The 45,162-nt window shown below is 71.4% G+C and carries 34 protein-coding genes and 1 pseudogene (1 of these 35 running past the window's edge); 14 read left to right on the top strand and 21 right to left on the bottom strand.

Annotated elements, in window-relative coordinates:
* The first annotated feature begins 710 nt into the window (after positions 1 to 710).
* Together WMF22_RS12270 and WMF22_RS12265 are read left to right on the top strand one after the other, a co-directional pair.
* Positions 711 to 1,724: a hypothetical protein gene (locus WMF22_RS12270; RefSeq protein ID WP_438035871.1), complete on the top strand. Its 1,014-nt coding sequence runs from the start codon at positions 711 to 713 to the stop codon at positions 1,722 to 1,724.
* Between the two features lie 118 nt (positions 1,725 to 1,842).
* Positions 1,843 to 3,123 carry a sigma 54-interacting transcriptional regulator gene (locus WMF22_RS12265; RefSeq protein WP_438035870.1) on the top strand — a complete coding sequence of 427 codons (1,281 nt, stop codon included), beginning with the start codon at positions 1,843 to 1,845 and terminating at the stop codon, positions 3,121 to 3,123.
* 8 nt (positions 3,124 to 3,131) lie between these two features.
* Here the strand turns inward: WMF22_RS12265 and WMF22_RS12260 are convergent, their stop codons facing one another.
* Together WMF22_RS12260 and WMF22_RS12255 are read right to left on the bottom strand one after the other, a co-directional pair.
* A complete protein-coding gene (locus tag WMF22_RS12260; RefSeq protein ID WP_169508844.1) occupies positions 3,132 to 3,656 on the bottom strand; it encodes an SRPBCC family protein in 525 nt (174 codons plus the stop codon).
* Positions 3,643 to 3,999 (bottom strand): ArsR/SmtB family transcription factor, encoded by a 357-nt coding sequence (locus WMF22_RS12255; RefSeq protein WP_436601923.1) that lies wholly within the window; start codon positions 3,997 to 3,999, stop codon positions 3,643 to 3,645. The genes WMF22_RS12260 and WMF22_RS12255 overlap by 14 nt, the downstream gene beginning before the upstream one ends.
* 317 nt (positions 4,000 to 4,316) lie before the next feature.
* On the opposite strand from WMF22_RS12255, the gene WMF22_RS12250 reads away from it, so the two are divergent.
* A complete protein-coding gene (locus WMF22_RS12250; protein ID WP_438035869.1) occupies positions 4,317 to 9,869 on the top strand; it encodes an AAA family ATPase in 5,553 nt (1,850 codons plus the stop codon).
* Between the two features lie 191 nt (positions 9,870 to 10,060).
* Here the strand turns inward: WMF22_RS12250 and WMF22_RS12245 are convergent, their stop codons facing one another.
* The gene (locus tag WMF22_RS12245; RefSeq protein ID WP_437299282.1) at positions 10,061 to 11,047 is read right to left on the bottom strand and encodes a LysR family transcriptional regulator; all 987 of its coding nucleotides are present in this window, start codon (positions 11,045 to 11,047) and stop codon (positions 10,061 to 10,063) included.
* Positions 11,048 to 11,252: 205 nt separating this feature from the next.
* Here WMF22_RS12245 and WMF22_RS12240 point away from each other — a divergent pair.
* Positions 11,253 to 11,843 (top strand): annotated as a pseudogene (locus WMF22_RS12240) (malonic semialdehyde reductase); the annotation flags it as partial.
* 439 nt (positions 11,844 to 12,282) lie between these two features.
* On the opposite strand, the gene WMF22_RS12235 reads toward WMF22_RS12240, so the two are convergent.
* Positions 12,283 to 13,194, bottom strand: coding sequence for a LysR family transcriptional regulator (locus WMF22_RS12235; protein ID WP_437299281.1), 912 nt, complete (start codon positions 13,192 to 13,194; stop codon positions 12,283 to 12,285).
* 103 nt (positions 13,195 to 13,297) lie between these two features.
* Between WMF22_RS12235 and WMF22_RS12230 the strand changes: the two genes are divergently transcribed.
* The gene (locus tag WMF22_RS12230; RefSeq protein WP_437299280.1) at positions 13,298 to 13,495 is read left to right on the top strand and encodes a hypothetical protein; all 198 of its coding nucleotides are present in this window, start codon (positions 13,298 to 13,300) and stop codon (positions 13,493 to 13,495) included.
* Complete coding sequence (locus WMF22_RS12225) at positions 13,480 to 14,355, top strand: NAD(P)-dependent oxidoreductase (protein WP_437299279.1); 876 nt, start codon at positions 13,480 to 13,482, stop codon at positions 14,353 to 14,355. The genes WMF22_RS12230 and WMF22_RS12225 overlap by 16 nt, the downstream gene beginning before the upstream one ends.
* Positions 14,356 to 14,484: 129 nt before the next feature.
* Here WMF22_RS12225 and WMF22_RS12220 read toward each other — a convergent pair whose 3' ends face one another.
* A complete protein-coding gene (locus tag WMF22_RS12220; RefSeq protein WP_438035868.1) occupies positions 14,485 to 15,453 on the bottom strand; it encodes a LysR family transcriptional regulator in 969 nt (322 codons plus the stop codon).
* A 57-nt stretch (positions 15,454 to 15,510) separates the two neighbouring features.
* Between WMF22_RS12220 and WMF22_RS12215 the strand changes: the two genes are divergently transcribed.
* Positions 15,511 to 16,050: a peroxiredoxin-like family protein gene (locus WMF22_RS12215; RefSeq protein ID WP_437299277.1), complete on the top strand. Its 540-nt coding sequence runs from the start codon at positions 15,511 to 15,513 to the stop codon at positions 16,048 to 16,050.
* A 42-nt stretch (positions 16,051 to 16,092) separates the two neighbouring features.
* Here the strand turns inward: WMF22_RS12215 and WMF22_RS12210 are convergent, their stop codons facing one another.
* The 3 genes from WMF22_RS12210 to WMF22_RS12200 form a co-directional block, all read right to left on the bottom strand.
* A complete protein-coding gene (locus WMF22_RS12210) occupies positions 16,093 to 16,494 on the bottom strand; it encodes a YciI family protein (RefSeq protein ID WP_438035867.1) in 402 nt (133 codons plus the stop codon).
* Between the two features lie 208 nt (positions 16,495 to 16,702).
* Positions 16,703 to 18,256, bottom strand: coding sequence for a M12 family metallopeptidase (locus WMF22_RS12205; protein ID WP_438035866.1), 1,554 nt, complete (start codon positions 18,254 to 18,256; stop codon positions 16,703 to 16,705).
* 438 nt (positions 18,257 to 18,694) lie between these two features.
* The gene (locus tag WMF22_RS12200) at positions 18,695 to 19,609 is read right to left on the bottom strand and encodes a helix-turn-helix domain-containing protein (RefSeq protein WP_438035865.1); all 915 of its coding nucleotides are present in this window, start codon (positions 19,607 to 19,609) and stop codon (positions 18,695 to 18,697) included.
* A 123-nt stretch (positions 19,610 to 19,732) separates the two neighbouring features.
* Here WMF22_RS12200 and WMF22_RS12195 point away from each other — a divergent pair, with 123 nt between their 5' ends.
* The gene (locus WMF22_RS12195; RefSeq protein WP_438035864.1) at positions 19,733 to 20,338 is read left to right on the top strand and encodes an ATP-dependent Clp protease proteolytic subunit; all 606 of its coding nucleotides are present in this window, start codon (positions 19,733 to 19,735) and stop codon (positions 20,336 to 20,338) included.
* 84 nt (positions 20,339 to 20,422) lie between these two features.
* Here the strand turns inward: WMF22_RS12195 and WMF22_RS12190 are convergent, their stop codons facing one another.
* The 4 genes from WMF22_RS12190 to WMF22_RS12175 all read right to left on the bottom strand — a co-directional run bounded on the left by WMF22_RS12190 (position 20,423) and on the right by WMF22_RS12175 (position 24,914).
* Complete coding sequence (locus tag WMF22_RS12190) at positions 20,423 to 22,060, bottom strand: basic secretory protein-like protein (RefSeq protein ID WP_438035863.1); 1,638 nt, start codon at positions 22,058 to 22,060, stop codon at positions 20,423 to 20,425.
* A gap of 918 nt (positions 22,061 to 22,978) precedes the next feature.
* Positions 22,979 to 23,470, bottom strand: a complete 492-nt coding sequence (locus tag WMF22_RS12185; protein WP_438035862.1) for an SRPBCC family protein — start codon at positions 23,468 to 23,470, stop codon at positions 22,979 to 22,981.
* On the bottom strand, positions 23,467 to 23,796 hold the full coding sequence (locus tag WMF22_RS12180) for an ArsR/SmtB family transcription factor (RefSeq protein WP_438035861.1): 330 nt from the start codon (positions 23,794 to 23,796) through the stop codon (positions 23,467 to 23,469). The genes WMF22_RS12185 and WMF22_RS12180 overlap by 4 nt, the downstream gene beginning before the upstream one ends.
* Before the next feature lie 125 nt (positions 23,797 to 23,921).
* A complete protein-coding gene (locus tag WMF22_RS12175; protein WP_438035860.1) occupies positions 23,922 to 24,914 on the bottom strand; it encodes a quinone oxidoreductase family protein in 993 nt (330 codons plus the stop codon).
* 91 nt (positions 24,915 to 25,005) lie between these two features.
* Between WMF22_RS12175 and WMF22_RS12170 the strand changes: the two genes are divergently transcribed.
* Complete coding sequence (locus WMF22_RS12170; protein ID WP_438035859.1) at positions 25,006 to 25,911, top strand: LysR family transcriptional regulator; 906 nt, start codon at positions 25,006 to 25,008, stop codon at positions 25,909 to 25,911.
* 41 nt (positions 25,912 to 25,952) lie between these two features.
* On the opposite strand, the gene WMF22_RS12165 is transcribed toward WMF22_RS12170, so the two are convergent.
* The 4 genes from WMF22_RS12165 to WMF22_RS12150 form a co-directional block, all read right to left on the bottom strand.
* Positions 25,953 to 26,375, bottom strand: coding sequence for a hypothetical protein (locus WMF22_RS12165; RefSeq protein ID WP_437299270.1), 423 nt, complete (start codon positions 26,373 to 26,375; stop codon positions 25,953 to 25,955).
* A 144-nt stretch (positions 26,376 to 26,519) separates the two neighbouring features.
* Positions 26,520 to 28,850 carry a sensor histidine kinase gene (locus WMF22_RS12160; RefSeq protein ID WP_437299269.1) on the bottom strand — a complete coding sequence of 777 codons (2,331 nt, stop codon included), beginning with the start codon at positions 28,848 to 28,850 and terminating at the stop codon, positions 26,520 to 26,522.
* Complete coding sequence (locus tag WMF22_RS12155; RefSeq protein WP_438035858.1) at positions 28,745 to 30,769, bottom strand: bifunctional serine/threonine-protein kinase/formylglycine-generating enzyme family protein; 2,025 nt, start codon at positions 30,767 to 30,769, stop codon at positions 28,745 to 28,747. Before WMF22_RS12155 ends, WMF22_RS12160 begins: the two co-directional genes overlap by 106 nt.
* A gap of 225 nt (positions 30,770 to 30,994) precedes the next feature.
* Positions 30,995 to 33,382, bottom strand: coding sequence for a glycoside hydrolase family 9 protein (locus WMF22_RS12150; protein ID WP_438035857.1), 2,388 nt, complete (start codon positions 33,380 to 33,382; stop codon positions 30,995 to 30,997).
* 318 nt (positions 33,383 to 33,700) lie between these two features.
* Here WMF22_RS12150 and WMF22_RS12145 point away from each other — a divergent pair, with 318 nt between their 5' ends.
* Positions 33,701 to 33,967 carry a hypothetical protein gene (locus WMF22_RS12145; RefSeq protein ID WP_437299266.1) on the top strand — a complete coding sequence of 89 codons (267 nt, stop codon included), beginning with the start codon at positions 33,701 to 33,703 and terminating at the stop codon, positions 33,965 to 33,967.
* Between the two features lie 218 nt (positions 33,968 to 34,185).
* On the opposite strand, the gene WMF22_RS12140 is transcribed toward WMF22_RS12145, so the two are convergent.
* Positions 34,186 to 35,391 (bottom strand): metallophosphoesterase, encoded by a 1,206-nt coding sequence (locus tag WMF22_RS12140; protein WP_438035856.1) that lies wholly within the window; start codon positions 35,389 to 35,391, stop codon positions 34,186 to 34,188.
* A 369-nt stretch (positions 35,392 to 35,760) separates the two neighbouring features.
* On the opposite strand from WMF22_RS12140, the gene WMF22_RS12135 reads away from it, so the two are divergent.
* The 3 genes from WMF22_RS12135 (at position 35,761) to galK (ending at position 38,917) form a co-directional block, all read left to right on the top strand.
* The gene (locus WMF22_RS12135; RefSeq protein WP_437299264.1) at positions 35,761 to 36,663 is read left to right on the top strand and encodes a bestrophin family protein; all 903 of its coding nucleotides are present in this window, start codon (positions 35,761 to 35,763) and stop codon (positions 36,661 to 36,663) included.
* Between the two features lie 176 nt (positions 36,664 to 36,839).
* Positions 36,840 to 37,664: a shikimate dehydrogenase gene (gene aroE / locus WMF22_RS12130; protein WP_437301554.1), complete on the top strand. Its 825-nt coding sequence runs from the start codon at positions 36,840 to 36,842 to the stop codon at positions 37,662 to 37,664.
* Between the two features lie 140 nt (positions 37,665 to 37,804).
* Positions 37,805 to 38,917: a galactokinase gene (galK, locus tag WMF22_RS12125; RefSeq protein WP_438035855.1), complete on the top strand. Its 1,113-nt coding sequence runs from the start codon at positions 37,805 to 37,807 to the stop codon at positions 38,915 to 38,917.
* Between the two features lie 70 nt (positions 38,918 to 38,987).
* On the opposite strand, the gene WMF22_RS12120 is transcribed toward galK, so the two are convergent.
* The 4 genes from WMF22_RS12120 to WMF22_RS12105 form a co-directional block, all read right to left on the bottom strand.
* Complete coding sequence (locus WMF22_RS12120) at positions 38,988 to 39,980, bottom strand: NAD-dependent epimerase/dehydratase family protein (protein WP_438035854.1); 993 nt, start codon at positions 39,978 to 39,980, stop codon at positions 38,988 to 38,990.
* A gap of 24 nt (positions 39,981 to 40,004) precedes the next feature.
* Positions 40,005 to 40,181 (bottom strand): hypothetical protein, encoded by a 177-nt coding sequence (locus WMF22_RS12115; protein ID WP_437299261.1) that lies wholly within the window; start codon positions 40,179 to 40,181, stop codon positions 40,005 to 40,007.
* 429 nt (positions 40,182 to 40,610) lie between these two features.
* Entirely contained in the window at positions 40,611 to 41,069 is a 459-nt protein-coding gene (locus tag WMF22_RS12110; RefSeq protein WP_438035853.1) for a hypothetical protein, read from the bottom strand.
* 164 nt (positions 41,070 to 41,233) lie between these two features.
* Positions 41,234 to 43,717, bottom strand: a complete 2,484-nt coding sequence (locus tag WMF22_RS12105; RefSeq protein WP_438035852.1) for a DUF3656 domain-containing U32 family peptidase — start codon at positions 43,715 to 43,717, stop codon at positions 41,234 to 41,236.
* Between the two features lie 375 nt (positions 43,718 to 44,092).
* Between WMF22_RS12105 and WMF22_RS12100 the strand changes: the two genes are divergently transcribed.
* Positions 44,093 to 45,162 carry the start of an MXAN_6577-like cysteine-rich protein gene (locus WMF22_RS12100; protein WP_438035851.1) on the top strand. Its footprint extends 1,699 nt past the window's final position, so 1,070 of the gene's 2,769 nt are visible here — the first part of the coding sequence; its start codon is at positions 44,093 to 44,095; its stop codon lies beyond the right edge, outside the window.

The raw sequence follows: 45,162 nt of genomic DNA, 5'->3' as shown, positions 1-45,162 counted from the left end.
GGGCCCGCTCCAGCGCCATCCCTTGCGGGGTGTGCTGACACGGCCGTCGACTCGATCGAGGAGCGCCCGTCGAGCGGCTAGGAGATGCGCGAGCTTCGCTCGCCGACTCTCCGCCTCCGCCGACGCGGGGGGCCCTATCTAGAGCCCCTTCGCGAACCTGTCAACCTTCTCTTTCGACTCTTTTTATTGAGTGTTCGGCGAGTGTTTTTCGCCGAACTGGCCGAGCTGATCGAGGAGGTCACGGTGCCAGAGGGCGGTCGACCGAGGTGGCCGACTGTTCCGCCGGTTCGCGAGAGGCGCACCCTATATGGGCACCTCGTGGCTGTCAACGCCAATGGTCGAGAGCGCGGCTGCGATCGGAACGATCGGGACGAGGCGGGCGAACTGAAGAGGAAGGCCTCGGCGCGCGGGGTGGCTCGGTTCGCCGGGCCGGCGCGGGGGAGGTGGTTCCGAGCCCCCTCCCCTCGGGCCTACCGTGGGCGCCGGCCGCGCCGATCGTGAAGAGGCCCAGCGACGCGCCGTGGTCGCGGGGGTCGCGGGTCCACCTGGAGCGCGCGGACGTGGCGCGATCGCGATCGCGATCGGTGGCGCCGGGCGCGATCGCGATCGCCCGCTCGGGCCGAATCACGGGCCTAAGTTACTGAATTTACATTGGATATCGTCGGCACGCGGGCTGCTACGGGGGCGCTCGGAGAGGAGCCCCGATGCCGATGATGAGCCGAGATACCTCCGATACGTCCGTCACGTTCTCCCTCGCGGAGCTCGCGAAGCTCGAGGAGGCGCGCGTGCGGGAGGAGCACCTCCAGCGCGCGAGAGCGTGCGAGAAGGAAGCCCGCGAGCAGCGCGAGGAGGAAGCGCGCCGGCGCGCCGCGGAGGCGGCCCGGGCCGCGGCCGAGGCAGAGACGCAGGCGCGGCGCGAGCGGGAGCAGGCCGAGGCGGAGGCGCGCGCGGAAGCGCGGTCACGGGCGGCGCTCGAGGTGGCGCGCATCGAGGCCGAGGCGAAGGCGCGCCTCGAGGCGGAGAACGCGGCGCGCGCGCACGAGCTGGCCGTCGTCCGCGCGCGCGCCGAGGGACGGCGCCGAAGCCTGACGCACGCGCTCGCCGCCGCGCTCGGCCTCGCGCTGTGCGGCGGCGCAGCGGCCGCCCACGGGGTCGCGCAGCACGTGGCAGGCCTCCAGCGAGAAGCCCAGCGGCTCCGCGATGCTCAGGCGGCGCTGGCAGAGGAGCGCGAGAGCGCGAGGGCGGCCGAGCTCGCGGCCCTCGATCGGCGCCACGCGGCGCTGCGCGGCCGGCCCCTCGCCCGCGACGCCGCGGAGGCGACCGCGACCGCGGAGGCGGCGCGGAACGCCCTCGATCCTCGGGCGCTGGACCACAACCGGCTGCGGGCGTTCGGGGACGCGCTCGACGCGCTGGAGACACGGCTCGACGCGCTCGAGAGGATCGCGGCGCTCGATCGGCGCCACGCCGACCTCGCCGCATGGGCCGCGGAGCGGCGGCGGCCCGAGGCGACGGCGGCGGCCCAGGTCGCCGCGGCGCGCGCGAGGACGCCCGGCGCCGACGAGGGCGCGCTCCGCGCTTACGAGAGCGCGCTCGCCCACCTGCGGGAGGCGCTCTCCCGACCCGCGGCGTCGGGACCGCGACCGCAGGTGGAGGTGGGGCCCCAGCAGCCCAGGTGCACGAACCCGGGCGACCCGATGTGCGGGTTCGACGGGCGGTCTCTCTGAGGCGCTGAAGCCGCGCTTCTCTGCGGGAAGCTCCGCGGAGCTCCGGGCGAACGACACCACCGTCGCCCCCAGCGCTGCGCTTCCACGCTCCGGAGGCGCATGGCACCCTGCGAGGAGAATGGCCAAGGACGTGTCGAGCACCGTCGAGCACCGGAGCCCGGTGCGACCCGAGGCCGGGAGGCGGCGGCCAGCGCTTGTGTGCGCGTTCCCGCGGCCCATGGCGTTCGCGCTGCCCGACTCCGGGAGCGTCATCGGCCGCGCCTGGCTCGCGGAACGCGGCCTCGCCGACGCGGAGGTGTCAGGCAAGCACCTGCGGATCGATCGCGCCGGCGGCGCGCTGCGCGTCGCGGACGTCGGGTCGCGCAACGGCACGTGGGTGAACGGGTCGAGGCTCGCGCCGCGCGACCTCACGCCGCTCGACGACGGGGCGGTGCTGCGGCTCGGGCGGGTCCTGTTCGTCTTCCGCGAGGAGCTCCTCGGCCCGCTCGATCCGGCGCCGCCGGTGGGCGGGCTCGTCGGGCCGTACGGCCTGCGCACCGTGGCGCAGCCCCTCGAGGGCCTGCCGCGGAGCCGCCCCGGCAACGTGCTCATCGAAGGAGAGACCGGCGTGGGCAAGGAGCTCGTCGCGCGCGCCACGGCGGCGGCGCTCGGGCGCGCGGCGCCGTTCGCGGCGGTGAACGTGGCCGGCGTCGCCCGCGGCGTGTTCGAGTCCCAGATGTTCGGCCACGTGGCGGGGGCGTTCTCGGACGCGCGCAGCGCCGCGCCCGGGATCGTCGTGGCCCACGACGGCGGGACGCTGTTCCTCGACGAGATCGGCGAGCTCGATCCCGATCTCCAGGCGAAGCTGCTGCGGCTCCTGGAGAACCGCGAGGTGCTGCCGGTCGGGGCGCAGCGGCCGGTCCACGTGAACGTGCTGGTCGTCGCCGCGACCCACAGGGACCTCGAGGACATGGTGGAGCGCGGGGCGTTCCGGCGGGACCTGTTCGCGCGGCTCGCGATGGCGCGCATCCACGTGCCGGCGCTCCGCGAGCGGCGCGAGGACCTCTTCAGCGTGGCAGGCGAGCTCGCGCGGCGCGCGGGCGTCGCGCTCCCGGCCGAAGCGGTCGAGGTCGAGGCCATGGAGCGGCTGCTGCTCGAGCCCTGGCCGAGCAACGTGCGCGGGCTCGACGCGGCCCTCGCGGAGGTGCGCCGCCTCGATCACGCGCCCGGGCTGCGGCTGTGGGCGGTCGAAGAGGTGCTGGGGAAGGCGCCGGACGACCAGAAGACCGCGCTCACGCAGGAGCGCGTCGAGGCCGCCCTCGCGGCCGCCGGGGGCAACATGACGTCGGCCGCGGAGCGGCTCGGCGTCTCGCGCGGCAAGCTGCTGCGCTTCCGCAAGCGCGCTCAGCAAGGGGAGTGAGGATGGCTTCAGGACGATCGCGCCGTCGTACCAAGCGTGACGAGAAGCTCATCGAGCTGCTCGAACGTCTCGCCCATCCCGCTGTACGCGCCCGAGGCCAGGGCGGCGTCGCGCGCTTGCTTCGATCGATAGAGCTCGTGCAGCACCTGCAGCGTCTTGCCGCCTTTTTCCTCGAGGGTCACGGTCGTGACGGCGCCATCGTCGCCCGCTTCGTCGTTCGTCCACACGATGCGCGAATGCGGTGTCACTTCGAGGTACGTGCCGAAGAACGCCATCGGCTGCGCGGCATCATGACCAAAGACCAGGCGGTAGCTGCCGCCGGTGCGAATATCCGCTTCGTAGGAAAGTAGAGGCACGGGCATCGACTTCGGTATCCACCACCGCCTGAACAGCTCCGGCGTGGTCCACGCCTGGAACACGATGCGCGCCGGGGCATCGAAGGTCCGTGTGACGACGATCTCGCGATCGGACTTCGGCTCCACCGTCGTGCGATGACTCGTCAGTTTGGGCTCACTCTCTTTACTTGCGTCCATCGACGTTCTCCTTTCGTTTCAGCTCCTCGATGACCTTGTCCAGCTCGTCGAAGCGTGCGGCCCAGAGCTGGCGGTACCTCTCGATCCACGCCGTCTCTTCGTCGAGCCGGCGCGGGCCGAGCTTGCAGGTACGCACGCGGCCGACCTTCTCGGTGGTGACGAGCCCAGCCCGCTCGAGGACGCCGACGTGCTTCTTCATGCCCGTGAGGGTCATGTGAAACTTCTCGGCGAGGTCCGTGATCGAAGCGTCGGCTCGTCCGAGCTGCTCCAGAACGCCGCGCCGGGTCGCGTCGGAAAGCGCGGCGAAGGAAGCATCGAGGCGGGCACTCGAATACTGAACCATGTGGTTCAGTATCTAACGCGCGAGTCGGCGTCGTGCAAGAGGAGATCGAGCGTGTGCTCCGTCGCGAGCCGACTTTGATTCATCAATTTGCGACCATTTGCAGTGACAGCGGAGATCCCGCTTGAGCGCCAAGGGGTGCGCCAAGCGTCCGGACTCCAGGGGGCGTTCGGAGTTTCCTGACGACCTCACGCGCCTGCACACCCGAGAGCCGCACGAGCTGGGCGTGGGCCAAACTCCGCCGGTGCCAAGTCACACCCTTTGGAATATATAAGTAGCTGGTCGCAGTGCGTCGCGTTGACGAGCGAGCAAGGTTTTCGATGATCGTCGAGAGAGGCTACGCGCTCCGCGAAAAAATCGAGGAAACTGCCGATTTTGCACTGTACCGCGCATACCACGAGGGCGACGGCGTCCCGGTTTTGCTGAAAATCCTGTGCGCGGAAAGATCGACCGGCGCCGAGGTCGTGCGCTTCAAGCACCAGTACGAGCGCATCGCGCGCCTCGCCTCGCCCCGCCTCGTCGCCCTGCGCGGCGTCGAGGCGCTCGCCGGCTCCTTGGTCGTCGTCCTCGAGGACTTCCCGGGCCGCGATCTCGCGCAGATCCTCGCCGCGCGCCCGTCACACAGGATGCCGGTCGGCGAGGCGCTCGATCTCGCGGCTGCGCTCGCCGAAGGTCTCGCCGCGGTGCACGTGGCCGGGCTCGTCCACCGCGATCTGCGCCCGCAGAACGTGCTCGTCGGCGCGCGCGGCGCGGTCAAGATCAATGGCTTCGGCGCCGACGCCGAGATCACCCACGCGCACGAACGGCTCTACGCGCCGGCGGTCATCGCCGACGTGCTGCCCTACGTCTCCCCCGAGCAGACAGGCCGCATGAACCGCGGTGTCGACTACCGGACCGACCTCTACGCGCTCGGCGTCATTCTGTACCAGATGCTCACGGGTCGGCGCCCCTTCGAGGCCCTGGACCCGATGGAGCTCATTCACGCGCACCTCGCCCTCCCGCCCACGCCGCCCTCCTGCGTCGATCCGAACATCCCCGAGGCCGTTTCCGACATCGTGCTCAAGCTGCTCGCGAAGAACGCCGAGGAGCGTTACCAGAGCGCCGAGGGCCTGCTCGCCGACCTCAATCACTGCCGCGAGGCCCTGCGCGGCGCGGGGACGATCGAGCCCTTCGTCGCGGGCCAGCGCGATCGTCAGGACCTCTTCCGGATCCACCAGAAGCTCTATGGCCGCGAGCATGACATCGAGGCGCTCACCGCCGCGTTCGAGCGCGCGCTCGAGGGGGGCCGTGAGATCGTCCTCGTCTCCGGCTACTCGGGGATCGGGAAGTCCTCGCTCGTACACGAGATCTTGAAGCCACTCGCGCGGCAGAAGGGCTATTTCACGAGCGGCAAATACGACCAATACAACCGCGGCGCGCCCTACAGCGCGGTGATCCAGGCGTTCGACGGCCTCGTGCGGCAGATCCTCACCGAGAGCGATGCGCGCATCCTCCGCTTTCGGAGCGCGCTCCTCGAGGCGCTCGGGCCGAACGCGCAGGTCGTCTGCGACGTCATCCCGTCGCTCTCCCACGTGATCGGCCCGCAGCCGCCCGTCCCGGCGCTCGGCCCGATCGAGGCGCAAAACCGCCTGAATCGGTGCTTCTTGCTGTTCGTCTCGGTGTTCGCGCGGCGCGCGCACCCGCTCGTCCTGTTCCTCGACGATCTTCAGTGGATCGACCCCGCGAGCCTCGGGCTGCTCCGCGCGCTCCTCGCCGACGACTCGCTCGATGCCCTCTTTTTCTGCGGCGCTTACCGTGACAACGAGGTATCGCCCGGGCACCCGTTCATCCTGGCGATCGAGGAGCTCAAGCAAGCCGGGCTCGTCGTGCGCAACATCGTACTCGCCCCGCTCGCGCGCCCGCACCTGATCGAGATGCTCTCGGATAGCCTCAAGCGCAGCGACTGTGGGCCGCTCGCCGATGTGGTGCAGAAGAAGACCGGCGGCAACCCGTTCTTCGTCAAGGAGTTCGTCCGGCCGCTGCACGACCACGGCGTCCTCGCGTACGCAGCCGGATCAGGCTGGCGCTGGGATCTCGCCGCGATCGACGCGCTCGGGTACACGGACAACGTCGCAGACCTCATGGTGCGCACCATCGCGCGCCTGCCGCCGGCGACGGTGAAGGCGCTCAACCTCGCCGCGGCGATCGGCAACCGGTTCGACCTCGACGTGCTCGCCGCGGTGAACGAGTGCTCGCCGGAAGACGTGTACGCCCGCCTCGATCCCGCCGTGAGCGAGGGGCTCGTGATCGCCGGGCGCGGCGGCTACCGCTTCGCCCATGACAAGGTCCAGGAGGGCGCCTACGCGATGATCCCGGAGGCGGACCGACCCGCCTTCCACCTCCGGATCGGCCGGCTGCTCGCGGGCAAGCTAGACCTCTCGGAGAGCCAGAACCTCTTCGACGTCGTCGGCCACCTGAACAGCGCAGGCGACCTCGTGTCGGCCCCCGCGGAGCGCCTGCACCTCGCCCGCATGAGCCTCGAGGCCGCATGCCGCGCCGAGGACTCGGCCGCCTTCGGCGCCGCGCTGCGCTACCTGCAGTTCGGCCTCCTGCACCTTCCGGAGGACGCCTGGGCGTCACAGTACCCGCTCCGCCTCGAATACGCGAAGAGAGCCGCCCTGATGCTCTCGCTCTGCGGCCAGCATGACGACGCCCTCGCGATCCTCTCCGAAGGCCTGGAGCGGGCCGCGAGCCGGCTCGATCGCACCGAGGTGCTGCGGCTCAAGATGAACGTGCAGGTGCTCAAGAACGACCTGCCAGCCGCGCTCGCGGAGGGGCTCGAGGCCCTGCGCCCGTTCGGGATCGACCTGCCTCTCTTCCCGGACGACGCCATGCTCGACGCCCAGGTGCGGGCGACGATGGATCTCGTCCGGGAAAGGACGATCGAGGCGCTGCCAGGCCTGCCGCCGCTCGCGGACCCGGAGATCCTCGCCATGCAGGACGTGCTCCAGGAGCTCTTTCTCCCCTGCTACTTCCTGGCCACGAACGACCTCGGCATCACGGTCGCGAAGATCCTCGAGAACACGCTGCGCCACGGGCTCTCGAAGAACTCGATCTTCGGCTGCATGAACTTCGGGATGCTCCTCTGCGCCCGCGGCGACATCGCGCTCGGCTACCGCTTCGGCCGCGCCGCCATCGACCTCGCGGACCGCTACACGGACAAGAAGTCCGAGGCGATGCTCCGCAATATGTGGGGCGCCTTCGTGCAGCATTGGCGAGAGGGCTACGCCGCCTGCAAGGCGTCGCTGGTCGCCGGGGTGCACGCCGGGCTCGAAACGGGCCAGTACATCTGGTCGTTCTACAACACGGCCAATGGCATCACGAACAGCCTCCTGCGCGGCCTCCCGCTCTCCGACCTCCTCGCCGAGGCGCGGAGCTACCAGCCGATGCGCAAGCTCGACGAGTTCAATGCCATCACCTGGGCGGTCGGCGCGGTCGGACAGATCGCGCACCAGCTCTCGGTCGAGACCGAGCGCCCCGCAACGCTCAAGGGGGCGTGGGTCGATATCGACGAGGTGATCGAGGAGTCCCGCCGCATCGACAACCAGGCCTCGTTCTTCTTCGCCCACTTCTACATCGTCATCCTCTGCGTCTTCCAGGGGGCGTTCGAGGAAGCGGCGCGCGCTGCGCTCTTGCCGAACATCGAAATCCCGGCCGTGGCGGCCTGGCATGGCAACCCCGCGTTCCATTGCTACGCAGGCATCGCGTTCACGCAGGCGGCGGACGTCGTCTCCCCAGCGGAGCGCGCGCTCTTCCTCGCCCGCGCCGAGGTCTCCGCCGAAAAACTCTCGCGCTGGGCGGACCTCTGCCCGGAGAACCTGGCGCACCGCCGCGCCCTCCTCCTCGCCGAGCTCGCGCGCGTCCGCGGCGACGCGCGCGCCGCCGGGGACCGCTACGACGAGGCGATCGCTCTCGCGCAGCGCGGCGGCTATCTCCACGACGAGGCGCTCGGCAACGAGCTCGCGGGCCTCTGCTTCCGCGCGCTCGGCAAGGAAACCATCGCCGGCGCCTACCTGACCAAGGCGCACAGGGCGTACGGCCGCTGGGGCGCGACGGCGGCGATGCGGCGCCTCGAGAACGCGTACCCCGACCTCGTCCCGGGCGAGAGCCTCCGCGGCGAGAGGAGCCGGCAGGCCGGCGCCGCGCTCGACGTCGGCTCGGTGCTCAAGGCCTCTCAGGCTATCTCGGGCGAGATCGTCCTCGACCGCCTGCTCGACGCGCTCATGCGCATCATGGTCGAGAACGCCGGCGCGCGGCGCGGCGTCCTCCTGCTCCTGCGTGACGGACGGCTCGTCGTCGTGGCCGAGCACCACATCCGGGATGCGTCGGTCCACGTGCTCGGCGCGGCGCCCCTCGAGGGCCGCAAGGACCTGCCGGCCAGCGTCGTCACGTACGTGGCGCGGACGCGCGAGACCGTCCTGCTCGACGACCTCGCGATCGACGGGCCGTTCGGGGGCGATCCCTGCTTCGCCGGCGGTGCGCCGCGCGCCTCGCTCGCCGCGCCCATCGTCTACAAGGGCCGCCTCGCCGGCGTGATCTATCTCGAAAACGACCTCACCCGCTCTGCCTTCACCCCCGATCGCGTCGAGGTGATCCGGCTGCTCTCCGCCCAGGCGGCCAACTCCATCGAAAATGCGCGCCTCTATGCGGATCTGCAGCAAGAGAACGCGGAGCGACGGCGCGCCGAGGAGGTGCTCCGCCATTCCCTCTCGCTCCTCGAGGCCACGCTCGAATCGACGGCGGACGGCATCCTCGTCGTCGACGACGAGCAGCGCGTCCTGTGTCAGAATCACAGGTTCTCGGCGATGTGGCGCATCCCGGACGAGATCCTCTCCACCGGGTCGGACGACACGTTCCGTACGTTCGTCTGCGACCAGGTCCTCGATCCCGAGGCGTTTCTGCAAAGGATCCGCGCTCTCTATGCCTCGCCCGAGGAGTCCAGCTTCGATGCCATCCCGTTCACGGACGGGCGCGTCTTCGAGCGTTATTCGCAGCCCCAGCGCCTCGGCGGGCGCGTGGTCGGGCGGGTCTGGAGCTTCCGCGACATCACCGCGCGCGTGCGCGCCGAGCAGCAGCGCGATCAGCTCCTCCTGGACGAGCGGCGGGCGCGCACGGCAGCGGAGGAGGCCGTGCACCTGCGGGACGAGTTCCTTTCTATCGCCTCGCACGAGCTCCGCACCCCGCTCACGAGCCTGCAGCTCGCCATTCAATCGCTGGGGAAAAGGCTCGCGCGGAGCATGGACGTCGAGCGCGTGCGCTCCGCGGTCGCCCTCTCTGGCCGCCAGATCAAGCGCCTCACCGACCTCATCGATATGCTGCTCGACGTCTCCCGGATCCAGGCGGGGAGGCTCGAGCTGTATACGGCGCCCGTCGAGCTGCGCGCGCTCGTCGACGAGGTCGTCGCCCACCTCGGCGATCAGATCGCGCAGTCAGGCAGCGTGGTCGCCGTGCGCGCGGAGCAGCCGGTCATCGGCCGGTGGGACCCGCTCCGCCTGGAGCAGGTCGTGACCAACCTCCTCACCAATGCGATCAAATTCGGGGAACGCCAGCCGATCGACATCACCATCACCCGGGAAGATCGGGTCGCGCGGCTCTCGGTGACCGACCGTGGGATCGGGATCTCGGCCGAAGTGCAGGCGCAGCTCTTCGAACGATTTCGCCGCGGCGTCTCGTCGAAGCATTACGGGGGGCTCGGGCTCGGCCTCTACATCACCCGCACCATCGTCGAGGCGCACGGCGGCCGAATTCGCGTGTCGAGTGAGGCCGGCCGGGGCTCGACCTTCTGCGTCGAGCTGCCGCTCTCGACCGAGCGCGCGGGGGATTTGTCGTCGTAGCGGTTACCTGGAGCGGCGTCGTGAGCTCGGCTTGGTCACCTGTCCCTCGGTTTGTCCGTTGCTCCCCGCTCGACGATTCCACGTTGTGACGGCGAGGAAGGCGGCGCACGGGCGACGCGAGGCCGCCCGCCCGCTCGGTTCAGGCCGCCATCAGCAAGGACCGCGCTCCCTCCACAGCCTGCAGGGCGAGGCTATCCGGAGGCGCGCCGAGCGCCGCCGGGCGATCTCGAGCGCGGGCGCGGGCCGCTCTTCGCCGCCCGCTTCGGCTTCGGCGCGTCCGCCCGCGGGAGGAGGTTCTCCCCTCCCCACGCCATCACCGCGTCGATGAAGGCGCGGAGCTGCGGCGGCATGAACTCCCGCTCCGCGTAGACCACCGCGATGTGTGATTCCGCCTGGATCGCGCCTTGTAACACGTGCAGGAGGGCGCCGCTCTCGAGGTGAGGGCGCACGACCTGCTGCGGCAAGAGCGCGATGCCGAGGCCCGCTAGCGCGGCGTCGCAGAGCAGGAGGAGGTCGTTCGTGAAGAGCGCGCCCTCGACCTGGAACTTGCCGCCGGAGGACGGCCAGTGCGTCTGCGGCAGCTCCCCCCGGGCGAAGCCCATCATGCAGCGGTGGCTCCGCAGATCACGGCGCGTGCGCGGCGTGCCGCGGGCCTCGAGGTACGCGGGCGAGGCGACCGCGAGGAGCGGCATGCGCGCCAGCGTCCGGGCGATGAGGCCGGGCTCGAGCGCGCTGCTCGCGCGGAGCGCGACGTCGTAGCCGCCGCGCTGGAGGTCGACGTGCTGGGTCGTGCTGTGGACGTGGAGGCGGACCTCGGGGTAGCGCCGCGCAAAATCGCAGATCATCGCGTTGAAGCTCGTGTCCACCATCGGCGGCACCGAGACGCGCAGCTCGCCGCGCACGGCGCCGTCGGCCTTGCGCACGCTCGCCTCGGCGTGATGGACCGCGTCGAGCACGACGCGGGCGTGGCGGTAGAGCGCCTCGCCCGCGTCGGTGGGGGCGAGGCTGCGCGTCGTCCTGCGGAGCAAGCGCACGCCGAGCCGCTCCTCCAGCCGCGCGAGGCGGCGGCTGATGGTGGCGCGAGGGACGCCGAGCTCGGCGGCGGCGCGGGACAGGGATCCGGCCTCCACGGCCTTCGAGAAGGCGAGGAGCTCGGAGGTCTCGAGGGGTTCGTCCATCTGGATCAAATCCTGGCAGCTGCTTCCAATTGTTGATGCATTGTTACAGGCGTGTCCAGGCCTCAGAATGCTCGCTCATGAACGACAGGGCGCGCACCCTCCCCGAAGCCCGAGACCGAGGCCCGCGTCGGCGAGCACGCGCTCGCGACCTGAGGCGGGATCTCACGGAACGACTCGCCCCACCTCACCCACTCACCACCGAGCAAGCACCATGAGCGACCAACTCCTCCAGCAAGTCCTCGTCGAAGCGCGCACCCACAACGGCTGGCTCGCCGAGCCCATCGACGACGCGACCCTGCACCGCCTCTACGAGGCCCTGCGCCTCGGCCCGACCGCGGCCAACAGCGTGCCGGCGCGGATCGTCTTCGTGAAGAGCCCTGAGGCCAGGGAGCGCCTGCGCCCCTGCCTCGCGGAGGGCAACGTCGAGAAGACCATGAGCGCGCCCGTCACCGCGATCATCGCCTATGACACGCGCTTTCACGAGAAGATGCCGAAGCTCTTCCCGGCGCGCCCGACGATGGGCGAGGCCCTCGCCGGGATGCCGCCGGAGCAGCGCGACTTCTTTCTCCTCCAGAACGCCTCGCTCCAGGCCGGCTACCTGATCCTCGCGGCCCGCGCGCTCGGGCTCGACTGCGGGCCGATGGGCGGCTTCGACCGGGAGAAGGTCGACGCCGCGTTCTTCGCCGACGTGCCCTGGAGATCGATCCTCCTCATCAACCTGGGCCACGGCGATCCGGCGAAGCTCTACCCGCGCAACCCCCGCCTCGATTTCGAAGAGGCCTGCCGTATCGCGTAGTCGACCGGCTACCGCCGCCGACGGCGACGGCTGCACCTGGACCTTCGCTGTCCACGGCAACACCGCGTTGCTCGACCCGCCGGCGCAGCGCCGCGGCCCGCTCACGCTTCATCACTGGGCCCTGGCCGGCGACGGCGGCCACGCCGTCGAGGTCCGAAGCGGCGAGCGCGTCGGCTGCCGCGTCCTCCTGACCATCGGCGAGCGCACCCGCCAGCAAGAGCTCATCCGGCCTGGGGCATGCCGTCCTCGTCGAGCCCTCCGCGGGCTGTGGCGTGAAAGCGGCCCGTGACGACCACACGAAGGAGCGCACCTCCTGCATTCCCGCCGCTGTCACCCGCCAGCGAGGCAGCGGTAGAAGCGTTCGTGCTGGTCGGGAGCCTAAAAAAACGCTGACAGCCTGAGCAGCGACAAGAAATGGAGGCCCTGGGCGCCATCTGGTTCAACCCGTCTTTCGTTGCAGTTTCGCGGCGAGCCCTGCGGCGAGGTGCTCGGTCAGCGCGCGGACCGTCGTCGATGAAAACCGTCCAGGGGGGCTCAGCGCAAAGACGGGAGCCGGCGGCGTCACGAAGCCCTCGAGCAGCGGGACGAGTCGGCCGCGCTTGATATCGTCGCGCACGAGCCAGTCGGCGAGCAGCGCCACCCCGAGGCCCTGTCGCGCCATGAGCGCCACTGCCTCGCTGTTGTTGGCGGCGAAGCGACCACGGACAGCGACCGGGACGCCTTTGCCAGGCTCCCTCCCGAAGCGCCAAACGGTCGACGCGTTCGCCTCGCCGTGAACGAGGCACTCGTGGGTCCGCAGGTCGCTCGGGGCGCTCGGGCGGCCGCGCGCTCGGAGGTACGACGGCGCGGCGACGAGCACGCGACCGCTGTCGGCGAGCTTCCGCCCGCGGGCGCTCGTGTCAGCGGGGACGCCGACGCGAATCGCCAGGTCGAAGCCCTCGTCGACGAGGCTCACGTACCTGTCGGTCATCACGAGCTCTGCGCTCACCGCGGGGTGGCGCCTCAGGAAGTCGCCGACCGAAGGGACGATGAAGAGCCGACCAAAGACGACGGGGATGCTCACGCGGACACGGCCGCGCGGCTCCCGGTCGCTCTCGTTGAGCTCGCCGCTCAGCTCGTCGAACGCCGCGAGCAGCTCCCGGGCGCGGGCCATCAGACGCTGACCGGCCTCCGTGACGCGAACCGATCGCGTCGTGCGCTCGACGAGGCTCGCGCCGAACTGCGCCTCGAGCTCGGCGACCCACTTGCTCGCTGTCGACTGCTTGATCTTGAGGTCCCGGGCGGCGGCCGAAAAGCTGCCTCGCTCGGCGAGGCGCGAGAACAACCGCAGCGCTTCAAGTCGATCCATCATGCCCCTTTCGGAATAAGTCATAGCATGAATGCGACATTTCGTCCCCTCCTGGAATGAGTCATTCCTGCCATGTCGATGACGGCGACCCACCAGGAGGCAATCCGTGACGACCACTGTTGACGAGCTCGACCCCGCGCACACCTACGTCGACCTCAGCGTCCGGCACATGACGATCACCGGCCTCGCGCGGGACGCGACGCTCGAGACCGGCGGCGTCGCCGTCGGCGACGCGGTGAAAACCACGACCTGCGGCTCCAGCGAAAGGGGCGAGCGGCGGAGGACTTCATGTGCAAGCGCATGAGGGTGGCGTTCCTCGGCCTCGGTGCGATGGGCGGGCGGATGGCCTCTCGCCTCGTGAACGACGACATCGAGCTGAAGGTCTGGAGCCGTTCGGGAGTACCGTCATGGGCGCCGTCGCTGGGCGCGTTCGCCGCGCGAACGCCGGCCGATGCCGCCAGAGACGCCGATGCCGTCTTCGCGATGGTCACGGACGACGAAGCGTCGCGCTCCGTGTGGCTCGACGACGACGTCGGCGCGCTGCGCGGGATGCGCAGCGGAGCGGTCATCGTCGAGTGCAGCACGCTGAGTCCAGGCTGGGTGTCGACGCTCGCCGGGCGCGCGAAGGACGCTGGGCTCGCGCTCATCGACGCGCCCGTCGTCGGCTCTCGCCCGCATGCCGAGAGGGGTCACCTGATCTTCCTCGCCGGCGGAGACGCCGCGGCGCTGGAGCCGCTCCGTCCGATCCTCGGCCGCATGGGCGGCGCGGTGAAGCACGTCGGCGCCTCGCCCGCGGGAGCGTACGCGAAGCTCATCGTGAACACCTTGTTCGGCGTCCAGGTCGCGGCGCTCGCCGAGGTCCTCGGGTTCGCGGCGCGAGCGCGGCTCGATACGGCGGCGCTGATGCACGCGCTCGAGGGGCTCCCGGTCCTGAGCCCCGCCGCCAGCGGCGCCGCGGCGGGGATGCTGGCTCGTCGATTCGAGCCGATGTTCCCGGTGTCGCTCGCCGCCAAGGACCTGCGATACGCGCTCGAGGCAGCGGAGCGGGTCGGCGGCGACCTGCCGGTAAGCCGGGGCGCGAGCGAGGTGTTCGAACGCGGCCTCGCGGGCGGACTCCGCGACGAGAACCTGACGGCCGTCGCCAAGCTCTACGACGAGGAGTGAACCTCGCGCCGAGCGCTCCGTGTCCGACAAGGTCCATCGCGGCTCATCACCTGCGTGTGGAGCCCCCGCGACAGCACGAGCGCCAGCACCATCGGCGCGTGGTCGAGAGGGCCGCCGCGTCGCGCTTGATCACCGAGCGCGGCGCGACCGGGGAGCGGCGCGCCCCGCCGCGTCGTCGAGCCCGAGGCGACAGCGCATCGCCGCGGCGACCCGCTCGCGTGCCCAGCGGTGCGCGGGATCGGCCTGGAACCGCTCGTGCCACAGCAGCGCGAAGGGGACCGGCGGCAGGGCGATCGGCGCCTCGCGGACGACCAGCCCCAGGATCCCGGCCACCGCGTCCACGAGGGGCATCGGCGCGTTCATCAGGAGATCCGAGCTGGCGACGATCATCAGGCCGGCGAGGAACGACGGCACCTCGACGCTCACCCGGCGGACCAGCCCACGCCCCGCGAGCTCGTCGCTGATGACGTTCGGGCGCTCGTTGCCGATCCGCACGACCACGTGGGCGTGCGCCAGCCAGCGCGCGACCGTGAGCGGGCGGTCGAGCGCCGGGTGTCCGCGCCGGCCCGCCACGCCGAAGCGCAGATCGCCGAGCGGGCGGGCGATGGCGCTGTCGTCGACGAACCCCGCCGGGGCGAGCGCGAGCGATGGATCACCCGCCGCGAGCGCCCGCCCGAGATCGGGCGTGACGCTGGAGATCCGTAGATCGACGCCGGGAGCATCGCCGGCGAGGTCGGCGAGCAGCCCCGGCACGAGCGGGATGAGCAGGTCCGGCATCGCCAGCGCCAGCGTGTGGCGGCTCGTGGCCGGGTCGAAGCACGACGGCGGCGCGACGGCGGCCTGCAGCGCCCGCAGCGCCGCCGCGAGCGGCCCGGCGATCGCCTCGGCGCGCGGCGTGGGCACCAGCCCTTCGTCGCCGCGCACCAGCAGCGGGTCGGAGAGCGCCTCGCGCAGCCGCCGGAGCCGGTGGCTCATCGACGACTGCGTGAGGCCCATGCGCTGGGCGGCCCGGGTCACGTGGCGCTCCTCCAGGAGAACGTGCAGCGCGTGCAGATGGCTGGGGTCGAGCCCGTCGAACATCCAATCGAACATTACCATGATCGAAATGAAAATCATCGATGAGCACCATGACGCCGGCCCGCTAGAGTCGAGTCCATGGCCGAAAACGTTCGCTCTCATCGCCTGCGCCCCGGAGACCTCCTCGCCCCGTTGACCCTCGAGACGCTGTGCCACGGGCCGCTCCGGATCCCGTCGGGGGGCCTCCTCCACCTCCAGTTTCGCCGCTTCGCCGGCTGCCCGGTGTGTAACCTCCACCTCCGCACGTTCGCCCGGGGGCGCGAGCAGCTCGCGGCGGCGGCGGTGCAGACCGTCGCCTTCTTTCACTCCTCCGCGGAGACGATGCGGCCCTACCACGCCGATCTGCCGTTCCCCGTCGTCCCCGATCCGGAGCGCCGCTGGTACCGGCAATTTGGCGTCGAGCGCTCCGCGCTGGCGGCGGCGCACCCGAAGGTCGCGTGGTCGGCGATCCGCGGCATGGTGAGCGCGCGGTCCAACCCGTTCCACGGGGAAGGGGGCAAGGACGGGCTGCCCGCCGACTTCCTCGTCGGCCCCGACGGCGCGCTCCTCGACGTGCACTACGGAGCTCACGCCGCGGATCACTGGGAGCTCGAGCAGGTGATCGCCCTCGCGCGCTGACGTGGCGGAGCCGCCCGAGCAGCGCGCCGAGCGAGGGTGAGCTCACAGGAGATCTCTGGGGAGCTCGCTCCCGCTCATCACCTGCCGCACCTCGATGGCCATGTTGAGCGGCTCGCCGCCGAGCCCGGGCGCGGCGGACGCCTCTGCGGCGAGCTCGCAGGCGCGCTCGGGGCTCCCGACGTCCACCACCCAGAAGCCGGCGAGGAACTCCTTGGCCTCGGGGAACACGCCGTCGGTGATGGGCTTGCCGTCCTCGCCGGCGCGCACGAGCCTGGCCTGGTCGGGCGCGGTCAGTGCTTCGATCCCCACGAGCTCGCCCGACTCGCGGAGCTTCTGGTTGAAGCTGTTCAGGAACGCGAGGTGCGCCTGCAGGTCCTTCTGCGGCCAGCTCATCAACTGGTAGGGCTCTCGGGTCGGCACGTGCATCATCAGGAGGTATTTCATCGTCAGCGCCCTTTCAGCGTGCGCGCCCCGCATCGGGCGCGCGTTCACAGAGGAGTCGGAGCCCAGGCGGCGTTCTCGACATCGCGGAGCACGATACTCGAAGAATTTCTTGGCGGCTGGCAGACGATGTGGGGAAGAGGAAGGTCTGCACCCACATCATAACAGCCCTCCGCGCCGAAGGCTCGAGCGCCGGGAGGAGCGTCGCCTGTCAGCGCCAGTGGAAGTCCCACTCCTGGTTGGCTGCGTCCGGCCGGCACGCGTACACGCCGACCTGCGCGCCGGGATACGAAGCGCCGCCGAAGATATCGACGCACTGCCCGAGCGACTTGATAGGACCGTTCAGGTAGAAGTACTCGTTGTAGAGGCCTCGGCCGCAGCCGTCCCACAAGACGATGGGAGAGCCCGGCACCGGCATGCCGCCGGATACGTTGAGGCAGCGGTCGACGGCGAACGTCGCCTTGATCTCGCCGGCGAGGAAGCTCAACGTCTGGTACGACGCGGTGTTGATGCACGGCTTCAGCGTCGGCCGCGTGCCGAGGGGCGGGGTGCCGGGCGGCACGTCGACGCACAGATCGGTGCCCGTCAACTGCAGCCTGCTCGCCGCCGTCGCCGTCCAGCGCTCGCGCGCCGACGGCACCTCGCCGCAGCGGCGCACCTCGAGCGTCGAGCCGGCCGTCGTGCCGGTGGCGACGACGCACATGTTGCCCATGGCCCGCAGGCGCATGCCTTCGAACGAGAACAGCTCGTTGGGCGCGCCATCGATCAGGCCCCACGAGATGAGCGGCGTTCCGGACGTCGGCGAGACCGCGCCGCCGCCGACGTTCATGGCGAGCATCTCTCCGCCGATGGTCGCCCGGAGGTGGTGCCCGCCGGACGAGTGCGGCAGCTTCGACCAGGTGTCGTTGGGGGCATCCATGCACTGCCACGCGACGATGTCCTTGCCCCACTCGGTCGTGCCACCGTCGATGTTCAGACAGCGACCTCCGAGCCCCACGATCGAGCCGCCGTGCTTGCGCCCATAGACGTTCTGTGCGCCGATGACGTCCCAGGGAGACAGCGTACGATTCGTGTCGGCCAGGTTGCTGCAGTAGGTGGCCGCCATGATCGAGTCGGTGTCGGCCACCGGCGTCACCTCGCTGGCCCCCGTGTAGGCGACGCCGCAGTAGCCGCTCGGCAGGCAGACCTTGCCGTCGCCGCTCGCGCACTGGGCATTGGACGTGCACTTCATGCATTGCCCCGTCCAGTCGTCGCGGTCGAACTCGTGTGAGAACCCGAGCGCGTGCCCGAACTCGTGCATCGCGACGACCTCGACGCGGCCGTCGGTCGTGTCGAGCGTCATGTGCTGCGCGCCGCTGGGCCCCGGATAGCCCGCCCCGCTGTAGCTGCCGCCTCCCGCGGTGAGGTGGACGACGAGATAGCCGTTCGTGTTCGAGCCGCAGGGGCCCCAGTCTTCGAGCTTGATGTCTGCCGCGCGCTGCCACGAGTTGTCGACAGCGTCGCGGGCCCGAGCGAAGTACTCGAAGCGCCGCTGCCGCTCGCCGCTGGATACCAGATCGTCGATGCGATAACACACCGGCACCCAGCCGCCGGGCCAGGGGGTGCCGACCAGCTGGAGCGCGTCGTGGGTCGACGCGATCAGCTCCTCGTTCGCGGCCGCTTCGTCGCCCGGCTCGCTCGGTCCGCAGCCGGCCATGGCGGCGGAGACCACGGCGATGGAGACAGCTGAATGGCGCAGGACGAGCGATGAGAATCTGCGTTTCATTGAATATGTTCCTTCGTTCTGCTGGCGGCATGAAATGTCGAATTGAATCGCACGGACCAGCGAGCGCTCGGATGCGCTGCGCGCCACGAGCGCCTCGCCGTCGTCGAGAGAGGCTTATGCGCGCCGCCCGCCGCCGCTGACATCACGTGTCGATTCGTTCATCGCTCGCTCCCCGGTGGCCGCGCCGCCGCGCGGCCCGAGGCGCCTCGTCGGAAGGGAGGTATTCCCGGTGGGGTTGCGCTCGCAGGTTCCCTCACGGTCCCCCGATGCGAGGCTGCCGCAGGCCCCCGGCTCGCGGGTCGCAGCCAGCGCGCTCCGCGCTCCGCCGCCGCGTGGATTCGTACCGCCGGGTCAGCGATCCCTGGCGCGACGGTTCAGCGGCGTGAGGCAGGCTTCCCTACACCGCCGGCGGGCTCCCGCTCCGCCCAGGCGAAACGCTCACGCCGCCGCGCGGACCGGCGGCAGGCGGAACGCGGCCCCCTCGGAGCGGCTGCGCCGGCGGAACGCGCCCGGCGCCTCGCCCGTGTGCCGCTTGAACGCGCGGCTGAACGCGAACTCCGAGTCGTACCCGACCTCGGCCGCCACGGCGGCCAGCGAGCCGTCGCCCTCGGCGAGCAGCTCGGCCGCCCGCTGCATGCGGAGCTCGGCGAGGTAGCGGAGCGGCGGGACCCCCAGCTCGGCGAGGAACCGCCGCGCCAGCGCGGCGCGGGAGAGGCCCGCCGCCTTCGCGAGCGCCTCGACGCTCCAGCGCTCGGCCGGCTTCTCCTGCATGAGCCGGAGCGCGCGCGCGACGCGACGGTCGAAGGCGCGCGCGCCTCGGCGGTCGAGCGCGCGCGACGCGCGCCCTTCGCGCGCATGCTCGTGGCAGTGCAGCGCGTAGGCGAGCAGCGGCTCGAGCAGCGAGCGCGCCAGGTGGGCCTGCCCCGGGGAAGCCTCCGCGAGCGCGGCGCGCAGCAGGCCCACGACCGCAGTGAGCCCCGGCGCGCGCCGCACGTCGCCGGCCGGCAGGTGGACCACGGGCGCGAGCGCGGCGAGCGCCCCGCCGGGCGCGGCGGCGTAGGTCGCCGAGATCAGCTCCGCCTCGGCGAGAGCGCGCCCGGGCGGCGGCGCGACGCAGCGGAGGCTCTGCTCGCGGGGCCCCGCGCCGCGCGGGCCGAACCCGAGGAGCACGACGTCGCCGGCGTCGAGCTCCAGGGCGCACGCGCCGTCCTGCGAGAGGCGAAAGGCGCCCTGCACGACGACGTGAAGGCTCGGCGGATCGCCCGCGCTCGCGCGCCAGGGCGCGCCAGGGTGGCCGTGATGCCGGGAGACCACCACGCCGCGGGGAAGCAGCCGCTCCATCTCGTCCGCCATGCCCCATGGTTGCCCCCGCCGAGGCCGCTCGTCCAGCGCTCGCTCGCGGATCGAGACGCGCGAGCATGACTCCGCGCCTCGCGGTCATGGCGCGCGGGCGAGGGCCGCCGGAAGCTCGGGGCCATGACACGCCTCGATTCCACGCCGGATTCCACGCCGAACGACGAGCCGCACCCCCGCGCGCTGTCCGAGAAGGTCCAGAGCAGCCTGCTGAGGAGCCGGACCGTCCTGATCTTCGGGGAGATCACGAGCGAGCTGGCGCAGGCCACCACCGCGCAGCTCCTCGCCCTCGCGAGCGATGATGGCGAAAAGCCGATCCGGATCCTGATCCACTCGCCGGGCGGGCACGTGGAGTCGGGGGACACGATCCACGACGTGATTCGCTTCATCCGGCCCGAGGTCAAGGTGATCGGCACCGGCTGGGTCGCCAGCGCGGGCGCGCTGATCTTCGTCGCCGCGCGGCGGGAGAACCGGTTCGCGCTCCCGAACACGCGCTTCCTCCTGCACCAGCCGCTCGGCGGCGTGCGCGGCCCCGCGTCGGACATCGAGATCGAGGCGGCCCAGATCCTGGCCGCGCGCGAGCGGCTCAACCGCATCTTCGCGGAGGCGACGGGGCAGGCGCCCGCGAAGATCGCGCAGGAGACCGAGCGCAACCTGTGGATGACGGCGCGCGAGGCCCAGGAGTACGGCCTCGTGCATCGTATCGTCGAGAGCGCGCTGGAGGTCTGAGCGCGCCGACGTGCTGGTCGCGGATGATGGGTATGCCGCGCCTCGCGCCGTGAGGGCGCGCGGCGCGGTCAGAGGCGGTATCCCTCAGAGGCTGCCGGGGCCGGGGAAGTCCACGCCCCACCAGTAATGGTCGCGGAACTCGTTCCAGAGCGCCGCGCGCGTCTGCCCGGTCTCCGTGACGAAGACGCTCTCGTCGTACGGCAGCGCGTCGTAGGGCGCGAGGCTCCTGTTGAAGGCCGGGATGAACCCGGGCTTCTTGAACTGCTCGATCCAGAGGAGGAACGTCGCCATCTCACCGTCGTTCTGCACGAAGTTCCCGGCGGTCCGGACGGTGAGGTCGTGATGCCCGGCGCGCAGGCGCAGCGAGTCTGCGAGGCCCTCGATGATGTATCCGTTGCCGGTCCCCACGTCGTCGAGCTGATAAACGTGCGCGAGCTCGTGGTAGAGCGTGCCGATGATGACGCGCCGCACGTCGTCGCCGCTGTTGTACACATCGTTGATCCAGAGCGCGCTGAACGACACCGTGGCCACATCGCCGCTGTACTCGGCCCAGGCGTACCCCGGCTGGTCGACCACCCTGACGTTCAGGGTGTTCCTTCGCTTCCAGAAGGCGCCGGGCTGTGTATAGAGCCCCTCGACCACCTCGCGCGAGATCTCGCGCACGTCCCGCACGAGGGTGCTGCCGATCGCGTCGTTGAAGCGCTGTCCGCCCGTCGTCGTCGACTGGTTCTGGTACTGGACCGTCTGCGGGAGGACGGCGCGGTACGGATCGTCGGTCCGGAGGAGCTCGATCTCGCTGAGTTGCAGGACGGAGGTGTCGCTGGTGAAGTTGAACCGGTACTTCTGGTACGCCGTGGCGTTGTTGATGAAGTAATGGTTGCGCTGGAACCTGTTCGTGAAGCTCTGGCCCGCGCGGGTGTCGAGCGTTGTCCAGGTCACGCCGTCGTTGGAGCCCTGGAGCGTCCAGGACCTCGGGTCGCGCGCGGGGGAGTCGTTCGCAGAGGAGATGGCGTACCCGTCGATCGTGAACGCGGTGGGCAGCTCGTAGCGGATCCAGCCGGTGCTGCTGAACGTGAGCCACTTGCTGATGGGGCGGCCGTCGAAGGCCCTCGCCGCGGTCTCCTGCGGCCCGTTCTCCCCGCTCGCGGTGATCACGGGCGGCGTCGGCAGGACCGGCGTGCCCGGCGACCCGAAGAGCGCGAACTCGGAGAGCTGGATCTGGGCCCAGCCCCCGAGGTTCTGCTGGATCTCGAGGCGGAACTTCCTGTACGCCTGCGCGCCGGCGACCGTGTACGATCTCGTCTGGAAACGCGCCGAGAAGCTCTCGTTCGAGCGCGTGTCGAGCACCGTCCACGTCATGCCGTCGTTCGAGCCGAGGAGCCGCCAGGCGCGCGGATCGCGCTCCGGGAAATCGTTCGCCGAGGAGATGCTGTACGAGCCGAGCACGTACGCCTCATTGTTCGGCGAGTCGTACTGGAGGAAGCCCTGGCCCGCGAAGATGAGCCATTTCGTCCCGACATCCTCGTCGAAGGCGTTGTCGAGCCGCTCGCCCGCGGGAGAGTCGTAGGTGCTTGCATAGAAGGTGCCGCCCTCGAGCCGCGCATCCACGAGCGCCTGCTCGGCGGCCTCGACGTCGCCGTCGCCGAGCTCCTCGCCGAGGGCGCACGCCGAGAGCGCCGCCATGGCTACCAGGGCCGCGGTGTGTTGAAGAATCTTCGTCATCGCGTCTGCCTTCCTTTCCTGTTCGGATCGCTCGGGGCCAGGACAAGCGACGTCGTCGCACGCCAGGCCAGGAGCGCCGTTCTGCCTCAGGTCAGCCAGACACGCCCCGCGGGCCGCGCGGCCTCGACGAGGCTCGCAGATCCCGTGGATGCATGCCCACCGGGCGCGACGAGCTTCAGCCGTCCCGTGTTCTTCCGGAGACGCCTCTCGAGCTAACGAGATGATCGCCGCGCTGCGCGAAGCGCGCTGTCCAACCTGGCAGGGCGGCAATATGGCACCTCTCGTCGGGGGCGCAAGGCGGCACCGGCGCGAGGCCCGTTGAGCCACACGATCTCGGCGTGAATGCGCGCCGATCACCACGTTTCATACAGCTCTTGACAACCCCGCTTCACACTTCTTAACGCGAGCGTCAGATAAAGAGAGTAGAAGTCCCCCGCCGTTCGGCGATACTCGGCGCCCTCATGACGCCGCTTCCTGGAAGGGAATACCGCGCTCGACGAGATGTACGGAATCCGGGATCGGGGGAGGGCTGGACTCCGGCGCTCTCGACGAGGCGTCGTGGAGGAGCAGCTCTCAGGGGCGAGACCCCTCCCGCCATGGCGGAGAGCCCTGGCGGGAGCGTCCGGCTCACCAGCCCGTGGTACTCGTGGATCGCTGCATATCCCCCGCTATGGCCGCCGGCGCCTTGGCGACGCTCGTCCTCGAGGGCGTGCCCGTGTGGATTCACGTGGACCGGCCACCGGCTCAGCCCTTGTCGTCCTCGTCGTGGCGACGAAACCAGGCGCCCGTCTCGTTGCGTCCCTTGGGGGCGCGGTCGAGCCCTGCGCGGGAGCCTCAGGGCCGCTCGGACGCGGCCCTCGCCGAGGCCAGGCTCATGCGGCGAACGGCGGGGCCCAGCGGAACCCCGTGACGGTGATCCTATCCATTCGAGGCCTCCGCCGGCGCGGCGCCGTTCTCGCCGGTGATGGCGTCGATCTTCTGGAGGACCTTCGGCCATCCCTCGCTCATCTTGCGGAGCGCATGGTCGTTCTTCGGGGTCTGGAAGCCGGAGTGCACGAGGCGCAGCCGGGTGCCGCCGCTGACCGTGGTGAGCGTCCAGGTAACGACCGTCTCCAGACGCGAGCCATAGCCGGCGTTGGCGGCGTGTCCGCCCTTCCAGGTGTAGACAAGGCGCTCGTTCGGCGTGACCTCCAGCACTTCGCACTGGATGACGCCATCCCACTCGCCGGCCGGCGTGGTCTGGTAGGTGAAGCGGGCGCCCTTGGTCGGCTCGAAGCCGATCGGCTTCATCAGCCAGCGGCCCATCAATGCGGGCGTGGTCAGCGTCTTCCACACCATCTCGGGCGTGTGGGGAAACACCTCGTCAACGACGATCTCTCGGCTGTCGGCCACGATGGCGGCACTGTTCATGGATCGATCTCCTTCAGGAGGGTTCTGAGGTCGGCGAACCGCTCGCGCCAAAAGACGCCGTAGTGGCTCATCCAGTCGACCAGCGGCGCCAGCCCCTCCGGCTGGGCGCGGTAGTAGACCTTGCGCCCCTCGGGGCGCTCGGCGACCAGGCCGGCCTGCTTCAGCGACTTCAGGTGCTGAGAAATGGCGCCCTGGGTCACGCCGCTGCCCCGCGTCAGCTCCACCACGGTGATCTCGTCGGAGCTGACGATCCGCTCGAACACGGCCCGCCGAGTGGGATCGGCAAGCGCGCGCATGACGGCGTCGATCGCGGCGGCTTCGGCCATGCCCAATACATTAGTCAATACTCATCAATTAGCAAGTACTAATCTATCGTGACACACCCCAGGCGCGGCCTGCGCTGGCACCTCTGCGCCTCGGCCCCCGGCGCGGCGCCTCCGTCGCCGCGTCCTCAGGCAGCGCAGCGCAGCAGGATCTTCCCCTGAACGACGCGCGCCCGCAGCGCATCGAGCGCGTCGGCGACACGCTCGAGCGGCCATGTCGCGTGGACGACCGGCTCGAGCGCCCCGCTCTCGACGAGCGAGAGCACCTCGTCCATCGTGCGCGAGAACCGCTCCGGCGCCTCATCGACCACCGTGAACAGGTCGCTCATGGCGAGCGATACGCTGCGTCCGAAGCCGTCCGCGAGCGCGGCGCCGAGCTCGACGCCCGGCGGCCCTTCGAGGAAGCCGAAGGACACGAGGCGGCCGAAGGGCGCGAGCAAGCCGAGATCGCGCGCGAGCGTCGCGCCGCCGGTCGCGTTGAGCGCCGCATCGACGCCGCGCCCATCGGTCAGCGCGCGCACCCGCGCCGCGACGTCCTCGCGGCCGTGGACGATCGCGGCGGCGGCGCCGTTGCGCGTCGCATGATCCACCTTGGAGGCGTCGCCGACGAGCGCCACCGCGCGCACGCCGAGGTGCCGCGCGAGCTGCAGAGCGGCGGTCCCGACGCCGCCGGCCCCGCCGTGCACGAGCACCGCCTCGCCGGGGGCGATCCGGGCGCGCTCCCGCAGGAGCACCCACGCCGTCGCGTAGTTGACGATCGACGCGGCGGCGCGGTCGAGCGGCACACCGTCGGGCACGATCGCGGCGCGGCGCGCCTCGACGTCGGCGAGCTCGGCGAACGCGCCGGTGTGCGGCGTGCCCATCGCGACGACGCGCGCGCCCGCCGCCGGCCCCCGCGCGCCCTCGCCGAGCGCCTCGACCGTGCCCGCGAGCTCGAGGCCGAGCCCCACGGGCATCGGCGTGAGGGGGAGCTTCCCGTCGGCGAGGAGCAGATCGATGTGGTTTACCCCGGCGAACGCGACGCGCACGCGCGCGTGCCCGCGTGGAACGGGGCCGAGCTCCCGCTCGCCGATCACAGCGCCGCCCGCGCCCGGGCCCGGCCTTAGCAATGCAGCTCTCATCCGTGCTGTCCCTCCGCGTTGAACAGGCCCCAACGTGCGGGCGCGCGGTCCGCCAGTCCAATGGATGCACCGGATGCTATGCATTCACGCCGTGAATCTCTCTGCGCTCGACCTCAATCTTCTCGTCGTCCTGGAGGCGCTGCTCGAGGAGCGCAGCGTGACCGCCGCCGGCAAGCGCGTGGGCCTGAGCCAGCCCGCGACGAGCAACGCCCTCGGCCGGCTCCGCGCGCTGCTCGGCGATCGCCTGCTCGTCCGGCGCGGCCGCGCGCTCTTCCTGACGCCCCGCGGAGAGCAGCTCCGGCGCGACGTGCGCCCGGCCCTGGACCGCCTGCGGGCGGCGCTCGCCCGCCGCCCGGCGTTCGACCCCGCGGCGCTCTGCGACGAGCTGCGGGTGGGCATGAACGACTACGCCGCGTACGTGCTGCTGCCGCGGCTCGTCCGGCGGCTCCGGGCGCGCGCGCCGAGGGCCAGGCTCGCGGTGCTGCAGTTCGAGACGCGCGACGCCGTCCGGGCGCTCGACGCGGGCGAGGTCCACGTCGGCCTGGCAGTGGAGGGGCCCGGGCTGACCGGGCTCGCGTCCCGGCCGCTCCTGCGCGACGACTTCGCCATCGTCTGCCAGCCTCCCGCGCCGCGCACGCTGCGCTCGTTCCTCGCGCGGCCGCACCTGCTCGTCTCACCGTACGGCGGGCGCGTCGGGGTGGTCGATCGCGCGCTCGCCGCCCAGCAGCTCGAGCGCGACGTCCACGTCACGCTGCCGCACTTCCTGATGGCGCCGCACCTGCTTTCGGGCACCGATCTCATCGGCGTCCTGGCTGGCGAGGTCGCGCGGGACATCGCCCCCGCGCTGAAGCTCGTCGTCGCGCCGCCGCCGCTCGCTCTCCCGGGCTTCACGCTCTCGGCCGTCTGGCACCCCAGGCTCACGGACGATCCGGCGCACGCTTGGCTGCGCGAGCAGCTCGCGGAGGCCGCGGCCGAGCAGCAGGCGTCGGCGCGGTGACGCCGGATCGCGCGACGTCGCGCGAGATCGCGCGAGATCGCCTACAGAGGGGCGAACGTGCACGCACCGCCGGCGCAGACGGGCCTGGACGCGAGGCACGCAGGCGTGCCGTAGGGGCAGCCCATCCTCCGATGCTCGCGACACACGGTCGCGTCGAGGTGGACGATGAGGCGCCTCATCTGCTGGACGCCCGCCCGGTTGACCACCTCACCACAGGTGCCGCCGCAGTCGGTGCTCGTATCGACGATGGAGCAATCGTTGTCGGAAGCGCATGCCCGGTAAGCGGCCCGGACACGCTCCACCTGGCCGGAGGCGCGGGCATGCAGCTGCTGACAGGCCCTCCAGTCCACCTCTCTCTCGTCCTCCGTGCGTTCCATCGTGTCGGCGAAGCCCGCGATCGCGAGCCCGAATGAAGCCATGGCAAAGAGCGCGGAGATCCCCAGACGAGTCCGGTTCGTTTTCATGCTGCCTCCATCGCGCGCGTGCTCGTGTTCGCCGGCGACGCGGGCGCATCGCGCGGCGACTCGCGTGTCATGAGGCTCCACCCGCGGAAACGGAAGGCGCTCGACGGCGCGTGCCACGGCACAGGTAACCGCGAAACGCCTGTTCTACGTGCCGAGGCCGCGGCCGCCCGCAGGGTTCGCTGCCTGCGCGGGGTGAGCCGCCGGAAACCACAGCCGGAAGGTCGAGCCCTGGCCCGGCGGGCTCTCCGCGGCGATGCTGCCGCCGTGCGCCTCCATCAGCCCCTTGACGATGTAGAGGCCCAGGCCGAGCCCCGTGTTCTTCTCGCGCGCCCGCGGGGCCTGGAAGAAGCGATCGAACAGCCTGCCGAGATCCGACGCCGCGATGCCCGGGCCGCGATCCTCGACCGTCAGCGCCGCGCCTCCCGACTCCGGACGGAGGGTCACGCGGATGGGCGAGCCGGCGCCGGAGTACTTGGCGGCGTTGTCGAGCAGGTTCGTGAGGATCTGCGACAGCCGGGCCGGATCGACGAAGACCTCGGGCACACGCCCCTCCACGTCGAGGGTCACCGGGTGCTGCCCGAGGGTCGGCTCGATCTCGGTGAGCAGCGCGCGCGTCGCCTCCTCCAGCGACACGGACTGGCGCTCGAGCGAGACCCGCCCGAGCTCGATGCGAGAGACGTCGAGCAGGTCCTGGCTCATGTGCGAGATCCGGCGGCCTATCCGGCGCAAGCATTGGAGTTGCTGGATCGACACGACGACCGAACCGTCCTCGCGTTTCGCGAGCAGCCCGTCCAGGAGCAGCGTCATGGCCGCGACGGGGTTGCGGAGATCGTGAGCGATCACGGCCGCGAACTCGCTGCGCAGGCTGTCCGCCTCGCGATGGGCCTCCTGCGTGCGCTCGACTTGCTGGGCGTAGGCGATGGCCAGCGCCGACTGCGCGGCGAAGAGCCGGACCATACGCTCGTCCTCCTCCGCGAACTCGGCGCCACCGTCCTTGTCGCACAGATAGAAGTTTCCGAACACCTTCTGCCCGATGAGCAGCGGGACGCCGAGGAAGGACGTCATTGCGGGGTGATGCGCAGGGAAGCCGCACGACCGCGGATCGGCGTGGATATTCGACACCCGGCTGGGCCGCGGGTCGTGGATGAGCGCGCCCAGGAGCCCGCGGCCCTCGGGTAAGCGGCCGATGTCGCCGGCGACCTTCTCGGTGATGCCGACATAGATGAAGTCGGAGAGCCCGGTGCCCTCGGCGTCGAGCACCCCCAGGGCGCCGTAACGGGCGCGGGTCAGCTCGCAGGCCTGCTCCACCAGGCGGCGCAGCAGCGCGTGCAGGGGCATGGCGGCCTCGATGTCCATGGCCACGTCGCGGAGCAATCGCAGCCGGCGGGCCTCGCGGCGCTCGGCGTCGCGCAGCCGCGCTTGCCGCAGCCCGAGCGCACAGGCGCCCGCCACGCCCCGGAGCAAGCGGCGCTCGATCCGGTTGAGCTTCCCCGGCTTGCGCCGCGCGAGCCCCAGCACCCCGACACGCTCGCCCCCCGCGCTCAGGGGGAACGCAAACACCGCGTGGAGCCCGAGCTCGAGCAGGCGCAGGGTGCCGCGGAAGGGGCCCTCTGGCAGATCCTCGATGCGCGCGACCTCCTGGATGTCGCCGGTCTCGACGGCCAGCGCCATGACGCTGGCAGCCAGGTTCAGGTTGCAATCTCGCGCGAATACCTCGGGAACGCCGACCGAGGCGACCAGCCTGAGGCGTTCGCCTCCCTCGGTGGCGACGAGAAACACGGCATCGGCGCGAACGGCGGCGGCCACCTCGTCGAGCAGCCCATGGGCCAGGGCCGAGGGCTCGTCCGCGCTGGGCAGCGCGGTGCCGACGCTGGCCACGAGATCGGCGAGCCGGATCGCGAAGGGCTGATCGGCGACGTTCTCGAAGACAAGCAGCGCCTCGCCGGCCGACGCGCGGCAGCGCACGAGCAACAGCAGGCTGCGGCCGGTCGGTCGATCGTACCAGACCTCCTCGTCGCTGAAGGACTCGCCGCGAAGCGCGCGCCGCCACGGCAACTCTCTCTCGGCGAGGACCGCCTGGCTCCCGAGCCGTGATATCTCGAAGCGCTCCGACAGGCGTTCCGGGGTCGGTGACTCCATCTCCAGGAGCTCGCTCAAGGACGCGCTCGCCTGGGCTCCATCCGTGCTGGTCAGCCTCATCACTGGCCAGGGGAGCAACGACTCCACGATCATGCGGGAGCTTTTGGTGCGCCCGCGGGCGACCGTCCAGATCACGCCGGCGGCGAGCGCCGGGCGCATCGGGATCGATGACGTGAGGTCGAGCGGCGGCTCCGCCAGGTCGCGCTCGGCAGGGGCTCCGACCCGCGGACCTACGGCGCCTTGGCGCAGCGGAAGCCGATGCTCCAGCCGCGCGCCGTGGAAGCGCTCGGGCGGCGGTGCGCGGAGCGCACATACTGGCTCTCGACCGTATCCCACCCGCCGCCGCGGAGCACACGGCGGGAGTCGTCGCAATCGTCCCTGTCGTAAGGGCAATAATGGCTCTCGGTCCACTCCCAGACGTTGCCGGCCAGGTCCAGGGCGCCGGCGGGCGATGTCCCGGCCGGCGATCGCCCGACGGGGGCGGTCGCCGGGGCCGCGTCGTCGTCGTTGTACATGCGAGGCCACGGCCCCTTCCCCACCTTCTCCAGCCGCTCCGTCAGCATCCGGCTGCACTCGGGCCCGCAGGCGTTGAGGCGCTCGCCCGAGGGAGGCGCGTGGCCCCAGGGGTAGGTCCGAGCGTCCTTGCCGCGCGCCGCGAGCTCCCACTCCGCCTCGGTGGGCAACCGCTTGCCGGAGGCGGCGCAGTACGCCTTCGCCTGGTACCAATCGACGCAGTTGATGGGGTGGTCCAGCGCCTCGGGGCCGTTGCAGAACTGGCTCCAGAAGGAGCGGCCGCTGGGCGTGAGCCCCTCCGACTCGACGGTTTGCCGCGGGCGATCGCAGGCCTTGCAGTCCGAGTAGGCCTTCACCGTCACCTCGGTGACGTCGAGGCAAAACCGACTCACGGTCACGCCATGTCGCGGCGTCTCGTCGCTGGGCGTCTCCGCGTCCGCGTCGGAGCCCATCTGGAACTCGGTGCCTTCGACGAGCACCATGCCGGCAGGGCAGCCGCCCGATCCGGCCGACGGCTCGCGCAGGAAGAGGTACCCCCCCGCGCCCGCGGCGCACGCGGCGGCGGCGAGCGGCGCGGCGCGGCGGAGGCGCCTCTCTCGCGCGCGCTCGCCGCCTCCGCGGCCCCGCGCCGCCGGCCGCTCCGCGGCGCGCTGGTGGAGCACGGTGTGGCCAGCCGCGGTGTCCGGGACAGGGGCTGCCGTCACAGGGCCGCCCGCGAGCGCGCCTGAGCTCTCGAGCGTGCCCGAGGTGACAGGCGCTCTCGCGAGCTCGCCGGCGCCGCGGGGAGCGCCCAGAAGAGCGGCCGGCGCGGCCACGGTCGTGGCGAACGCGGCCGGGTGATGGCGGCCCGCGGGGGCGTCGACATCCGCCGTCCGGACCTCCAGGCTCAGGAACGCGTCGACCATCTCGCGCGCCGACTGGAATCGGCAGGTCGGATCGACGGAGAGCGCCTTGGAGAACCAGTCGTCGATCGACGCCGGCAGGCCCGGCCTCTGCTCGCTGGCGGGGCGGAACCTCCCCTTCAGGACCGCCGCGCCGACGGCGACGAACGAGCTGCCCTGGAACGGCTGCGCGCCGGTCAACGCCTCGTAGAGGATGACGCCGAGCGACCAGAGATCGGAGCGGAGATCGACGTCCTTGCTCCCCTCGAGCTGCTCGGGGCTCATGTACGGCGCCGATCCGATCACCATCCCTGTCTCGGTGAGCGCGGGGTTCGCCGCCGGCACGGCCGTGTCGCCCGCGACCTTCGCGACGCCGAAGTCGAGCACCTTGACGAAGAGCGGGTATCCCTGGCCCCCCTCCGTGATGAAGACGTTGTGGGGCTTGATGTCGCGGTGCACGATGCCGAGCTCGTGGGCGCTCTCGAGCGCGCTCCCCACCTGCCGCGCGAGCGACCTCGCGGTGGCGAAGCTGAGGCGACCGCCGCGCTCGAGGAGCTCGGCCAGCGAGAAGCCGCGCAGGAGCTCCATCACGAGGTACGGCACGGCGCCGTCGACGACGCCGTAGTCCATGACCTGCACCACGTGCGGGTGCGCGATCCGCGCCGTGGCCCTCGCCTCGCGCTGGAAGCGCGCGACGAGGGCAGGACGCTCCGCCGCCCGCTCGGGGCGGATGAACTTCACCGCGACGTCGGTGTCGAGGGCGAGGTGCCGCGCCGCCCACACGACGCCCATCCCGCCCTGCCCGAGAGGCCTCAGCAGGTGCAGCTTGTCCGCGATGACGGCGTCGGCTCGGAGCTCCACGAGGACCAGGCGGATGGTACCACCGGCGCGCCGGCGGCCGCATCGTGGCCGGCGGGAGCCTGCCGTCAGGCGGGGGGAACCAACTCCCCCACCCTGCCGGAAGGATGGAACCGCCAAGGCGCCAGAAGACGCCAAGAGACGCCACTATTTTTGTGTTTTACCTGGCGTCCTTGGCGTCCTTGGCGCGCTTGGCGGTTCAAAAGACCCCGCCTCCGGCCAGCGCGGCTACGGCTTCGCCTTCTCGTCGAGGAAGCCGGTCACCCACGCGAACGGTGCGTTCCAGTTGATCGTGATCTCGTTCACGCTCCAGGCCTCGATGTTGTCAACGAAGCACCGCTGCGGGACGCACCCCTTGAGGCCGGCGCTCTGGGCGTGAGGATCCTGGAGCGAGGAGTTCGGGCCGCCGGAGACGGCGCCGGGCGGCGCCTTCGGGAACTTGCTGTTCGCCTGGTGCGACCAGAACCGGTGGTGCGGGTTCTCGAGCGGCTTGTCGCCGTAGCCGGTCACGTACGACTGCCCGAGCGGGTTGCGCCCGAGGAGGTAGTCCATGCCCAGCACCACGCCGTCGAGGTACTTCGGCTGCTTGGTGAAGTCGTGGGCGAGCGCCACCACGAGCATGTTGTTCAGCACGCCCGAGTTCGAGCCCCAGTCGTACTTGCCTTCACGCGTCCGGGCGATGAGCGTCCGGTACCCCTCCTTGTCGGCGATGGCGAGGTACTGGTCGGCCGCCTTCGCGATGCGGCCGCGGATCTCCTTCTGCCACGCCGCGTCCACGTGGCCGGGCACGATCGCCATCGACATCTGGCCGAGCGCGTCGGTGACCCGCCAGTTCATCGACGCCGCGCCCCCTTCGACCTCCGTCGGGAAACGCGCGTTGAGCGGCGAGGCCTGCAGGAACTTCTTGTACTCCGGCTTCCCCGTCGTGACGAAGAGCTCCGCCGCGGCCCAGTAGAACTCGTCCTTGGCGTCCGTGTCGTCGTAGGGCCCACCGCCCTTGTCGCCGCCGGGCGGCGCGTAGAGGGCCGGGTTCTGCTTCGCCGCCGCCCAGGCGCGCTCGGCGGCCTTCAGGCACTTGGCCGAGAACGCCGCGTCCACCGTCTTCCAGATGCGCGCGCACTGCGCCCCCGTGGCCGCGACGTTGAGCGTCGCCGCGGTGCTCGGCTTGTGGAGGAAGCGCGCCTGCTTGTCCTCGTGCGGCGCGAGGCCGAGGCCCGTCCACGACGCGTCGTGCATCTTGTGGTGGACCATGCCGGCGAGCGGCTTGCCTTCCGGCACCTGCATGCCCATCAGGAACTCGAGCTCCCAGCGCGCCTCGTCGAGGATGTCGGGCACGCCGTTCTTGCCCTCGGGGATGTTGAGCTTGCCGTCCGCGAAGTCGGCGCTCGAGGCGCCGATGTGCTTCGTGCGCTCGTACCAGTTGAGCAGCGTCCAGACCGAGATGCCGCCGTTGACGACGTACTTGCCGTGGTCGCCGGCGTCGTACCAGCCGCGGGACGCGTCGAGCGCATACTCGCAGCCGCTGTCCTTCAGGCAGGGCGTGCTCTTGTCGTGGAGGTGCCCCGCCGGGCGCGCCAGCTCGGGCTTGCCGGCGAACGGCATCTTGATCTCGATGCCGCTCCGGTTGTGGTAGAAATACGCGAGCGCGTCGTACTTGAGCTTCTGGTAAAGGCCCGTTCCAATGTCGAACGGGAAGCTCTTCTCCTCGCCCACCTTGAGCACGTAGCCCTGGCCAGGCGCCTTGACGGCCGTGAAGTCGACGAGGTGGACGTGATCGCCGGAGGCGCCGTCCTTTCCGAAGACCTTGGTCTGGCCGTGGGCGACCGCCTTGCCGGAGGCGTCGAGCAGCTCCCACGCGACCGGCGCGGTCGCCGCGCTGTTCACGGTGGCGATCTTGATGGCGCCGGGCAGATACCCGACCTGGTTCACGGCGACCTTGGGCGCCGCCGCCTCGGTCACGGGCGCGGCGGCCTTGAACTGCGGGTCGTCCAGGCGGATGTCGTCGATGCAGACCTCGAACGGCTCCTTGGCCGACGCCATGCCGCCGCCGATGTGGAACGCGAGCTCCGCCGTGGCGTCATCGGCCTTCCCCATCGTGAACTTGCCGGAGAAGGTCTTGGGCTCGGTCCCGAGGATCACGGTGTCCGACCAGTACTCCTCGTAAGGCGGCCCCGACATGCCGACCTTCGGGCGCGCCTTCGTGGGCGAGGACGCCCAGGCCTTGTACTGAAGGGTGTAGCTGTGCCCCTTCTGGATCACCATCTCCCGGTGGCGGAACTGGGCGTCCCAGTTGTTCGACCCCTTGTTCGTCACCGTGACGCAATAGGCCCCCTTCTTCACCTCGGCGCTGCCCGCGCCAGGCGCGGTGAACGAGGTGGTCCAGGGCAGGCTCTTGTTGTCGTCGAAGTCGGACGCCTTGAGCAGGTTGGTCTGCGCGGGCCCTTCGCCCCCCGCGGCGCTCGCGTCAGCGCCCGGGCTCGCGCCGGCAGGAGGGGCGGCCCCCGCGCCGGGGCCCTGCGTTACCACGCATCCAGCGCTCAGGCCGAGCGCGAGCGCGAGCGCGGACACCCGCCCCGCTCGGGGGAGGATCGACTGCTTGAGAAAAAGGTCCTTCATAAGTCCTCGGTTCACGGCTGGGAGCAATCGGCGCATAGAAGGCGGCGATTCCGTCCGTCTTGTCAAGCGCAATCCTTACGGATGCGCGGGTTCGAGGCGTCGCGGCGGCCGTCCCGTCGACCTTCGCCAGCAGCCAGCGACGCGCGACCCGCCGTCACCCGCCATCCCGCGCGGCCCTGCGGAGCGCGGCGATCCCGCGTGATCTGCGGCGCGCGGAAGGCCCAGCAAGTTCGCGCTGGTACCCGTGGCGAGGCCGCACTAACCTCCGCCGCACCTCGCGCCGTACCAGGATGGCGATCGAGCACCCCAGGAGACGACATGGCAAAGCACAGCTTCTCAGTCCCCTTCAACGGTCCCTCTCAAGACATCGTCGCGAAGGCCAAGGCGGCGATCGAGAAGGCCGGCGGCAAGTTCACGGGCAACGAGGGCAAGGGCGACTTCTCGGTGCCGACGCCGGCGGGGACCGTGAAGGGGACGTATGCCGTCTCGGCTCAGAGCTTCTCCGTGGACATCACGGACAAGCCCTTCATCGTGCCCGGCAGCACGATCGAGTCCCAGGTGCGCAAGTTCCTCGAGACGGCCTGAGCCCTCTCGGAGCGCACGCCGGCGAGCGCGCCCGCCCCGGAGCGGGCGCGCGGTGACATCGAGTCGCGACGGTCTGGTGACGGTGACGCTCGACGCGGCCGTGGACCAGACGCTGCTGAGCCATCTCTCTGTGGCTCGCTCAATCCCTGTCTTTTTCGCGTCTTTGCGTTGAAATCGGCTCCGTGACCGCCGCGTTCAAGGCGGCGGCGCCTCGCCCGTCACACGCCGTCGCCGGCGAGATGGACCTTGAGCACGCTCTCTTCCGCCGGCACGCCGAGCCGAAGGGGAAACCCGTAGTGCCCTGTCCCGCGGTGCACGTAGAGCCGATCCGGGCCGCGGGCCCACAGGCCATGATCGGGCATCTTCACGAAGAGCTGGAGGGCGGTCCAGGAGCCTCCGAGGCTGACCAGGCCGAGCTGCCCGCCGTGGGTGTGGCCCGAGAGCACGAGATCCCCCTCCCCCTCGCCGAGGTGGCGGAACGCGCCCGGATCGTGGAGCAGGACGAGCCGGAGCGCGCCCTTCCTGCGCGGGTGACGGGCGCAGACCGCCGCCATGCGCTCGGCGCGATCGCGGTAGTGGAAGTCCATCCCGAGGACCTGGACCGGCCCGGCGGCTGTCTCGACGAGCGCCGCGTCGTCCACGAGCAGGCGCGCCCCCGCGCGCTCCAGCGCGGTCGCGACGTGGCGGGGCGACTCGTGATCATGGTTGCCGTGGCACGCGAACACACGCCCCTCCAGGGCGCGGAGCGGGGACAGGGCCTCGGCGAGGTGATCCGCGGTGTCCTGCGATTCCATGGTCAGGTAATCGCCGGTGAGCACGACGAGATCGGGATCGCGCTCCACCGCGCGCTCGCAGATGCCGCGGAGCCGAGCGACCGACATGAACGGACCGAGGTGCGGATCGGTGATCTGGACGATGCGGAGGGGCCGGCGCGCGACGGGCGCCCCCTCGCGCGGGAGCGGGTGGCGGCGCAGCCCGTCGACGGGGGCGCGATCGACGACGAGCTCGATCTCCTCGCGGCGGGCGGTGAGCGACTGGAGGATACCGACGACGGCGAGCGCGAAGGGCACCCAGAGGCCGTACGGCGTGGCCCCGAGCGCGCTCGCGATGGCCCACGGGAACGACAGGAAGATCGCCGCCACGAAGTAGGACGCGGGGATGCTCACGAGCGCCCGGTAGGCGAGCGGCCGCATCCGGGGGCGCGAGAGCAGGAGGAAATGCAGGTACACCGCGCCCTGGAGATACGCGAATCCCGGCGCGAGCGGGCCGACGTGGCCGAAGAGCGCGCACGAGATCAAGGTGTGGATGCCGAGCAGCACGCCGACGAACCGCGCGTAGAGCCCGCCCCGGCGGCGCCTCGCCGCTGCCACGACGACGAGCCAGGCCAGGGCGGAGGCCGCCCAGAACAGAACGATGGGGGACACGAACTTCAATCGACGGCTCCAGGCGATCCAGGCGCACAGGACCACCGTGGTCTGCTCTGCCTGGACGGACGCGGAGTGTCCCGCGTCCAGCGCGTCCGCGCCAGGCGCCACCGGAGGCCGACCGCCTGGCGTGTGACGCGCGTGCGCCCGCGCCGCCCGGCGGCGTTGCGACACAGGCGCCTCGCTGGTAGGGAGGCGCGATGCTCCTCTTCGTGAGCCACGCGCTGCGCGCGCTGGATCCCGGCGATCTGGGCGGCGATCCCGACAGGGCCACACGAGGATCGGCACGTTCGACGAGGGGCTGAGGCCTCTTCACGTCCATGGCGCCTTCCGGTGCTCCGGGAGGGCATCGCCACGAGGGTCGCCCCGATGATCCCCTACACCAGGCGCGCTTGGCTGCCGATGCTGGTCTCGCCGCGGGGCTCCCTGTCGCCGGGCGTGATGCGTCGCGTGCTGGCCTTCGGGGTCATCGCCGCCGCGCTCTGGCTCGCGCACAGGCACATCCCCCGCGTGTCGCTCTCGATCGGCGTTCACGAGGTCGCCGGCGCGGTGATCGCGCTCATCCTCGCGTTCCGCACGAACACGGCCTATAACCGCTTCTGGGAGGGTCGCACCCTCTGGGGCTCGATCGTGAACGCGAGCCGCAACATCACGCGCATCGTGAACGCGCACGCCGCGGTGGACCCGGGCGCGGCGCGCGAGGTCGCCGTCTGGGTGGTGGTGTTCGTCCACGCCGCGCGGCGCTCGCTGCGCGGACAGGCCGAGCGCCCGGAGATCGACCGGCTGCTCCCGGCGGAGCAGGTCGAGGCCCTCTCGGCGCACCCGCACCCGCCGCTCCGCGCGGCGCAGCAGGTCTCCGAGCGCCTCGCGGCCTTCGTCCGGGCCGGGAGCCTCGAGCGCAACATGGCTGTGTGCGCCGAGGAGCAGCTGAGCGTCCTGGTCAACTGCCTCGGGGGCTGCGAGCGCATCCTCAAGACCCCCACGCCGCTCGGCTACATCCTGCTGCTCCAGCGGGGCGTGGCGCTCTACCTGGCCACGCTGCCCCTCGCCCTCGTCGAGGCGCTCGGGGTGCTGACGCCCGTCGTGACGATGCTGGTGGCGTATCCCGTCCTGATGATCGAGGCGCTCGGCGGGGAGCTCGACGACCCGTTCGGCCACGAGCCGAACGACCTGCCCCTCACGCGCATCTGCGACACCATCGAGCGCGACCTCCTGGGGTCGTCGCCGCTCAACCTGGTGATGGCGTCGAAGGCCGAGAGCTACCAGGACTGAGCGCGGCGCGGCGGTGGCGGCGCCTTTCTCGCCTCTTCCCGAGGAGGGCGGTGGAAGGCGCTCTGCACCTCGGCCGCCGGGGCGCCGCCGCGCGCTCCTGGCAATCGGCTGGACACTATCGTAGATCTGCGTCGCTCGCGGGCGCGGCCCCGCGTCGCCGAGGCCTGGACGCACCCATGACCGATCGCTACGCCATCATCGGCAATCCCATCTCCCAGACCAAGTCGCCGGCGCTGCAGACCGCCTTTGCCGAGCAGTGCGGGCAGGACATGGTGTACGGCGCGATCCTCGGCGAGCTGGATGGCTTCGCCGCCGCCGTGCGCGAGTTCCAGGAGAGCGGCGGCAAGGGCATGAACATCACCATGCCCTTCAAGCTCGAGGCCTTCGCGCTGGCCGACGAGCTGACGCCGCGCGGCCGCGCCGCCGGAGCGATCAACATGTTCACCTTGCGCGCCGACGGCACCGTCCTCGGCGACAACACCGACGGCTTCGGCATCGTGCGCGACATCACCCATAACCTCGGCCGCCGCCTCGAGGGCGCGCGCGTGCTGCTCCTCGGCGCGGGCGGCGCGGTGCGCGGCGCCCTGTTGCCGCTCTTCGACGAGCAGCCGGCCGAGATCTTCGTCGCCAACCGCACCGCCAGCAAGGCCGTGGAGCTCGCCGCCGAGTTCGGCCCGCGTGCCGGCGCCGTCCGGCTCGCCGGCGGCGGCTTCGCCGACATCGCCGGGCGCTTCGACGTCATCATCAACGGCTCCGCCTCCTCCATGACCAACGAGGTGCCGCCCCTGCCCGCCGGCGTGTGGAGCGAGGGCTCCCTGGCCTACGACATGGCCTACAAGAAGGAGCCGACCGCCTTCGTGCAGGCCGCGCGCGCGGCTGGGGTGGGTCAGACAGCCGACGGCCTCGGCATGGTGGTCGAGCAGGGCGCCGAGTGCTTCACCCTGTGGCGCGGCATGCGGCCCGACACAGCGCCCGTCATCGCTGCGCTGCGGCGAGCCTGAGCGGCGCGCCCGGCATGGATGAGCGATGAGCGATGAGCGAGCCCATCGAGCTCAAGCAAGGACGGCGATCTCCCGCAGTTGTGGCTTGACGTCTCCGAGGCATTGGGTTCTTTGTTCGCCGTGAACATGGGTGCGCCGCGATGACGGTGAAGGGCAATGGCTTCGAGGTCGTCTTCGGCCGTCCGGCGAAGGTCCTGGCAGAGGCGCCGGGGCGCGTGAACCTGATCGGCGAACACACCGATTACAGCGGCGGGTACGTGCTGCCGACGGCGATCCCGCAGAAGACGCGCGTCGAGCTCGCGCCCCGGGAAGACAGGCTCATCCAGGTCGCGACGACGAACGTGCACGGCGGCGCCCAGCTCTCGTTCCGCGCCGGCGAGGAGGCGCGACGCGGACTGTGGCTCGACTACATTCAGGGCATCACCGCGGTCCTCCGCGGCCGGGGCGCGTCGATCCCCGGCTTCGACGCGAGGATCGAGTCGACAGTACCGCTCGGAAGCGGCCTGTCGTCGAGCGCCTCGCTGCTCGTGGCGCTCGCCCGCGCCCTGCGGTCGATGCTCGGCCTGTCCATCGACGACGTGGAGATCGCCCGGATCGCGCACGCCGCGGAGCACGACTTCGTGGGCGCGCCGGTCGGGACGATGGATCAGATGGCCGCGAGCCTCGCCGACGAGAGCACGGCGCTCTTCATCGACACGAGGACGCTCGCGTTCGAGCGCATCCCGCTGCCCGCGGAGGCCGAGCTGCTCGTCGTCGACTCCGGGGTAACTCACCAGCACGCGAGCGGCGACTACAAGACGCGGCGCGCGGAGTGCGAGCGCGCGGCCGCGGCGCTCGGCGTCCCGGAGCTCCGGGACGTCGATGCGATCGTGGAGCCGCGCATCGCCTCGCTGCCGGCGCCGCTCGACCGGCGCGCGCGCCACGTCGTGACCGAGAACGCCCGGGTGCTCGCCGCCGTGGCCGCGCTCCGCGCCGGGGATCTGGGCCGCCTTGGCGAGCTCTTCGACGCGTCTCACCGGTCGATGCGCGACGATTTCGAGGTGTCCGTGCCGGCGGTCGACGAGCTGGTGGAGAGCGCGCGGGCGCAGCCGGACGTCTTCGGCGCCCGGCTGACCGGCGGCGGCTTCGGCGGCGCGATCGTGGCCCTGGTGAAGCGCGGGCGCGCGGCGAGCGTTGGGCGGACCGTCGTGGAGGCCTACGCGCGCACGCCGGGCCGCCGGGCGAAGGTGCTTGTAGGCGGGCCCGTCCCCTAGCAGCGAAGCTCGGTGTCGGCGTGAGGCTCGTCCACCACGGGGAGGGGCCTCCGCGGGGAGGCAGGGCCCATCAACCGGGGTACCAGGTGACGCGCGGGTCATCGGGCGCGCGCACGTAGTCGAAGGCGGCGTCCGTGAGCCGCGCCAGGTCGTACTGCGGCCGCCAGCCGAGCAGGAACTTCGCCTTCGAGTTGTCCAGCCAAGTCGAATGGAAGGGCGTCTTCACCCTCACGCTCGGCAGGCCCCGCGTCGCCTCCAGGTAACGCGCCAGCTCCCCGTAGTCCACCGGCTCGTCCATGCAGATGTTGAAGGTCTGCTGGCGCGCCTTTTCATGATTGATGGCCTTGACGATCGCGGTGACCAGATCCTCCACATGCACGAAGTTACGCTTCACCGGCTCGCCGCGTCGGTCGAGCATCACCGGCACGGCGCCCGAGCGGACGTACCCCTCTGCCGCCTCGGTACCGACCAGATCGCGCCACCTCGGCCCTCCGAAGACGTCGTCCCCGAAGGATAGCTGCGCCTTGAAGTCGTCCTTCTCCATGATCCACGGCGCGCGCAGGCAGCATCCGTTGAGCTCATACTGAATATAGTACTGCTCGAGCATGACCTCCTCGAGCACCTTGGACAGCGCGTAACAGCCCGGGTAGGCGCTGTGCCGCTGCGCCTCGGTGACGGGGACGGGGTGCGGATAGAAGAAGTGGCCCATCCCGGCGTCGCCACCGACCAGGATGAATTGCTCGAACGCAGGGCTGACGCGGCAGGCCTCCAGCAGCCAGAACATGCCTTTGACGGCCACGTCCATGATGCTCTCGGGGGTCTCCTTGCTGGTCGCCAGGTGCAGCACGTGGCTCACCGCCTCGGTCGCCTCGTTGACGACGGCCCTGTCCTCGATGGCCCCACGCAGCACCTCCACGCGCGCCGACCGCTCCAGCATGCGGTTATGGCACAGCGCACGGACCTTCCACCCCTCGAACGCGGGGTTCGACAGGAACCTGCGGATGAACGCCTGGCCGACCTTGCCCGCCGCCCCGGTGACCAGAATTCGCTTGGCCTCGATCATTCTATCGCTCCTCACTCTCAAGCATCATCGATGACGACCGTACTCCTCCCCCCTGGCTGCGGGGGCCGAGCGGATCAGGACCTGCTGCATGACGATGAAGACGAGCAGCAGCAGCCCGATGCTGATGTGACGCCAGGGCGACGGCAGCCGTCCATCCAGGTTGATCTCCGCCCGCTCCATGCCCGAGATCATCACGCCCATCGCGGTGCCGGCGACGACCGAGCGAACGGAGTTGGTGCAAAATTCAATCAGACGGCGAATGCCTCGGTACGCGTGGCGAGCCGAGCAAGGCGCAACGACAAGGATGCGTCGGCGCCAATGTGAACGATCACATGGGCACCGTCAATTCCAATCGACCGGCCCGTAAGGTTCCCGAGCCCGAGGGAGCACGAGGCTGGCGGGGCTCCTCCGGAGCGCCGCGGCGAGGGGGCGGGCGCTCTCTCCGGCGTCCACCGCGAACGGGAGCCGTCCGAGATCCTCCGCACCGGCGGTGATCCCCAGGACGGCGCGCGCCAGCTCGCGTCAGGCGGCGAGGTGCTCGTGTTTTGATGGAACCGCCGCTCGCCGCCCCCGCGGGGAAAGCCCATGGCGGGCGGCGAGCAGCGCGCCGTCGCGCTGCTCGCCGCGCGCTCACTCCGCGCAGCGTGTCACGTCGCTCGTGTCGGCCTGGAAGCAGGTGACTTCCTCGCCGCCCCCTTCTTCACCGCAGTCCCGATAGTAGTCCGCCACATAGCCGTAGCGGTCGTCGAATCGAACGCTGTCGAGCTCGCAGTCATCGCTCTCGCGCGCGGCTCGGTCGAACAGGGCCTCTACCGGATCCGCTTGCTCGGGCGCCTCAGCGAACGTCCAGTCGCCGCTCGACCCGTCAACCCCGCGCTGAGCGGTGGCGACGACGGTATCGCCGGAGACCGCGGCGAGCGTACAGCCGCCGTCAAAGCCGGTGCCGCAGATCGAGATGACATACTCCTCCGGCCGGTCGGAACGCCACTTCTCGCGGTTTGCGTCGAAATCCGAACCGCTGCAGCCAGAGAGCAACCAACACCCCACCGCCATCAAACCCCATGTTTTCATGCCGGAGGAGCTCAGCAACTCACATGCCAACGCGAGAAGCGAGCGGGGTTGGCCGACGAGAAGGCGCGACGCATGACGCTCCGATCATGGCCGCTGACCACGGCGCTGGGCCTGCCGTCCCGGAGGTCGGGTGTCCTTCCCCATCAAGCGATGATCGGGTCGACGGCCCATGGCCGTTCCTCTCACGCCTGCAGCACGCGCAGCGAGCCCCGCACCACCCCGTAGCTCCCCTCGGCCCGCAGCCCGCGCGCGACCTCGGCCGGCGCCACCTCCCCGGCGAGCAGCCGCCGGTACGCCTCCACCACGCGCCGCGCCCCCTCGGCGTCCTCCCGCACCAGCTCGATCCGGAACCGCCGCACGCCGCAGCTCGCGAGCCTCGGCACGAGGTGCGCCGCGCTCTGCGGCGCCGCGTGGAACACCGTGTTCCGACACCCCACGTCCGCCTCGAGCGGGTGATCCATGCCCGCCCGGTCCCGCAGCGACAGCGCGTGCTGCTCGCACGGGCGGCCGCAGGTGAGGTGATCCTTGCCCTCGGACAGCGTCGCCGCGATCACGCAGTGCTCCATGTGGAAGAGCGGCATCGGGTGGTGCACCACCACCTCGGCGAACGGCCCGAACGGCGAGTCGAGCAGCGACTCGAGCTGGGCGGCGTCGAGGTCGAACGACGGCGTGAACGCGGCGAGCCCCCGCGAGAGCACCTCGCGCGCGGCCAGCTTGTTCGTGACGTTCAGCGAGAAATCGCCGATCCGGGGCACGCCCGGCGTCTCGTCGAGCAGCGCGCCGAGGCCGCGGACCAGGATCGACGCCGGCCCGAGCGAGAGCAGGTACCGGTCGATCTTCTCCTCGCCCGGCTTGCGGATCCGCGGGGGCGCCACCCCGACGGAGGCCCCGGCCGCCATCAGCTCGCGCGCCGCGGCGCCGAGGCCGACCAGCTCCAGGAAATCGAGGTAGACGCCGCTCGCGCCGGCGTCGAGCGCCGCCCGCGCCTGCGCCACGTTGCGGCACAGCACGAAGAGGCCCGGCGCCGGCGGCGGCGCGTCCGGCGGAGCGACCCCGGCGACGAGCCCCTCGGCCGAGAGCGGCGCCGACGCATGGGGCCTGTGCGACGCCTCGATCAGCGCCGCGACGAGCGCCCGGCGCGCGCGGTTGAGCGCCGACGGCGGCACGAGCGCGGGCCCGTCGAGCGACAGCCCGACGCCGCGCAGGGCGAACGGCGTGTCGCCCAGCCGATCCAGCTGCTTCCGCAGCGTGGCCTCGTCGAGCGGCGATCGATCGGCGCGGCCGAGCGGGGTGTCGACCTCGACCGAGGCCGACGCCCCGCCCTCCGTCGCCGCCGAGAGCCGCGGGCGCTCGCCGAGGCGGCCCTCGAGGCGGACGTCGATCGCCACCCGGCGCGGGGCGCGGTCGAGCGCCTCGCGGACCGCGCGCGTGGCGACGGGGTCGCTCGTGCGAAAGACCCGGCGCCCGCGCAGCCCCCGCGCGCCGCTCAGCACGTCCTCGGGCAGCCGCCGGTCCGGGCCGAGCCAGACCTCGACGTCGCCCCCCGCCGGCGCGCGCTCGACCTCGCGGCCAGCGGCCCACAGGCCCCAGATGCGGCCGCCGATCTCGCCCTCGCCGGCGAACCCGCCCTCCACGAGGATCCCCTCGCCGCGCGCGAGCGGCCGGGCGGCGCGGACGACCACGACCTCGTGGCCGCGCCGGCGCGCGGCGCCGCGCGCCTCGCCGACCTCGATGCCGCGGTGATCGCAGGTGCGGCCGTCGACGAGGCGCTGGTGGTCGACGCCGCGCAGGAAGCCGGGGCCCGAGCCGCGCGAGAACGCCTGGAGCGCCGCCTCGCGGTCCGTGGTCCCGGGGCCCGGCCCCTCGCCGAGCGCGGCGTCGATCGCGGCGCGGTAGAGCCGCGCGGAGGCGCCGACGTACTCCGGGCCCTTGAGGCGCCCCTCGATCTTCACCGAGGCGACGCCCAGCGCGACGAGGTCGGGGATGACGTCGGTGGCGTCGAGATCCTCCGGGGACAGGAGGTAGGCCGCGTCGCCGAGGTCGCGCAGCGCGCCGTCGACGACGAGGCGGTACGGCAGGCGGCAGGCCTGGGCGCAGGCGCCGCGGTTGGCGCTGCGGCCGCCGATGGCCTCGCTCGTCAGGCACTGCCCCGAGTAGGCGATGCAGAGCGCGCCGTGGACGAAGACCTCGAGCTCGACGTCGGTCGCCCGGCGGATGGCGGCGATGTCGTCGAGCGAGAGCTCCCGGGCGAGGATGACGCGCGCGGCGCCGAGCGATCGCGCGAGCTCGACGCCGGCCGCGTCGGTGCAGGTCATCTGCGTGGAGGCGTGGATCGGGAGCCCGGGCGCGAGCGCCCGCGCGAGGCGCATCACCCCGAGGTCCTGGACGATGACCGCGTCGACGCCGGCCGCGGCGCACGCCTCGATCGCGCCGCGGACCGCCGGGAGCTCGTCGTCGAACACCAGCGTGTTCAGGGTGACGTAGCCCTTCACGCCGTGGGCGTGGAGGAAGCGCACCGCCTCCTCGAGCTCCGCCGCGTCGAAGTTCGCGGCCCGCGCGCGGGCGTTGAAGGGCGACGCCGCGCCGCCGCCCGCGCCGCCGCCCGCGCCGCCCCCGCGGAGGCCGAAGTAGACGGCATCGGCCCCGCCGCGCACGGCGGCTTCCATGGCGGCGCGATCACCGGCGGGAGCGAGGACTTCAGGGCGCGCGGGCCGCGACATGCGGGCGGTTCTAGCAAGGGGTGGCGCGGTTGTCGCTCTTGTCGCTCCTTGGCGCGGGCCAGCCCTACCGAAGAGCCTGCCGGACGGCGCGCCTTGACCTCGCTTCGCGACGTGAGGCACGATCGTGCAGCGGCCCACCCGGCCGAGGTGCCGTCGGGTCGCCGGCCGGCGCAGCGAGGCCCGACGACAGGGGCGGATGAGCGGAGCGGCCACGTCAGCCATCAACCACCAGCGCGGAGCCCGGGAGCCGAACGTCGGAGAGGCGCTCGCATGCTCCGCCGGCTCGCGCGCGTCGGCGGCGCGTGCCGCAGGGGGATGTCGATGAACAGACACGGATTTCGCTTCGGGCGCGCGCTCTCGACGGCCGCGCTCTGGCTGCCTGCCGCGCTCCTCTCTGCGGCGTCCGCGTGCGGCGGCGACGACGCCCCGGCGCCGCGCTGCGAGGCTCCCTACTCGGTCTGCGGCGGGGCCTGCGTGGCGCTGCACGCCGATCCGGAGCACTGCGGCGCGTGCGGCCAGGAATGTCCGGCCGGGGAGGCCTGCGTGAAGGGCGCCTGCGCGCCGCTGGGGACCGGCGGCGGCGGAAACGGCAGCGGGGGTGACGGCGGCAGCGGGGGTGACGGCGGCGGCGGCGGTGAGCCAGCCGAGTGCCGCGAGGGCCGCCACGTGAAGCGCTGCGGCGACGAGTGCGTCGACACGCGCACCGACCCGGACCATTGCGGCAAGTGCGGCGCGGCGTGCCCGCCGGGCCGCGCGTGCTCCGGATCCATCTGCCGGCAGACCTGCCTCCCGGGCCTCACCGACTGCGCCGGCAGCTGCGTGGACCTCGCCGCAGATCCGCAGCACTGCGGCCGGTGCGATCGCGCCTGCGATCCCGGGCGCCCCTGCGAGGGCGGCACCTGCGCGTGCAGCGCGGAGCCCTCCCAGGACATCGGCTCCGCCGTCCCGCAGCGGGTGAGCGGCACGACGACCGGCGCCGACGACGGCCGCTGGCTGACCTGCGCGGAGCCTGGCGCGGCCGATCAGGCGTTCCTGTTCACGGCGCCTCACGCGGGGACGTACCTGTTCGACACCTTCGAGGCCTCGTACGACACGGCGCTCGGCGCGCTGCGGGCGGACACGTGCGAGGAGCTGGCCTGCAACGACAACGCGGGGAGCGTCCAGTCGCAGATCTCCGTCGATCTCGCCGAGGGCGAGCGCATCCTCGTGGTGGTGAGCGGCGCGCGCGGCGCGCAGGGCGATTTCACGCTCCGCGTGGCCGAGCCCGGGCCGGTCCAGTGCGCGCCGACCGCCCTCGATCCCGTCGTCCCGCAGACGGTGACGGGCACGACCGTCTTGCGCGAGGACACGGTGTTCGCCGACTGCGACATCCGCGCGACCCCGGACGCCAC

Source organism: Sorangium sp. So ce204, assembly GCF_051526795.1.
GTDB lineage: Bacteria > Myxococcota_A > Polyangia > Polyangiales > Polyangiaceae > Sorangium > Sorangium cellulosum_B.
Note: the sequence above shows the minus strand (reverse complement) of the source record. Positions and strands in the feature narration are given on the sequence as shown.

Excerpts from the sequence above, each read along its gene's own strand:
- WMF22_RS12270 (WP_438035871.1), top strand. The coding sequence starts at position 711 with ATGATGAGCCGAGATACCTCCGATACGTCCGTCACGTTCTCCCTCGCG.
- WMF22_RS12265 (WP_438035870.1), top strand. The coding sequence starts at position 1,843 with ATGGCCAAGGACGTGTCGAGCACCGTCGAGCACCGGAGCCCGGTGCGA.
- WMF22_RS12260 (WP_169508844.1), bottom strand. The coding sequence starts at position 3,656 with ATGGACGCAAGTAAAGAGAGTGAGCCCAAACTGACGAGTCATCGCACG.
- WMF22_RS12255 (WP_436601923.1), bottom strand. The coding sequence starts at position 3,999 with ATGGTTCAGTATTCGAGTGCCCGCCTCGATGCTTCCTTCGCCGCGCTT.
- WMF22_RS12250 (WP_438035869.1), top strand. The coding sequence starts at position 4,317 with ATGATCGTCGAGAGAGGCTACGCGCTCCGCGAAAAAATCGAGGAAACT.
- WMF22_RS12245 (WP_437299282.1), bottom strand. The coding sequence starts at position 11,047 with ATGGACGAACCCCTCGAGACCTCCGAGCTCCTCGCCTTCTCGAAGGCC.
- WMF22_RS12235 (WP_437299281.1), bottom strand. The coding sequence starts at position 13,194 with ATGATGGATCGACTTGAAGCGCTGCGGTTGTTCTCGCGCCTCGCCGAG.
- WMF22_RS12225 (WP_437299279.1), top strand. The coding sequence starts at position 13,480 with ATGTGCAAGCGCATGAGGGTGGCGTTCCTCGGCCTCGGTGCGATGGGC.
- WMF22_RS12220 (WP_438035868.1), bottom strand. The coding sequence starts at position 15,453 with ATGGTAATGTTCGATTGGATGTTCGACGGGCTCGACCCCAGCCATCTG.
- WMF22_RS12215 (WP_437299277.1), top strand. The coding sequence starts at position 15,511 with ATGGCCGAAAACGTTCGCTCTCATCGCCTGCGCCCCGGAGACCTCCTC.
- WMF22_RS12210 (WP_438035867.1), bottom strand. The coding sequence starts at position 16,494 with ATGAAATACCTCCTGATGATGCACGTGCCGACCCGAGAGCCCTACCAG.
- WMF22_RS12205 (WP_438035866.1), bottom strand. The coding sequence starts at position 18,256 with ATGAAACGCAGATTCTCATCGCTCGTCCTGCGCCATTCAGCTGTCTCC.
- WMF22_RS12200 (WP_438035865.1), bottom strand. The coding sequence starts at position 19,609 with ATGGCGGACGAGATGGAGCGGCTGCTTCCCCGCGGCGTGGTGGTCTCC.
- WMF22_RS12195 (WP_438035864.1), top strand. The coding sequence starts at position 19,733 with ATGACACGCCTCGATTCCACGCCGGATTCCACGCCGAACGACGAGCCG.
- WMF22_RS12190 (WP_438035863.1), bottom strand. The coding sequence starts at position 22,060 with ATGACGAAGATTCTTCAACACACCGCGGCCCTGGTAGCCATGGCGGCG.
- WMF22_RS12185 (WP_438035862.1), bottom strand. The coding sequence starts at position 23,470 with ATGAACAGTGCCGCCATCGTGGCCGACAGCCGAGAGATCGTCGTTGAC.
- WMF22_RS12180 (WP_438035861.1), bottom strand. The coding sequence starts at position 23,796 with ATGGCCGAAGCCGCCGCGATCGACGCCGTCATGCGCGCGCTTGCCGAT.
- WMF22_RS12175 (WP_438035860.1), bottom strand. The coding sequence starts at position 24,914 with ATGAGAGCTGCATTGCTAAGGCCGGGCCCGGGCGCGGGCGGCGCTGTG.
- WMF22_RS12165 (WP_437299270.1), bottom strand. The coding sequence starts at position 26,375 with ATGAAAACGAACCGGACTCGTCTGGGGATCTCCGCGCTCTTTGCCATG.
- WMF22_RS12150 (WP_438035857.1), bottom strand. The coding sequence starts at position 33,382 with ATGAAGGACCTTTTTCTCAAGCAGTCGATCCTCCCCCGAGCGGGGCGG.
- WMF22_RS12145 (WP_437299266.1), top strand. The coding sequence starts at position 33,701 with ATGGCAAAGCACAGCTTCTCAGTCCCCTTCAACGGTCCCTCTCAAGAC.
- WMF22_RS12135 (WP_437299264.1), top strand. The coding sequence starts at position 35,761 with ATGATCCCCTACACCAGGCGCGCTTGGCTGCCGATGCTGGTCTCGCCG.
- aroE (WP_437301554.1), top strand. The coding sequence starts at position 36,840 with ATGACCGATCGCTACGCCATCATCGGCAATCCCATCTCCCAGACCAAG.
- galK (WP_438035855.1), top strand. The coding sequence starts at position 37,805 with ATGACGGTGAAGGGCAATGGCTTCGAGGTCGTCTTCGGCCGTCCGGCG.
- WMF22_RS12120 (WP_438035854.1), bottom strand. The coding sequence starts at position 39,980 with ATGATCGAGGCCAAGCGAATTCTGGTCACCGGGGCGGCGGGCAAGGTC.
- WMF22_RS12115 (WP_437299261.1), bottom strand. The coding sequence starts at position 40,181 with ATGGGCGTGATGATCTCGGGCATGGAGCGGGCGGAGATCAACCTGGAT.
- WMF22_RS12105 (WP_438035852.1), bottom strand. The coding sequence starts at position 43,717 with ATGGAAGCCGCCGTGCGCGGCGGGGCCGATGCCGTCTACTTCGGCCTC.